We start from the raw sequence: 57,671 nt of genomic DNA on the forward strand, positions 1-57,671 counted from the left end.
CAGGACTACCTGGCGCCTATCGATGCCTATCTGGCAGCCTGCTTTTTTCATCTCTGGGGTCCCTCAGTCGTAACGCTGCGCTTGAGTGTCCTGCTTCTCTTTTGCCTTTTCCTGATACAGGTCTATTTACTTACCTGTCTGGTCTATAATAAACCATTGGCGCTGTGTACTATTCTAGTAATCGCTGCGGGGCCTGCCGAAGTGCTCTTTCGGGAACTTGAGGCAGCCGGGGGGGCGCCTGATGTCCTCTTTTTTTGCTCTCTCCTGTTGCTGATAAGCTGCTGGCTTGTCTTTGGTCGCCAGCGGCAGATCATGGAGCAGAAAGCCTCGAAGCTGCGTGATGGAATAGCTCTTGGTCTCTGGGGCTTTCTGGCCGGTGTGAGTATCTGGAGCGATCCGCTCGTGCTGCCTTTTGTAGGGACTGCTTTTCTTTTTCTCCTGCAGGGCTACCTCCAGCAACTCAAGTCGCCGCTTCTCTGCCTCTTGTTAGTCGCTGGCGTCCTGCTGGGCCTGGCTCCTGAGATCGCCTACAAGCTCGCTGTGCCTCCCTCGCCGTCTGCTCTATCCTTATTGGGACCTGGCTATCACGAACCTGCTTATCCCCCTATCGTGCCGAGTAGCAAGTCCTCCTCTGGGAGTGCGTCACTGCAAGCTTCGTTGCCCTTGCAGGTCGTTGGGGCATTGTTGGTGAGTTTGCCCCTGGCAACAGGAGGCAATGCTCTCTGTACGCTAGGGCCGAGCCGTGCCTGGCCATTGCAGGCTGATCCCCAAACTCAGTTTTGCAGTGCACTACATGGCTGCTGGTCTCTAGGCTATCTTCTGCTCTGGTGCCTTGCGAGTGGCCAGGCTCTTTCCGCCTGGTGGCGCTTACGACAAACAGACGTGAAATCCAGGCCTGATGCCTTTCAGGCCAGATGTCTGGCGGGAGCCAGGCTCATGATTCTAGGTGCTGCTGGCGGCACGCTTTTTCTCTATTGCCTTTTCCCTCAGGCAGCGCTGACTCCCTGGCCTTCATCTCGCTACCTGGTAGGCCTTATCGTCAGCATTCCCGCTCTGCTTTTCCCTCTCTGGAGCGTAGCCTTCTCGCCCTCCAAGGGCTTGCTACGCCGGTCTCCTTTTCAAGCTGCCCGGCTGGGAGCAATCTTGCCAGTGTTTGTGGTCGCAGCTACCTGGTGGTGGGGAAGTGCCCAGCTCCTGGCTCAGGCGCCTGGGGTTCAGACGCTCAATAAAGAGCAGCAGGCTTTGATAGACTTTCTTCTACAACGGGGCGCTACACGTATCTACACTGACTATTGGACTTGCGATCGGATAGCTTTTCAGAGCAATGAGCGCATCGTCTGCAGCGTTCTTGATGCCGGGTTGCAGCCTGGCCTTAATCGTTATCCTCCCTATAGCTCTCTGGTCAAAGCGGCCCATTCTCCTCCTTACTATGTCTTCCCCTCTGGCTCTCCTCAGGATCTCAGGCTTCAGCGACTCATTGTGCTCAGTCACCATTATCGCCGTTTGACCTATATGAATTATGCTATCTATGAATACCATTAATATGGTTACAAAGGCTGACCTCAGGGAGGGAAGAGGTCTGTATCCTCGTGCTATGCCCCGCTGACCGGCCGGCATCCGGGCATGGGGTCACGTTGGAGCGGCCGAACCCCTTAGCAAGGATAGCGTGGGCTACGAGAACGGTCCTGTTCCTGTTCTCCAGACGCTCATGATCTGCTCTACTACTACTACTGCTGCTACTACTACTGCAAATCAGCCCGCTCTCTCAGGATCTATGGCGACCTGCAGCGCCGTCCCTGGACTCAGGACCCGACAGGGCCTGGCCGTTTCTGTCGCTGGCCGTGCCTTGCGTGGTGTTGCCAGGCCAGGCCCAGGTTCGAGGCCAGAGCTGAGCTGCCCCGACTCGGCTTCATCGGGCGGCTCGCTGGCTAGGGAGAGCCTGTGACGTTCCAGAGGATGATGGTATGATCTGTTGAGGCAGAAGCCAGCCCCTGGCGTCCCCAGGCCACTGCCGTGACGCTGCCCCGGTGGCCGCTATAGACCGTGGCGCGCGCTGGGGCCCCATTGCTAGCCAGCGTCCAGACACGCACGCGCTCATCGCTGCAAGCCGTAGCCAGACGACCCGAAGTAGCGGGGTCCCAGGCCAGTCCATTGACAGAGGCGGGGTGGCTCAAACGTTGCTGAACCACGCCAGAAACGCTATCCCAGATCACCACCTGATGATCTGCGCCGCCCGAGGCCAGCAGCGTGCCATCGGGGGACCAGGCCACGCTCAGGGCGGCCCCGCGGTGGCGACGGTAGCTTTGCAGCAGGCGCCGGCTGCTCAGGCCGAACGTCACCACCAGGCCACTATCGAGAGCCACCGCCAGCGTCTCGCCTCCGGGCGCCAGAGCTAAGGCGCGAATATGAGCTTTGAGCAGGCTGCGCGTCGTCTGCCCGCTCAAGAGCAGTTCATGCCCGCCGTTGTCAAGCGTCCCAGCCAGCAGCACATCGCGGCGCTCGGTCCAGACCAGAGCACTGACGGGGCCTCCGAGGTCGTTAAAGGTTTGCTGCAAGGCCCCGCTGGTCGTCCAGACTTGCACCGAATGGTTCTCGCCACCCGAAGCCAGCAGCGTACCGTCGGCGCTCCAGGCCACAGCCAGAATAGGCGTAGCCTGAAGGCTGTAAGTCAGCAGCGAGCGGGCCTCGCTGGCCAGCCAGAGACGCACCGTCTGATCGCGGGAACCAGAGACCAGATGGGCCCCATCGGGAGACCAGGCCAGGCTGGTGACGCTTTCCTGATGCCCCTGCAGTACCGCCAGAGCCTGGGCCGGGCGACTATTCAAGAGAAGGTAGAGGCTTGTGCCCAAAACGCCCACCCCTACGATGCCAGCGGCCATCACTGCCAATGCACGGCGACGGCCCAATGTCGCGCCGGAAGAAAAACGCTCTAGCCAGCCTGGCAAGTGCGGAGAGGGCGAACTCGCTGTCATCGAACCTCTGGACCGCCTTGAGGTTGGCGGCAAGGGCTGAGGCAGCGAGGGAGGAGGCGGACCGGGCTGACTGGGGTGAGAGAGCGCGCCCGGCATGGCCGCAGTGGCGAAGACCGTGGGGGCAGAAGCCGCCTCCTGTCGCTGCTGCAGGCTCCAAGGGGACGGAGGTCCTCCCGAAGGGCCACCAAGCGCCAGCGGCTGGCCGTCGCGCGGCAGCTTCAACTGCTCGATCTTCTCCGCCACTGGCCTGAGGTCGCCGCCCACTTCCTGGGGAGGTTCCCGGAGGAGTAAGGTACTGGCCGGGTCGGAGCTGGTCCCTGGCTCTCCCTTTGTCGGCAGCCCAAGACGAGGTTGAAGAGCAAAAGAAGAAGAGCGGCTATGAGCGGCATGGGCGAAAGCGGTGGCGAAGGCTCCGACTGAGGGATAGCGCTCCTGGGGGGCCTTGGCCAGGGCGCGAGCAAAGACCGGCTCCAGCGCCTCCGGTAGAGAGGGATTGACGGAGCGCAGAGGGGGCGGCTCCCGATGCAGATGCTGGTGCATCAGTTGCGCGGGGTCACCTTCGAAAGGCGTGCGCCCGGTCAGCAGCAGATAGAGCATGACCGCCAGGGCGTACTGATCGCTCTCGGGGTGAGCTTCGCCGCCGAACTGCTCAGGGGCCATATAGAGAGGCGTGCCGAAAATATGGCTGGTGGCAGAGCTGAAAGAAAAAAACTTGGCCAGGCCGAAGTCCGAGAGCAACAGATGCACGCGCGGCCCCGCCTCGACCCGAAGCAGGAAATTTGCCGGCTTGATGTCGCGGTGAACGATGCCGCGATCGTGAGCATACTGCAGAGCCGAGGCGGCCTGATGGAGGTAATCTTCGGCCTCGCTCAGGCTGAGAGGCCAGGCTGAAGGGAGGCCCAGAGGCAACTGCGGAGCACGGCTAAGTGATTGCTGCGCCGCCTGACCGGAGCGGCGACGCAGCCAGTCCCAGAGCGAACCCTCGGGACGATACTGCATCACCATATAGGCCCGCCGGCCCTGCTCGGTCTCTTCTTCCCCATAGCGGTAGAGCGGCAGAATATGCAGGTGATCCAGGCTAGCCACAGCGCGCGCTTCCTGCTTGAAGCGCTCCAGGGCTTTCTCTGCCTCGAGCAGGTCACCGGCCTCGGCACGGACCACCTTGATGGCAACCTGCTGACCGATCATTGGGTCCTCGGCCAGGTAGACGGTTCCCATGCCGCCGCTGCCGATGAACTGCTTGATAAGATAACCCCCGATCGTTGAGCCGATCAGTGTATCCACAGTCTTTGTCTCTCCTGCTCGTCAAGCGTTCACGTATATGAGACTGCCTTGAAAGCGGGCAGCGGGCAGAGCGATCTCATCAGACCGGCCTGGAGATGGACTATCCGGGCGCCCATCTCTTGCTTGTTCACCTGCTCGCTCCGCCCGTCACCGGAACAGCCCAGCTAGCCATGATAGCATGCGTCTGGGCCGCCTGTCTATTGCCAGGGGAGGGCCGGCAAGGCGGTTGTGCCCATCTTGAGCAATCCCGGAGAAGTGCCCTGGACTTGCTCAGTTAGTAGCGACTTAAATGGCTTGAGCTGATCAAGAGGCTCAAAGCGCCACAGCCGCAGCAGGCCAGTACGGTCACGCCGACGAAGGGAATAAGGACTGTGGCGCTGGCCTGGCCTCCACTCAGGCGGTGGCTGGCCATCACGGAGAAGACAAGCAGCACAATTCCGTAGATGTAGGCTGCCAGCAGGGCCAGTCCAACAAGATAGCCAAGAATGGGAACCATGAGAAGAATGACGCCGATAGCGGTTACCAGGAAAAGCGCGCCGTAGATGAGCATGCTGCTGTAGCATTGCTGAAGAAAGCTACCCTGGCCGCCAAAGGCTTTGGCCAGCCCGTAAATGATGCCCTGCATCAGGAAGAAGCTTACTGGTACACTGATAAAGACTATCAGCGCGTATATCAGGGCCACTGCGAATGAGAACTGGCCAAATGGCAGTCTGTAGGATGACGGCAGAAGAGCTGTAAATACAGCAAAAATGAGCACAAACTCTAGGAATATAATAATTGCATTTAGTGCTGCTCCTAATAGCAACTGAGTCCAGACGATATCCCAGGAAGCCTTCCCCACCTCTTGGGCGAAGGTTTCTGCCGATGGGCGGGTAGCGATGCGCCAGTACTGGCGTGGCAGCTCGCGTAGGGCCTGTCCGAGGGGCAGTGGGTTAGCCACGGCCGGTGGATAAAAGCCAGGTTGCCCGCCGTAGTAGGTTGCTGGCGCGCCGCCATAGGGGGTAGCTGGGGGTGGCCCGTACGGATTGGCCGGAGGCGGACCGTAGGGGTTGGGCGGTGGCCCATAAGGGTTCGTGGGAGGTGGGGTGGGCATCGAGGGGGGACCGTAGGGATTGGGAGTCGGCTCCTGCGGCCCCTGCCCGCTCTGATTGGGGTCCCAGCTCATGGGCTTAAGCTCCTTTCCAGCTTCTCACAAGAGATCAATCAATCGATGAGATGAATGGATACAGGCTTCTCAATGATAACATAACGTTATAGGTTGCGTCTACTACAATTGCTCCTCGCCATCCTTGTCAACTCAGCAGGCTCCTGCCTATAATCAAGGAGAAGAGGCCACTCTCTGGCATAATTCTCTCTTGCATCCTCTCAAGTGCGCCTTGCCTTGCAGGCCGGGGTGACCGCCCGGGGTGGGTGCCGGTTAGCTTAGCCTGACCTGGTGAGAGATCCCTGCTGAGGTATGCCAGCCATCTTACTCGCTCACTTTCTTTCAATCTTTTTCTTCTTAGCAGAAGAGGTAAAAAGGAGGACCAGGTTGCTATGGCCTGGGCGGTGCTGACCGCCGCCTTTCTGGCCTCGGCGGTCGAATTCGTAGAAGCTTTCACCATTGTGCTCGTTGTGGGATTGACCATTAACTGGCGCAGCTCGCTAGCTGGTGTCGCCGGTGCTGCTCTCACACTGGCTCTGCTGGTGGCCGCTCTCGGAGCGGCCCTGATTTATTGGATTCCGCTGGCGCTGCTCCGTCTGGTCATTGGTCTTCTCCTCATCCTTTTCGGACTCAAATGGCTCAAAAAGGCTATTCTCCGCTACAGTGGGCTGAAGCCTCTCCATGATGAAGAGGCTATTTTCGAGGAGAAGATGGCTGAGTTGCGCCGGCAGGGCGAGCTGGGGAGGACGCGTTTCGAGCCGTTCGGCGTGGCCCTCTCCTATAAGGCCGTCCTGCTGGAAGGGCTGGAGGTGGCCTTTATTGTAATCACCTTTGGCAGCAGCGCGGTCACAGCGAGCTGCGGCGCTGGCTGCGCCATTGGCACGGCGGCCCTTGGAGCGGCGGCCGCCGGGCTATTAGTGGTGCTCATTGGTCTACTGCTGCAGGCCCCCCTCAAGCGCGTTCCCGAAAATACACTCAAGTTTCTGGTCGGCATCATGCTCACGACCTTTGGCACCTTCTGGAGCGGGGAAGGATTGGGGCTGGCCTGGCCTCTAGAAGACGCTTTTCTGGTGGTCCTGGCTGCCTTCTACCTGCTTGTCTCCTTCCTGTTTGTGCTCTGGCTCAAAGGTCAGGCACGCCGCCGCGGCGCTGTGAGCTTGAGCCAGGCTGGCCTATCGCGGAAAGGAGGGCAGTAACGGTGCCGTGGTTCTCATCGCTACTGAAGCCACTGAGAGCCTTATACCAGTTTCTGGTCGGCGACCCGCTCATTCTCAGCGGGGTTGTCCTCCTCTTCGTTCTTCTTCTCCTCCTCCCGGTTGGTCTCAAAGCCCTGCAGGCGGTTCTGCTCGTCGTCGCTCTCCCTGTGATTCTGGCCGCGGCCTTATGGCGCGAGCTGTCCTAGCTTCTTGCCTGCCGGGGCCTCTCCTCTTGCCCAGAAGCGTGACGAGGCGAGGCGACCTGAAAGAACGTTTTCCAGGCCGACCCGCCTCGTCCCAGAGAGAGGGAAAGAAGAAAGGACAGTTGCCGTGTTGAGCTGGCCAGGCTAGATCCAGATGTCTGAGGTGCAATCGCCGCCGGGATAGCGCATCTCGTGGGCTCGCGCCGGTCCCGCCGGCTCCTGGCCGAAGTCGACGTAGAAATTCTCGTTGATCTTCATGCCGCCGTGCTCGGGATCGCAATCGATCTGCAGCAGATAGGAGCCGCGCTTGGCCAGCTCTGGATAGAACTGATTATCCCAGCTACTGTAGAGAGAGTTGGTGACGTAGAGCCGGCGCCCGTCCAGGCTGAGCTGCAGCATCTGCGGGCCTCCCACCAGCTCGTGGCCCTTCACCGGCTGGGCCTTACCGAGCAGGCCGCCGCACCAGACCTGGCCAGTGAGGCGCGGATGGGCTGGATCGCTGATATCGTACTGGCGGATGTCGCCGTGCAGCCAGTTCGAGAAATACAGATAGCGGTCGTCCATCGAGACCAGCAGATCGGTGATCAGCGAAGGAACCGGGAAAGGCCAGCCTTCCAGCTCGACCGCGGGCACCTCGATCACCGGCTGGACCTGCCAGCTCCCATTGGCCCGCTCCCAGTGCCAGATGACGCTGCTGAGGGCGGCCCCGACAAAGCCATGCGTGCTGTCAGGGTTGTGGTGGAAGCGTACCTCGAGCGGAATGAGGCCCTTCTCCCCGAGATCGACGCTCTGGACAATCTCATGGCGCTGCCAGTCCCAGAAATGGATCTGGCGCCCGTACTTGCCGGCCTGAACGTCCTCCAGGTTGAAGCCGCCGGTATAGGTCTTGGGGGCTCCCCACTCGCTGCTGACCATGACGTTGTGGCGCGGCTGATACCAGAAGTCGTAGTTGTAGCGCATGCCATCGGCCTTCTGCTCCCAGCGTCCGGCAATGCGGAACTCCTCGTCGAGCAGCAGGAAGCCGCCGGGGCCGTTGCCCTCACCGTCACCCAGCATGGAGATCATCACATGGCCGTCGGGCAGGCAGTGCACCGTGTGAGGGGCGCTCAGGTTGGTCTTGGCCTTGATCTCTTCCGGCTCGATGACCTTGTGCAGCCTGGGAGCCCGCTCGTCCTCAGTGTCGACGATGTAGATGCGGCTGGAGCGGTTGCCTGGAATCACCAGGAAGCGCCGCGACTTGTGGGCGTCGCCATGACAGGAGCTGCAGGCGTTCCAGCCGAAGTGGTGCAGCTCGTCGCCAACGTAGGGCATGACGGTGCGGTGAATGACCTGCGAGTAGGTGGGCGAGCTGGGATCGACGTCGACCGTAGCCAGGTAGTCGGGCGCCTCGACCCCGGTGCCAACGTGCAAGGCGATGGCATAGAGAACCTTTTCCCGCGGCGCCCTGGTGGCCTCCTCGGGCGAGGCATAGCCGGGCCCACAGGCGGCTCCGTTGTGCTCATGATGCTGATGCTCGTGATGCTGGTGCTCTTCCGAATGGTGGGCGTGCTCGTGCTGTTCTTCTGTGCTCATGGTTGTTCTCCTCTAGCTGGCTGCCTTTCCAGGCCGGCGGGTCGGTCCCTGGCCAGGCTGAGGCCCGTCGGCGTTCCTACAACCCATTACATGATTTAGTTTATCCAGAAAATCAACAATACGCAAGAGGAAAAGGCGCCGCGCGTGAGGCGGCGCCGGTTCTACTTTCTGCCCGATGAGGGCTGTCGAGGGGAGGGCTGCTGCCGAGAGGGGGCGTTAGCTCATGGCTGTCTCGGCGATGTAGCGCAGGTCCAGCTCCTCCAGTTCGCGCTTCTTACCGAGCAAGAGTTTGGCCATTTCGAAGGCGCGGTTGAGCTGCTCCTGCTCCAGGGTATAGCCCAACTCGCGCATCTGAGCGGCCAGGGCGGCGCGGCCCGAGAGCTTGCCCATGCGGATGCGGCGCTCGGAGGGACTCAGGCCGATCGACTCGGGGGTCATAATCTCATAGGTGCGGGCGTCCTTGAGGACCCCATCCTGGTGAATGCCGCCGCCGTGGCTGAAGGCGTTCTGGCCGACGATGGCCTTGGTCCACTGGGGCTGCATGCCCGAATAGCGGGCGATCAAGCGGCTGGTGGGGATAATCTTGGTCGTGTCGACGCGCACATCGAGGCCCAGATCCGCTGAGCGTGTGCGGATGGCCATCACCACCTCCTCGGTGGCGGCGTTGCCGGCGCGCTCGCCCAGGCCGTTGAAGGAGGTGTCGACGCGCTCCGCCCCATTGCGCAGGCCCTCGAGGGCGTTGGCCACTGCCAGGCCCAGATCGTTATGGCAGTGGGCTGAGATCCGGATTGTCGGGAACTCGCGCTTGAGATCGGCGATCAACTGGCCGAACTCCCAGGGGAGGGCGTAGCCCACCGTATCGCAAATCGTCACGAAGCGCACACCCTCCTTGAGGATGGCCTCGCAGACCTCCAGGATGAAATCATGCTCGGTGCGTGTCGTATCTTCGAGGGCGAAATCGACCGTCTCGGTCAGGCTACGAGCGTAGGCCACGGCGGTGCGGGCCATTTCCAGCACCTCCTGACGGCTCTTGCCCAGCTTGACCTGGCGATGAATGGGGGAGACGCTGATGAACGGCTCAATCACCGGATGGGCGGCCACTTTGACGGCCTCCCAGGCGGCATCGATGTCGCCTTTGACGGCTCGGGCGATGGCACAGATTTCGGCGTTCTCAACCTGTGAGGCGATCAGGCGCACGGCCTCGAATTCGCTCGGTGAGGAGACCGGGAAGCCGACATCGAGGGTGTCGAAACCCATGTCGGCCAGGGCCCGGGCGATCTCTAGCTTCTCGTGTGGGAAGTAATTAACGCCGGGAGTCTGTTCGCCATCGCGCAGGGTGGTCTCGTAGAATTTGACGATGCGTGGTTGCGGTCGCTCTGGCTGCAGTTGCGGCTGTGGCTGGGTCGTCATTGTTCTCTCCTTACTACAATGTAACACGCTGTCCGCGCGCCCTTGCGCAGGGCAGCGAGTAGACGCCTAAGTAAGCAGTACGACAGGAGACGCTCGCCCGACCCTACCTGTACCTGCTCGCTTCTCTTCCCTCGCGTCCACTTGTGCCGGCTGGCGCTCCCGCTTCCTGGTCCTGGTTCCTCCGCAGCTTCCGCTCTTCGCCGATCTCCCTCTCACCTGTAGACATTATATGCCTGGCGCCGAAGGGGAGGCAAGCGCCTGCTCCGAGGGCAGGCGGTCGTCGGCTCTGCCGTTGGCACCTCTGGTCCTCTGGCTCTGGCGCCCCCTTCGCTTAGCGGTGCTGGGCGAAGAGCCAGGGGAAGAAGTCGCTGACGCGCAGGGGGCTATTCTCCAGGGAGTAGACGTAGCCCCAGACCCCATGTCCGGCGCCGGCGAACTCCGTATAGCGGGGATGGCCACCAACGGCCCGCAGGGCGGCGATCATCTCGCGTGAGCCACTGACGGGGACCACCGGGTCGGCTGAGCCGTGAAAGGCCCAGATCGGTAGCTCCTTGATGCGCGCCGCCAGCGAAGGGTCGCCCGCGCCGGCAATAGGCGCGGCAGCCGCGAACAGGTCGGGCCAGCGCTCGATGGCGTCCCAGGTCCCATAGCCGCCGTTCGAGAGGCCGGTGACGTAGAGGCGCGTGCGGTCGATGTTGTTGGAATAGGCTTGCAGGACCCGCTCGAGCAGGGCCTTGGTGAGCTGGAGGGGAATGCTCGGCTGGGCTGGCTGGTGGTAGGAGCCGCCGTTAATCGGGACGTTGACCCACTGCTGACCTTGTTTCATCTGAGGAACCAGTACAAAGCAGGGCCAGCGCTCTTGAATGTGTGGGTTGGCCGGCCCCTGGTAGTCGCTGCTCCAGACGCGCACGTACGACTGGTTGAGAAGCAATTGCTCGTTCTGGGTGGCGGTATAGGTGGGACGGCTGCGCTCTCCCCCTCCGTGTAGGAGCAAGACCAGCGGATAGCGTCGCTGGGGGTTGAGCGGTTGAGGAACGTAGAGATAGTAGACCAGACTGTTGCCTCCCTGCGAGAAGATGTGGGCGGTGAAGCCAAGGTAGGTAAGGCCAGGCAGTGCCGGCGACAGCAGGGAGGCGCTCGCCGTGGGCGCCGGCGTCAGGCGCCGGCTGGTCTGCTGCTCTGGCTGCTCATCGCGATGGGGCTGGAGCGCCAGCGGCGAGGCGGCGCTCCGACGCAGGCCAAGGGGGCCGCGCAGGCTATAGAGCGTGGCGCCCATCAGGCAGAGAACAACCAGAACGATCAGAGCTATGGTTCTTGTGCGCTTGCTCATAGCGGGCCAGTGCTCCAGACCGGAGATTGTGGGGCGCGGAGGCGCCGGCGGCATCTGCGGGACCGGTCTGCGAGACTGCCGGCACGAGGGCCAGCGGTGCTGTTGCTGACAGGGGAGCCGGCTCCCTTTTGCCGACCTCGGGTAGAGCCGCTGCTTTGCTTGCCTTCGTCTGGTTGCCGCCAGCAGCGCGGCGTCGCGGTCCCGCTCGGCCCACCAGACGACTGAGCCAGGGTGTGTACATCAGGGCAACGCTGAGCGCCAGCGAGAGGCCGGCTACGGCGCACCAGAGCAATACTACGCGCAGGGCCACGGGCCAGCTTGCCGGCAGCAGCGGCAGCAGGCTGGCGCGTAGCTGGTTCAGGATCAGGACGTGAACCAGATAGACCCCAAAGGAGGCGTCCGAGCAGAGGCCCCAGAGTCGCACGCTCAGGCGCGCGTTGACCTCCCGTGCTGGCCGACCGGCAAAGCCTATTGCCCAGCGAGAGCAAAGCCAGAGGGCCAGGCCGATCACCGCCACGCTATAGAATACCATACTCGGCTGCAGCACTGAAGTGGCGTAGCCCATTGATTCATGATAAACGCTGATTTGCTCGGCAAAATGCACCCAGAGCGCTAGCAAGCTCACCAGAAAGATCGTCACGACTAGACGGGCATGGCGCAGCACGAAGGCACGCAGTCGCTCAAAGTTGAGGGCCGCCAGCCCGCCCAGGACGAAGTAGAACTGGTACATCAGAACGAAGCGATCCTGATAGACCGCGACTGTGTGCCAGAAGGGATCGCTGCTGCGCTGCACCGTATGATAGTCGACATAAAAGAGCAGGACTTGCAGGCCAAAGCTGCTCAGCAGCAGCCACCAGGGATGACGGCTCCAGCGTTTGAGCAGGCCCATGAAAAGCGGAAAGATCAGGTAGAACTGGATCGTCAGCAGGATATAGTAGAGCTGATAGGAAGCGTTGCCCGTGGCCAGATCGAAGAGCGCCGTCTTAAGAAAGGCGCTCCATGAGCCGGGGCGCGTGTTGACCACGACGTAGACCAGGCTCCAGAAGACATACGGGAAGATGACTCCCAGGCTGCGCTTCTTCCAGAACTGGCCCAGTGGGAAACGGCGCCCGTTGTAGACATAAACCAGGGCGAAGGCCGTGACGAACATGAAGATCTCGCGCGTAAAGTGGAAAGCGACCAGAAAGGCATTCTGGATGGCGTAGCCTGGTCCGGTGCCGTTCAGAATGGCGGTCGCCGCCAGGACGTGCACCGCGACCACGCTGAGGGCGGTGCAGGTTCGCAGCGGATCAAGCTCGTAGATGTGCGGTCGCTTACCGTTGGCACTGAGGCTAAGGCTGCTCGTGGTCTGGCTCAAGGCTGACTGGCGGCCTCCTCTCTGACGATCTGCGACAAGTTGCGTCGCGCCTGCTCGCGCATGCGCAGGAGGCGACGGTCGATCTTGCCGGTGGCGTTGCGCGGCAGCTCAGGCAAGATCAGAAAGTCGACAGGGAGCCGCGGCGGGCTGAGGCGCTGACGGGCATAGCTGCGCAGCTCGGCGACGCTGAGCTGACGACCCTCCTGCAGGCTCAGGTAGGCCACAACAACCTCGCCGTAGAGGGGATCGGGACGCCCAACGACCGCTACCTCACGCACAGCGGGGTGTTCCTGGAGAGTCTCCTCGATCTCGCGCGGGGCGATGTTCTCGCCGCCGCGGTTGATCACCTCGCGCAGGCGGCCCTTAATGAAGAGATAGCCGTCCTCGTCGAAGTAGCCCAGGTCGCCAGTACGGAACCAGCCTCCCTGGAAGGAAGCAGTCCCAGCTCCGTCCTCATAGGCCGCGATGACGTTGGGGCCGGCGATGCAGATCTCGCCTACCTCGCCGGGCGGCAGGTCGCGTAGCTCCTCTTCGACCTGACCCCGATCGCGAGGCTCGCCGCTGGGGCGCGGGGCACAGATGCGCATGGCCACGCCAGTAGGTCGGCCCACCGAGCCAGGCTTGTGCTCTGCCGGCGGCAATGGGTTGGCTGCGACCTGGCTGCCCGCCTCAGACAGGCCGTAGGTCTCGATCAGGGGAATGCCGAAGCGCTCTTCAAAGGCGCGCAGATTGGCCGGCGGCAGCGGGGCCGAGGCACTGCGGGCGAAACGCAACCTGCCCGGCAGAAAAGCCGGGCGCTCCTCGCTTTCGAGCAGGAAGGCCACGATGGTGGGCACGAGGCTGATCCAGGTGGCTTCGTGGCGCTCAACCCAGGACCAGAAGCGGCGGCGGCTAAAACGCGGGGCCACAATCACGCTGGCCCCAGCCAGCAGTGAGGCACAAAGGCTGACAACAGGAGCATTGATATGGAAAAAAGGCAGCGTGGTCAGGCCGCGGTCCTCGCCGGTCAAGGCGTGGCTGCGCCGCACCTGCTCGGCGGTCCAGGCGATCTGGCGCTCGCCGAGGGCTAGCCACTTCGGTTCGCCCGTGCTGCCGGAAGTGCTGAGGTAGACGTGCCCCTCTTCGCTGGACAGGTCCTGTCTCGGCGGCGTAGCGTGGCTGATGAGCGCCTTCAGCCGAGAGGCGCCGAAAAGGCGCAGCTCGGGCGGCAGGGGAAGCCCACTCCAGGCGCTCTCTCCCTCGTCGGCTGCGCACAGGATGTCTGGATGCTGACGCTGCAGCAGGCGGAGGGCTTCGTCGGCACTGGCCGCCGGCGGGACGGGAATCAGGTCGTAGCCGCTGCTGAGCGCGGTGAGCCAGATGAGACCGCTGAGGGGGCCTCCCGGGAGCGCCAGCATGATGCGCTGCGGAGGCGGACCAAAAAGGCGGCGCAGGAGAGCCAGACCAGCCAGGGCCTGGCGATAGCTCAGAGACTCCCCGCTTTCAGCTGCAATCAACAGCTCCTTCTCGGGTGTGCTGCGCGCACCGTGCTCCAGGCTCGCCAGCAGACGGCCTGGCTGCAGCTCCTGCCGCGAGGGGAGCAATCGCTGCGTACTCGTGTTGTGAGAAAGACTCACAGTGGTCATCTTCTAATCCTTCGTAGAGAATATGTTCGGACTTTCTTTGAGAGAAATTCGGGCAAGAACCTTTTTTGGGAGGCCGGGGCGGTCGACGGACTGGCGCAGCCTTTGAAACTGCCTTTCATCTTGCCACCTGGGGCTGAAAAAAGGCCGCAGCGAGCCTGAAAATTTGCTGAAATGGGGTCGCGGGTGGCTCCACAAGGGCCGTCAGACCAGAGACTGGCCGTAAGAAAAATGGGCCTGGTCGGATGGCCACGGCGGAGGCAGGCCAGGAGAAGGGAACGATTCAGCAAATTTTCAGCCGGGCTTGCTATATACCATCAAGGTATTGTTCACTATCCCCAGGGGCCGCAGGAGCGACTGACAGGTCGGACAGGTCAGGAAGTTTCGGCTCCTGGAGAGACTCAGAGAGAGCAACGGCATTTGTGCTGTTAAGCGCTAGGGCACAGGATTTCAATCGACATGTTAGCGAGCAACAAGGAGCATAACGGTAGCAAGAACAAGCAGCCGACCGTTCTAATTGTTGACGACGAGCCGCAGATTATCGACTTTCTGCAGATGGGCTTTGTCTACGAAGGCTTTCAGGTCCTGGTGGCCACCAGTGGGCCGGAGGCCGTGCGTCTGGCCACGCAGCATCAGCCGGACATAATCATTCTGGACATCATGTTGCCTGGCTGCGATGGTCTGGAGGTCACGCGCCAGCTCCGGCGTAGCCACGACATTCCGATTATCATGTTGACCGCGCGTGACGAGGTTGACGATCGCGTCGCTGGCCTGGACTGCGGGGCTGATGACTACCTGACCAAGCCCTTTGCCTTCCGCGAGCTGATGGCGCGCACCCGGGCCGTGCTCCGCCGTCACGGCAACAACGTCGCCGACATCCTCTCTTTCCAGGACATCACCCTCGACCGTGGGACACATACCGTGACCCTGCGCGGCGAGCCGATCGATCTCACTCCGCGTGAGTTCAGCCTGCTGGAGCTATTCCTGATGCATCCGCGACAGGTTCTCTCGCGCGATACCATTCTCTCGCGTGTCTGGGGCTACGACTACGTCGGCGATGACAACATTGTCGAAGTCTACGTGCGGCATCTGCGCGAGAAGCTGCACGACAATCCACCACGGCTGCTGCAAACGGTGCGGGGGATCGGCTATACCCTGCGAGGCTAAAGCATGAAGAAGCGCGCCAATCTCCTTTCGCGGCTCTTACGCCACGTGCCAATTCGCTGGCGCCTGGTGCTGGTCTCACTTGGCCTTTTGACCCTCTTGCTCGGCTCGTTGGGAGTGGTCATCTCGCTGATTGCCGAGCAAGACCTGCTCTCTAACCAGGTCGATGTGCTCTGCAATGAGGCCCAGGTGGCCATCAAAGGTATCATGAGGGGCAACCAGGACCACCCTTTCCGTCTCTCCTACACCTTCCTGTCGCCGGCCAGGCCTTCCAGTGACTTTCTCTACACGGCCTCGACCCTGGCCTTTCGTCTGGTTAGTCCCAGTACTAACGCCGCTATTCTGGCCAGCGATGGCAGCGTGCTTGTCCCGGGCAGTAGCTCTCCCTTTGCCCTGCAGCCCATCACGGTACCTCCCGGACAGGTGCGCCTGGCCCTGCAGCGCAGCGATCAGCATCCTCCTTACCTGGTTCTCAAAGACAGCAATGGGCAGCCGCAGCTTGTAGTGTTTCTGCCCCTGGTCGACACCTTCCGCGATCACACCCTGGGTATTCTGCAGATCAGTACCTCGACCACGCCTATCGATGACTTTCTGACCACGCTCCACCTGACCCTTTTCATGGGGGTTGTGGTGCTGCTCGGCCTGGCGACCGCTCTGATCTATCCGCTGGTCAGTGTGGCTCTGCGCCCGCTGGTCGAGATCGAGCGCACCAGCCAGCGCATTGCCCGGGGAGAGCTGTCGATGCGCATCGAGCCGCCGCCGACTGACGACGAGATCGGGCGTCTGGCTCACTCCTTTAATCGCATGGTGGCGCAGCTCGAGACGGCCTTTCAGCGCCAGAAGCGCTTTGTCTCCGATGTTTCTCACGAGCTGCGCACGCCCTTAACGGCCCTGAGCGGCAGTCTGGAGATGCTGCTTCTGGGGGCGGACCGCGGAGATCTGGAGGCGGCGCGGCGCCTGGCGCGCGGTATGTATGCCGAGGTCCAGCGTCTGCAGCGCATGGTCGAAGATTTGCTGGTGCTGACGCGCCTCGACGCGGGCCGGCTGGAGATGAGGCGCGAGTTGATCAGGGCTGAGGACATTCTGGCCACGGTCTGCGAGCAGGCCGAGCATCTGGCACGCGGCCAGACGCTGCGTTGGAGTGTTGCCCCGGGCACGCCAGCCTTGCTGGGCGATAGGGATCGCCTGCGTCAGGCTCTGCTCAATATTGTCGATAATGCTCTGAAGTATACGCCCGCTGAGGGATCGGTCGAGCTGCTGGCCCAGGCGGCCGGTGGGGGACTGGTTTCGCTGAGCGTGCGCGATACGGGCGAGGGCATTCCTCCCGAGGCTCTGCCCCATGTTTTCGAGCGCTTCTTCCGGGCCGATCCGGCTCGCAGCCGGGCGGGACGCCGTCCCGGCGGCAGCGGCCTGGGACTGGCCATTACGCGTGAGCTGATTGAGGCCCAGGGGGGGAAGATCAGTCTGCAGAGCCAGCCCGGTGAGGGGACCACGGTTACAATCCTCTTTCCCGCCGCCGTCGAGGGGCGCGGCCTCCCGCGCAATCCTGAAGAGGCTGGCCGCGGTCGTAGTCTCTCTCAACCGGGGAGCCGCTGAGGCCGCACACCGGCCAACTGTACTCCGACGGATGATCCGGTGATCTGCTGCGATGGGGGGAGGATAGGATGGTTGTCGGTGCCTTTGGAGTGGCCAAAGAAGGAGAGGAGGGAGGGAGGGACGCCAGGAAGGGCGCCCCTCCTCAGCAGAACGAAGGTTGCAGGGTTGCTCTGGTCTGTTGGCCTTGACCGGTGGGCTGCGCGAGCCAGCGCGGCTCACTGAGGTACTTCCAGCCGCCATCGGCCAGGATGATCACGATCTTGCCTTCCTCCAGCCGCTCGGCCTGGCGCAGGGCTACGTCCAGGACGGCCCCGCTCGATGGGCCGGCGAAGATTCCCTCTTGCTCTTTGAGCTGTAGCGTGCGCTGCCAGGCTTGCTGGCTAGAGACCAGGACCCGCTCGTCGATGACTCGCAGGTCAAGCACCGGTGGCACAAAGCCATCGGCCAGATTGCGCAGGCCCTGGATGCTGTCACCCTGCACCGGCTCAGCCCCGATGACTCGAATGGCGGAATTGTATTCCTTCAGGCGGCGCCCGATGCCGGTCAGGGTCCCCCCAGAGCCAAGGCCAGCCACCACCATACTCACGTCGGGCAGATCGCGCAGCAGCTCCACGCCAGTGGTCTCATAGTGAGCCGCGGGGTTGGCCTCGTTGCCGTACTGGAAGAGCATCACATAGCGGGGATCGTCTCGTGCCAGCTCCTGGGCCAGGCGAATGGCGCCGTTGCTGCCCGCGGCTCCCGGCGAGGTGATGACCGTGGCCCCGTATAGCTCCAGCATGCGGCGCTTATCCTGGGTTCCCTTCTCCGAGACCACCGCTGTGAAGCGATAGCCTTTCATGGTGGCGATCAGGGCCAGGGCCACGCCCGTATTACCGCTGGTCGGCTCCAGCAGGATCGAATCGGGCTTGAGCAGGCCGCGCTCCTCGGCGGCCTCGATCATCTTGAGGGCAATACGGTCCTTGATGCTCCCCGAGGGGTTGGCTCCCTCCATCTTAGCAAAGATGTGCACGCGCGGGCGCGGGCTAAAGCTCTTGAGTTCGATCAAGGGCGTATTGCCGACAGTCTCTAGAATACTGCCATAGTACATGAGAAAAGACGTCCCTCCTTTCGTGGCGCTCAGAGAGCGCAGAGCGCCCTGCCGACGGTCAGCACCTCATCGACCATGGTCTGGATATCAGCCTCGGTCGTGGCGTAGTGCACCAGGCAGGCGCGCAGTAGCTCGCGACCACGCAGGCGCGTGCTGGTTAGGAAAACCCGCCCGCGGCGCTGGATCTCGCGCGCAAGCTGCTGATTGAGGCGGTTGAGTAGGGTTGGCTCATCGCGTAAGGTGGGCGGCGCGTAGCGGAAGCGCACGATACTCAGGGGGCCGCCCGAGATCAGCTCTAGCTCCTCATGTGAGGCGACCTCACTGGCGAGCAGGCGCGCCAGACTGATATTGTTGCTAATGGCCCGCGCCAGGCCGCTGCGGCCCGCCGTACGTACTGTGGCCCAGGCATCGAGGGCGCGGAAGCGCCGCGTTCGCTGCAGGGTGTACTCGGACATCCAGGTGGCGTCGTCCTCGTCATCGCTCTGGGTCAGGCGGAAAGCCTCGTGGAGGGCGGAGCCGTGGCGCACGAGGGCGCAGCCGCAGTCGATGGGAACCGAGAGCCACTTATGCTGGTCGGTGGCCAGGGAATCGACCTGCTCGATACCGCGGTAGAGCGGGGCGACACGCTCGTCGAGGATGCCGAAGGCGCCATAGGCCCCGTCGACGTGGAGCCAGAGGCCCTCGGCGTGACACAGTTCGGCCAGCTCGGCCAGCGGGTCGATGGCCCCCGTCTCGACGGTACCAGCGGTGGCCGCCACGCAGAACGGGCGTAGCCCGATGGCCCGGTCCTCGTGAATGCGTCGCTCCAGAGCCGTCAGGTCCATGCGGTAGTCGGGAGTGGATGGCACGATATGAATCGCGGCGCTGCCCAGGCCCATCGCTTCGAGCGAGCGGCGAATACTGAAGTGGCCCTGATCGGACTGGTAGAGCACAAACGGGGGATGGTTGCCCTGCAGGCCCTCACGGCGCACGTTCCAACCGTCTTGGGCGGCTGCCCAGTAGCGTGCAGCCTGCAGACAGGTGAAGTTCGCCTCGGATCCACCGCTGACGAAGACCCCGGCGCTGCCCTCTGTGGGGAAGCCGGCCAGCTCCATCATCCACTGCACGGCGCAGCGCTCCAGTTCCTGGCCGGCGTGATCGCCGATGCCGCAGTTGGGGTTCATGGCTGCTGCCAGCGGTTTGAGTAAGATGCTGGCGTGGGAAGGGGCTGAGTTGATCCAGCCGGCGAAACGTGGGTGACCGTTGCCCTGGGGGTAGGGCAGGATCAGCTCGCGCACCAGCCTCAGCGTCTCCTCGAAAGGCTGTCCCTCCTCGGGCAGAGCCTGTCTGCCGATCTGGCGGCGCACTTCAGCCGGCAGAGGCTGCCAGACGGGACGCTGCTCGATACCGGCCAAGTAGCGCTCCAGCTCCTCAAGAACCAGGTCTCCGTAACGGCGCAGGCGCTCTGGCTCGAAGGTGAGTCCAGGGGCGCGCATGAAGTTTGTCACTGTCATACTGGTAGTCGGTGCTCCTTTCTCTTCCCTCCAAGCATGCCACCGCTGTCTGAAATTTGGGCGCAGGCTTGCTAAAAATTCGCTGAATCTGAGCCGTCTGCCGGGGCAGTTGACAGAAACTTTACATTTTTTGGGTTTGTTGCTTGCTCTCTGCTCAGCTCAGTAAGATGGGGGTGAAAGCGCTCCTTCCAAAAGGCATCTGGCGAGCGTGCTCAGTTGAGCGGAGGGCGGCGGCGCTGGTCGGCCAGCCAGAGGCAATGTTCAAGCCAGCGTGAGCGAAGAAAAGCGCGACTAAGGTCTTCGCGCCGTCTTAGGAAGAGTGGCCGCCAGCCTGTGTGGAACCAGGTCAGAAGCTGCCAGCCGCGGCCCAAGCTGCTCCAGTGCAGGCTGCCGGTGGAGGTCCTGGCCTGATCTGGCTCTCATGCATCTCTTCAGAGCGCTGAAGGGGGAGGGGAAGAGGAGAACAAGAGAGGAAGGGAGACTCACCCCCCTCTAAAATAGGTCATGTCAGGGCCTGATTCGAAACTCGTTTGTGGCCGGCGCCCGGGGCGGCCCAAACCGGCCTGTTCTGGCTGAATAAATACATCTATTACAGTTTAGTAGATCAAAGTAGATTAAAGCTCTTTCGAAACTCGCCCCTTCATGCGCGCAGCCGACGAGTTGCGAAAATCCCCTCTGTCTGCTATACTTCTGAAAGAGTGGAAGAGGCAAAACGAGGCGCTGAGATCCCAAAAAAGGGCCTCACGTGAGGATACTGAAAGAAAGAATGAGGAATCACTCTCCCGGGGTGGCTCTCGAGGGGTTCGGTTACAGGGACCTCGATCTGCGTGAGGATACTGAAAGTTCACTGGCGCTAGCGCTATGCTAGCGCCAGTGAACTTTGTTGCAGGGACCTCGATCTGCGTGAGGATACTGGAGGAGCGCAGTCCGAGATTGCAGAGACCTCTCCGTGTGAGGATGCTGAAAGTTTGAGGATACTGAAAGTATGAGGTAAAATAGAGGAACAGATAGAGGGCGGAAACACTATTGCCTGCTGCTTTCCCAACGTTTTCGTTTTAACCAGCTTTTTCCTGCATAGCGAGTATGAGCTATGCGTTCAGGCAGGCCCGCCGCATAGACAAGCCCGCGCTGGGGCGGGCTTGTTGAGCGAGCAGAGCGGCCCGCAGCCAGACTCAGACAGGAACTGGAGAGAGAAGTATGCCAAAGTCCATGTTTGAGAAGATCTGGGAAGCGCATGTTGTACGTGACGTTCCCGGAGAGTCAACAATTCTCTATATCGACCGTCACCTGGTGCACGAGGCGACCTCGCCGCAGGCTTTTGCCGGCCTCAAGGCGGCAGGGCGCAAGGTCAGGCGTCCTGATGCCACGATTGCTGTACTTGACCACAACGTACCGACCCTCCAGGTGCGCGGCAGGCGGGTGCTGGAGCTGGTGGACCAGGCGAGCGCGCTCTGCATCACAACGATGGAGCAGAACGCCCGCGATTTCGGCATCACGCTCTTCGATATGAACGACGAGCGCCAGGGGATCGTACACATCATTGGTCCCGAGCAGGGCCTGACGCTTCCCGGTATGACCATCGTCTGCGGTGACTCGCATACCTCGACGCATGGGGCAGTAGGCGCGCTGGCCTTTGGCATCGGCACCAGCGAGATCGAGCACGTGCTGGCGACGCAGTGCCTGTTGCAGAAGAAGCCGCGCTCGATGAACATCCGCATCGAGGGGAGCCTTGGCCCGGGCATCACGGCCAAGGATATCGCGCTCTATATGATCGGGCGCCTGGGCACAGGTGTAGGCACGGGCCACGTCGTCGAGTTCAGCGGCTCGGCGGTGCGCAGTCTCTCGATGGAGGGCCGCATGACGCTGTGCAACATGGCCATCGAGGCGGGGGCGCGCGCCGGCATGGTGGCCCCTGACGAGACGACCTTTGCCTACCTCAAGGGCCGTCCCTTTGCGCCCAAAGGTGCCCTCTTCGAGAAGGCGGTCGAAGCCTGGAAGCAGCTACCCAGCGATCCCGGTGCCCACTTCGACACCGTCCACGAGATCAACGTCGATGGCCTGGCCCCGCAAGTGACCTGGGGCACCAATCCGGGCATGGTGGTCGATGTCACCGGCAGCGTGCCCGATCCCGCCGACGAGCCTGATCCACAGAAACGCCTGGCCTACGAGCGGGCCCTCAAGTATATGGGTCTGGAGCCGGGCCAGAAAATTACAGATATCCGCGTCGATACGGTCTTTATCGGCTCCTGTACCAATTCGCGCCTGGAGGACCTGCGCCTGGCGGCCCAGATCGTCAAGGGGCGCCGTGTGGCCCCGGGCGTGCGGGCCCTGGTGGTCCCCGGCTCGATGCAGGTGCGGCGCATGGCCGAGGAAGAGGGCCTGGCCGATATTTTCCGCGAGGCCGGCTTCGAGTGGCGCGCCTCCGGCTGCAGCATGTGCATCGCTATGAACGGCGACCGCCTGGGCGAGGGCGAGCGCTGTGCCTCCACAAGCAACCGCAATTTTGAGGGTCGCCAGGGAAAGGGCGGACGCACGCACCTGGTGAGTCCGCCGATGGCCGCCGCCGCCGCCATCGCGGGCCACTTCGTCGATATCCGCGATTTCTAGATCGTGAACAGATCTGACTGACCTGGCCTGGCCTGACTTCCAGTCCCAGCCGCTGGCAAAGCAAGACCAGGCCGGGTCCCTCAAGCAAGCAAGCAAGAGAGAGGTCGATCTGGCGCTGCAGTAACAAAGTAGAGAAGGAGGCAGAGCGAGACAATGGAACCCTTTACGCGCCTGAAGGGGCTGGTCGCCCCCTTGAATCGCACCAACGTCAATACCGACGAGATCACCCCGGCCCGCTTCCTGAAGACCATCAGCCGCACTGGCTTCGCCCAGGCCCTCTTCGCCAACTGGCGCTATCTGGGCGACGACCAGACGCCTAACCCCGATTTTGTCCTGAACCAACCCCGCTATCAGGGGGCCACGATCTTGTTGGCCGGCGATAATTTTGGCTGCGGCTCCTCCCGCGAGCATGCGCCCTGGGCGATCCGCGAATACGGCTTCCGCTGTGTGATCGCCCCCAGCTTCGCCGACATCTTCTACAATAACTGCTTCAACAATGGTATCCTGCCGGTGACTCTCCCCGAGCCGACGGTGCTGGAGCTGTTCAAGGAGGTCGAGGCGACCGAGGGCTATACCCTGGAAGTCGATCTGGAAGCCCAGACGGTAACGACGCCCGACGGGCGCGTCTTCCAGTTCCCGATCGATCCTTTCCGCAAGCAGGCTATGCTGCAGGGCCTCGACAATATCGGCTGGACGCTTTCGCATCTCGATGAGATCCGAGCCTACGAGGAACGCCGGCAGCAAGAAGCTCCCTGGGTTTTCAGCATCCAGTGACGATGCCGTCACTGGCTCTGGGTGGCTGGCAGATTGGCCGACTGGCTGGCTGGCTCTCGTCGCTCCTCAGATGGCCCTGGCCTTCCTCTTTTCTTCAACTCGCCTGGGCCTGGTCGCTGCGCTGACCCGCGTGCCGGCCTCCTGCTATCAGGCGGAGGAGGAGCGAAGCGAGGCGGAGGGTCGGCGGGACCGTCTATCTGCCGTGGCCGGCGCCGGAGTCACGGGCTTTGATAGCAGGCAAGCAGACCGGTCACCCTGTTCCGCGACGGGTCGGGCCTGAGCGACCGCTCCCCGCCTGGCCCGTCTGTGGCGGGGTGAAACCAGAGAAAAAGGAGCGCAAAGTGGCGATTCACCAGATTGATCCCGGTCTGGTCCCTTTTCAGATTCTTGATCCTGAAGGCAACCTGGTGGGAGAGATGCCCGCGCTCTCTCCGGAGCGCCTCCTCTATTTCTACCGCATGATGCGTCTGGCGCGGGCCTTCTCAGATCGCATTATTGCTATGCAGCGCCAGGGGCGGGCCACGACCTTTGGCTCCCTTACTGGCCAGGAAGCGGCCACGGTTGGACTGGCCGCGCCCCTGCAGCCGCAGGACTGGCTGGCCACCTCCTATCGGGAGATCGCCTCGCTGATCGTCAAGGGCGTTCCCTTGAGCACGCTGGTCTATTCCTTCCGCGGCTACACGCCTCCCAATTGGCCCGCTGAGACGCGCTGCCTCCCCTACCAGATTGTGATTGGAACGCAGATTCCTCATGCCGTGGGCCTGGCGATGGCCGCCAGGATCGCCGGCGACCCCGTAGTGGCGGTTGGCGTCTGCGGCGATGGAGCGACCTCTGAGGGCGACTTTAACGAGGCCCTCAACTTTGCTGGAGTCTTTCGCGCACCGGTAGTGATCATTGTGCAGAACAATGGTTGGGCGATCAGCGTCCCGCGCCATCGCCAGTCGGCGGCCCCCACCCTGGCGGCCCGTGGCATCGGCTTCGGCGTCCCCTCGGCCCTGGTCGATGGCAACGACATTCTGGCGGTCTACGAGACCGTGCGTCAGGCCGTGGAACGGGCGCGCGCCGGCGATGGGCCAACCCTGATCGAGCTGCTGACCTATCGCCTCGGTTCGCATACGACCGCTGACGATGCCAGCCGCTACCGCGATCCCGCTGAGGTGGAAGCCTGGCGCGCCAAGGATCCCATTGCCCGCTTGCAGAAGTTTTTGCGCCGGCGCGATCTGCTCAGCGAGGAGCAGGACGAGGAGATCGGCGCCTCCGTGCTGGAAGAGATCGATGCGGCGGTGCGCGAGGCCGAAGCTATGCCCCCGATGGCCCCCGATAGCTTCTTCGATTATGTGAGCGCGACCCTGCCGCCGCGCCTGCAGGAGCAGCGTGCCGAGCTGCTGCGCTTTGCAGGGCCGAGGCAGCCCACCGCCGGCTCAGGCTCCGGTGAGCAGCACTGAGGGGGAGGTGAGGATGATGACGGCGCGTCCGATGACGATGATTGAAGCGCTCAACAATGCCCTGGCGCTCGAGCTGGAGCGCGACGAGCGCGTGGTCCTGCTCGGTCAGGATATCGGCCTCAATGGCGGAGTCTTCCGCGTGACCGATCAGCTGCAGCGCCGCTTTGGCGAGCGGCGCGTTTTCGATACGCCGCTGGCGGAGTCAGCTATCATCGGAACCTCGGTCGGGATGGCGGTCTATGGCCTGCGCCCGATCGCCGAGATCCAATTTGCTGGCTTCCTCTTTCTATGTATGAGCCAGCTTGTGACCCAGGCGGCACGCATGCGCTTCCGCAGCGGGGGAGCCTTTACCTGCCCTCTGGTCGTACGCTCACCCTATGGCGGCGGGGTGCGCACACCCGAGCTGCATTCCGATAGTCTGGAAGGGGTCTTCTTGCAGACCCCCGGCCTGAAGGTGGTCATCCCCTCCAATCCGTACGATGCTAAGGGCCTCCTGGCCGCCGCCGTGGCCGATCCCGATCCGGTGCTTTTTTTGGAGAATATTAAACTCTACCGTTCTTTCCGGCAGGAGACGCCGGAAGAGTATTATACAGTGCCGCTGGGAAAGGCCAAGACGGTGCAGGCCGGCGAGGATGTCAGCGTCTTCGCCTACGGGGCGATGGTGCCGGTGGCGCTGGAGGCGGCCCGCCAGGCGCAGCAGGAGCTGGGGATCAGCGTCGAGGTGATCGATCTGCGTACGGTCTGGCCGCTGGATGAGGAGGCTATTGTCTCCTCGGTCGAAAAGACGGGGCGGGCTGTGGTCGTGCATGAGGCGCCGCGCGCCGGCGGCATCGGGGCTGAGGTGACGGCGCTCATCAATGAGCGTTGCCTCTATTCGCTGCTGAAGCCGGTGGCGCGTGTAACTGGCTACGATACGCCCTATCCGGTCCCCGGTGTGGAGGACTATTATCTGCCGACACCAGCGAAGGTGCTGGCTGCCCTGCGCCAGGTGATGGAACCCTGAGTCGGCGGCCAGAGCGCTTCCTGCGGCTGCCAGAGCCAGAGAACGCACTCCCGGCGTCAGAGGCTCTTGCTCGCAGGATTGCTGCAAAAGAAGCAGAGGAAGATAAAAGAGGAGACGCGGGCCACGGGCCAGCGGGCGGGCCGATGATGATGACGGCCGCCCTGGTTGGCCGTGCGCACTGAAGCCAGGCCCGCGTTGGAAGAGGTTCGTTATGGTCGAGTTCAGATTGCCCGATCTGGGCGAGGGTATGGAGGAAGCGGAGATTCGCCGCTGGCTGGTGCGCGTCGGTGAGCGCGTGACGGCCTATCAGGCGATCGCAGAGGTGGAGACCGATAAAGCTGTCACAGAGATTACGTCGCCGGTGACGGGCCGCGTGGCCGAGATTCGCGTCGGCGAGGGGACGATTGCGCGCAAGGGCCAGGTGCTGGTGGTCTTCGAGGAGGAAGCTGCCAGGCCGGAGGGAGAACGAGCAGCGGCGGCCAGGGAGGTAGCGCAGGCCGGGGCCGGTGTCGCCACGGCGGTGGTCACTGGTTCCAGCTCGGCCAGTGGTGGGCGGCGCCGTGTGCTGGCGGCCCCCGCTGTGCGCAAGCTGGCCTTTGAGCTGGGAGTCGATCTGGAGCAGGTACCTCCGTCGACACCCGAGGGGCGGGTGACGCTGGCCGATGTGCGGGCCTTTGCCGAGCGCCAGCGGAACCGCCAGGAGGCCCCGGTGACCCCGGCGGCCGGTGCCCCCGAGGCGGTCTCGGCCCCAACGACGGCGGCCACTGCAACCGCCGACGGCGCGCAACCAGCAGCGACCTCAGTTCCCGCAGCTCCGACGGCGGAGGAGGAGCGCCAGCCGCTGACGGGACTGCGTCGGCGCATTGCCGAGCGCATGGAACGCTCCTGGCGCACCATTCCCCATGCTACAGCCTTCGATGAGGCCGATGGGGGAGGCCTGGTGGCCTTGCGCGAGGCCCTCTTACCCGTGGCTGAGCGGCGCGGGCTGCGCCTCACCTATCTTCCCATTCTGGTCAAGCTGCTCATTCCCGTCCTCAAGGAATTTCCCATCTTCAATGCCAGCCTCGATGAGGAGCGGCGCGAGATCGTCTACAAGCGTGTCTATCACATTGGTATCGCTACCGCTTCGCCAGAAGGGCTGCTGGTGCCCGTGCTGCGCCACGCTGATCGGCTCAGCCTGGCGCAGATCGCTAGCGAGCTGGAGCGTCTCATCGAGGGTGGGCGCCGGCGCACGCTGCCTCTGTCGGAGCTGACGGGCAGCACCTTTACCCTCAACAATGTGGGAAGCTTCGGCGGTAGCTCTGGAACCCCCATTATCAACTATCCCGAGGCGGCCATTCTGGCCGTGGGCCGGCTCCAGGAGAAGGCGGTGGTTCGCGGTGGGTCCCTGGTAGCGCGCCCGGTCCTGCCCCTGGCTCTCTCCTTCGATCATCGGCTTATCGATGGGGCTCAGGCAGGAGCGTTCCTGGCGCGCTTCAAGGAGCTGGTTGAGAATCCGCAGCAATTGCTGCTCGATATGGTCTGATGTGAGTACCTGAGACTTCAAACAAAAAACTGAGACACTGACTCATGGTCCTGGCAGGAGGGCGCTTCGCCGGCGCAGAGCGAGGCGAGGAAGCCTGGCCTGGCTGGCTCTGGTCCTCCTGCGGCCAGCGTGTCGGAAGGAGGCCGACCGTGGCAACTGCCGAAGAGATTATTAAGGCCGTCGCCTTTCTGGTCAAGCAAGAGGGCAAGGAGGTTTTTAGCCGCGAGGATATTCGCCGCCAGCTCGGGATTGACCGCCCGACCTGGGAGCGCAGCTATACCGGAATCTTCCAGATGATGCGCTCGGACGGCGTTTCGAAGATCAAGTATGGGACGGCACGCCCGCGCCGGATCGATCAGGCCAGCCATCCCTTGAAGGTTGGGCCACGCTTCAAGGACGTCTTTCGCCGCGTCGAACATGGGCGGCATACCCTGACCGAGTATGGCTGGCGCCTCATCGATGAGGTTCTGGCCGAAGAGCGCTCTGGCTGATCTCGGAGGAAGAGGAGACGCGCCGGGGGAGCGGGAGGGGGAAGCCGCGGGACCTCGGCCAAGGGAATGGCCTGCGGTCCGCGCTGCCTTCCTCCTGGCCGCCGCTCGGGCGCGTCTCCATCAGGCAAATAGCAAAGAGCTACTTGCAGAAGACGTGAGAGAAGGAAGAAACATCTATGGTTGTCGGCGATGTGACCACCGCGGTCGATGTCCTGATCCTTGGTGGGGGGCCGGCGGGCTACGTGGCGGCCATTCGTGCCGCGCAGTTGGGGCGTCAGGTAACCCTGGTTGATCCCGAGCCGCCCGGAGGAACCTGCTTGCATCGGGGCTGCATCCCCCTGAAGGCTTTGCTGAGTGCCAGCGAGCGCTACGCTGAGCTGCACAGCCAGGGTCTGGCGTCGCTGGGCATCAGGGCGGCAGAGATAAGCTTCGATTGGGGCCGCCTGCAAGCCTGGAAAGCCAGCATCGTGGCGCGCCTGGCCGAGGGCGTGCGGCGCTTGCTGGCAGGCAATCGCGTTCAGTACGTGGCGGGACGGGCCTGGTTTCTTGGTCCCCAGGAGGTGCGCGTCGAGAGCGAACAGGGGGAGCGCTTCAAGTTCGAGCACTGTCTGATCGCTGTCGGCGCGGAGATGGTACCGCCGCCTGGGTTGGATTACGATGGGCGCTCCGTGTTGACGCCCGAACAGGCCCTCAGTCTGGCGGAGCTGCCAGAGAGCCTGACGGTGGCCGGAGCCGATTATCTGGCCCTGGAGCTGGCGACGCTCTTCGCGCGCCTGGGAGTGCGCGTGCAGCTCTGCTTGCCAGGTGACGAGCTGCTGCCGGGTGTGGAGACCTCAGCCTTGCGCCTGCTGCAAACCGGTCTGCGCCAGCTTGGCGTGCAGGTGATCAGCCAGAGGCCAGCTACCCAGGTGGAGGCGCGCCCGCTCGTGGCCTGCGGAGAGCTGCGTCCGCGGACGACAGGGCTGCAGTTGGAGGCGGCGGGTGTGCAGACGGATGAGCGCGGAGCCGTGCAGGTGTCGCCTTCGCTTCAGAGCAGTGCCCCGCGCATCTATGCCGCGGGCGATTGCACGGGCGGGCCTCCTCTGGCGAGCGTGGCCATCAAGCAGGGGAAGGTGGCCGCCGAGGCGCTCTGCGGGCGACGCGTCCGGTTTGCTCCTCTGGTGCTGCCGCGCGTGGTCTTGTCGTCGCCGGAATTGGCCTGCGTCGGCTATTCGGCGCAAGAGGCCCAACGAGCCGGCTACCAGGTTAAGACGGGACGCTTCCCCCTGGGTGCCAATGGGCGGGCCTTGATGCTCGGGGGCGAAACGGGAATGGCCCTGGTGGTGGCCAATGCCGAGGATGAGAGCGTTCTGGGTATGACGGTGGTGGGACCGCGAGCCGGCGAGTTGATCGCTATGGGGGGGCTGGCCATCGAGATGGGCGCCACCTTGACCGATCTGGCGGAGCTGCTCTACGCCCATCCATCGCTGGCCGAGTGCTGGCTGGAGAGCGCCGAGGGGGCGCTCGGCCAGGCCATCCATGTGCTGGGACGTGCCACGGCTGGCTGAGCGGGCCGCCGGGTCGACCTGCGCTCAGCCAACGGGCCTGCCAGCCTGTCTGACCGTCCGGCTGCTGCGCCGCTACAAGGCTCTCGCAGACCCCTCGCCTGTCAGAGGACGAGGGGAGGAAGGCGCGCGAGAGGGAGCGCCCGGGTGCTCGTTGTGGCAGCTCAGCCTCGATTAGTGGGCCGCGGCGGAGCGCCCCGACCCAAGCTTACCGCCAAGGATGCCGCAGATGAGGGCGAGCAGAAAGGAGAGCAGGTTGATAAAGATCAGGACGATGTAGAAGTCAAGGAGTTGACTGCTGGGCATGGAGGCGGCCCCTGTTCCCTCGTCGATGAGCGGCGACCGCGTGGCTGGCAGCATGGAGACGATGGTGATGATCAGCCAGACGCCGGTGCCCACGGTGGTCAGCAGGGCGGCGGTGCAGCCGGTTGTTCCCCCGACAGTGTACCCATCGTCGCGCACCCCCGTACAGCGCGCGATGATGCTCGCCAATAGCAAGGCCAGGCTACCGGGCAGCCCGAGCCAGAGGCCCAGCAGCATCAGCAGCCTGAGCTGCGGCGCCCACGTTAACCCGAGTTGGTCAAAGAAGAGCGCAAAGAGTAGCAGAAACTGGCCCGCTGCGACAATCGTCCCTCCCAACAGGCCAATGGTCAGTGGCAGGCGTTCACTCAGCGTCGGCTCACAGTGCAGCGATGTGTGTTGCATACTGCCCCCCGCCTGGGTTTGGCTGAACCAGGTCTCTCAGTTTCTCTATCCGTCTGCTTGTCTCTCCTGTGATATGGTACGTCTTGCGGGTAGAAGAGTTCTCGGCCAGGATTCCTGGATGTGCCGCTATTGTGACCTTGATCTGAACCGTTCTTGCCTCTAAGGCACTGCGCAGAAGTTATGCTCCTCTTCTATTTATGTATCCTTTTATGAAAATTTGCAAGACCATAGACAAAAGGGGGGTGAAGAAGAAAGTATACCGCTCGCTTCGTTGCTGGCGTTGATGTCACTTGAGTGTGACAGGTTGTTTCTTTTCTTGTGTACGTGACCGAGAGTGATTCGTCGCTACTTCTGACGTTCTACCGTTATGCGTGGCATTGCCGGGACGGTGGGCCGCCCTGGTTGCAATTGTCGGCGGTGGCTGGGCTGCCCATGAAAGACCCTCTCCTGGTTAGGACTCTCCCCGGTGAGCAACGCTCTCTTTCTGACAAGTAAGAGAGATAAAGGAGGGTTGAAGATCATGGCCGGTCTGGCCAATCTGATGAGGGCGCTGCTGCGCCTGCTCTGGTTCTTGCTCTCGACGCGCGTGGGCAACCTGGTGGCGGCCTGTGGGCTGCTGGTCGGCGGGCTGATCTGGGGCCTGACCTCGCATCAGGTCCACTACGAGGCCGCTCCTCCGATTACCTCCTTCGTGGTCTATTCCTCCCAGGAGGAGGGCTACGATTACGTGCGCATCAATGGCGGGATACTCTTCTTCATCATCAGGGAGAGCGATTTTTCGCCCTACCCCGGTCGGGTCTTCGAACAAATGCAGCCCTCGCTCCGCTCGCTGGTCTACGAGAGCGATTCGCCGCAGGCCGTGGAGCTGGACTTAGACAATGGGCAGCACGTGAGCGGCAGTGGTTACCCTGTGGTGGCCTTTACGGTGGTGACGGAGACTGGCCAGGTCTCGGCCTTTACAACCGCGGGCTACCGTGCCCATCCTCACGGGTTTTACGATGATCACTGGCGTCTGGCGACCTGGCTGCTGCTGGCAGGCTTGGCCTTCCTGATCTGGGTCGTGCTGGGGCCATTGGTCCTGGATCTCTGGCGGCTGCGTCGGAGCCTGGAACCAGGCTATGAGTCGTTCTCGACCCGGCGTGCCTATCGCTTGCTGGGCCGTCCGCTGAGAAACTCCTGGTGGGGACCGAAAAGGCCGCGTGAGATCGATCCGCGCGATCTGACGCGCTAAGCTGCTGGGCGGCCGCTCAGGCCGCCTGTGCCTGCCCGCTAGCGGGGGGAGGGGACAAGTGGCTTCTCCTCATGCTGAATGTTCCTGCCGGCCGACGATGGTCTTGGCCGCTCCAGGCCAGGAGCTGCCCGCCCGCTGGCCGCTCCGCCGAGATAGGAGGCGACGGACATTCCTCCTTTCAGAGGCCGGCTCTGGGCGGAGGAGAGGTCAGCCATGCCTGCCCAGGCTGGTCTGGCCTCCCGCCCTATCCCTCCCGCTCGGGGCCACGGCCGCCACACAGGCAGGCAGTCTTCTCAGCGACGGCTGACACCTTGCTCAACCGGTGCAAGCGCCCTGACCGGTAAGACGCCAGCGCTGTGGGGCCTGGCCGGCCTTCTTCCCCAGCCTGGCGCTCATCTCATCGCTCGTCCTGATGCTTGCCAGAGCGGAAGGCCATGCTGCCTGGCTTCCCAGCACGTTTTCTGGCTCAACGAATCCCAAGAGAGCCTGTGGACTCTGGTCGAGACCCCGGCAGCCCTCACGAGCCGCTATTGCTTGGGCGCTTCGCTTCCCCTATGGCCTGTCCCGGGCGGCATTTTTCGGCCAGGCGGCGCGAGAGGCTGGATAGGCCGGCCCGACCCTGTTGCAGAGGCCGCGAGGGAGAAGACATGACACCTGCGAGCTGCGAGCTACCTGGACGCGGACAACCTGGCCTCTCTTCAGATAGAGGCTTGCCTGCATGGGGCTGGCAGCAGGCTGACAGACTGGCCGCAGTGGCAGGGCCGAGCGCCCTGGCTTGCGCCGGGCTGGGCTGACCAGAGCATGCAAGAAGAGCGAGCGGGAAGGTCCCAACTCGCTCTTCGCTAGTGAAGCAGGGGTCAGTCTTGGATTGGAGGACGGTTCAGGCCGAGGGACTGGCCTGGGGTGGGCGGGTAATCGCTCCCTCGGAAGCCGAAGAGACCAGGGCCGCGTACTTGGCAAAGACACCGCTGGTATACCGCGGCGTTGGTGGCTGCCATTGAGCCAGGCGGGCGGCGATCTCCTCGGCGGACAGTTCGACGCTCACCGTGCGTTTTTCGACATCGATGACGATTGTATCGCCGTCGCGCAGGGCAGCCAGCGGGCCGCCCACCGCTGCCTCGGGGGCGATATGGCCAACCATCAGCCCGCGCGTCGCCCCGCTGAAGCGGCCATCGGTCAGGAGGGCCACCGTCTCTCCCAGGCCCTCGCCCACGATGGCGCTGGTCACGCCGAGCATCTCGCGCATCCCTGGTCCGCCGCGCGGTCCCTCGTAGCGAATCACCACCACATCGCCTGGCTGAATTTGGCGCCCGATCACTGCCTGCATCGCATCCTCCTCGCGGTCGAAGACGCGGGCCGGACCGCGATGATAGAGGCGCTCATGGCCAGCGATCTTTACCACACAGCCCTCAGGGGCCAGGTTGCCCTTGAGAATCACCAGGCCGCCATTCGGCTTAATGGGGTTCTCCACTGTGCGCACCACATCCTGACCTGGCGTCTCCTGGGCCTGGGCGGCCTCCTCGCCGATTGTGCGGCCGGTGGGCGTCAACTGGTCGCCGTGCATCAGGCCGGCCTCGATCAGGCGTTTGGCCAGCAAGGGGGTGCCGCCGGCGCGGTCCAGATCCAGGGCCACGTAGCGCCCGCCCGGCTTCAGGCTGGCGATCAGCGGCGTACGACGGCTAATAGCATCGAAATCATCGATCGTCAGGGGGATGCCGGCCTCGCGGGCCAGGGCCAGCAGATGCAGCACGGCGTTGGTCGAGCCGCCCGAAGCCGCTACGCCGGCGATGGCGTTCTCGAACGATTGGCGGGTCAAAATATCGCGCGGGGTCAGGCCGCGCTGGAGCATATCCACCACCAGGCGCCCGCAGCGCTCAGCCACCTCATCCTTGCGCGGATCGGTGGCCCCGACGCTGGCTGTCCCCAGGGGAGAGAGGCCCAGAAATTCGAGGGCCATCGCCATCGTGTTGGCGGTATACTGGCCGCCGCAAGCCCCGGGGCCGGGACAGGCCACGTTTTCCAGCTCGTGTAGATCGCTCTCGCTCATTCGACCGGCGGCGGTGGCCCCGATGGCCTCGAAGACATCCAGAATCGTCACGTCCTGGCCGCGGAACTTTCCGGGCGCGATTGAGCCTCCATAGAGGACGAGACCGGGCACATTCAAGCGGATCAGAGCCATCGCTGTTCCGGGCAGCGTCTTATCGCAGGCCGCCAGCGCGATGACCGCATCGAACATCTGGCCCTGGCTGACCAGCTCGATCGAGTCCGCGATCACCTCGCGGCTAATCAGCGAGGCTTTCATGCCCTCGGTGCCCATCGAGATGCCATCGCTGACCGCGATGGTGTTGAACTCCATCGGCGTGCCGCCGGCGGCGCGGATGCCCGCCTTGACCCGCTCGGCCAGGCGGCGCAGATGGAAATTGCAGGGCATCGTCTCAATCCAGGTATTGGCCACGCCGATCAGGGGACGCTGCAGGTCCTCATCGCGGAAGCCGATGGCCTTGAGCATAGCGCGGGCGGCAGCCCGCTCGCGCCCATCGATCAGCACCCGACTGCGGTGCCGGGGATCAAAAGCCATATGAGATGCCTCCATCGATATACTGCCTGTATTATATCCGATAGCGGAACGCCTTGCGTGCGCCGGCTGGTTTCCGCCGATGAGCGCTCTGTTGACCAGCACCAGCACAATGGCGCTGGCCACATCAGACCATCCAGCCGCCAGTCAGGAATTGAAAGAGGGCGAAGCTGAGAAGGCTGACTGAGAGCGCTGGATAGAAGCGCTCGACGAGGTGTTGTCTGAGCCAGCCCTCTCCCGCGGCAAGCCTGGCCAGCGGCACAAAGGCGGGTACGACCGTCAACATGTAGCGTGGGAAGGCGTTGAGCGGCGCGCCGCTGTTGGCCGTCGGCCAGAGGATGCTGAAGACGAAGAAGGTCAGTGCGTAGATAGCATAGCTCCGTGAATCACGTGGAAACTTCCATGGCCCTACAAGGCAGAGAACGACCAGTATCAGGATCAATAGAACGCATGCCAGATCATAGGCGTTATGGATCATATCGAATGAGAGCGAGGGACGGCGCAGGAAGGCCAGCGCTGTCAGCAGAATGCTGCGACCAGGGAATTCAAGCTGACGGTGCCAGACGGCTTGAGCGTGGGCAAAGGCGAGGGGATCGGCGAAACGCTGGTAGCAGTAGAGGGCAAAGAGCGCCGTGCCCAGAGGGATGAGGGCCCCCGCCAGCAGGTCGAGGCGCAGCGCCCGCAGCCGCCAGCCGTGCTGGCTGAGGTATTCGTAGGCGAAAACAATCACCAGCAGGAGACCGGCGGAGCGCGTCAGGGCGGCCAGGAAGCCATAGAGACCGGCCCACCACCAGTGCTGGTGGCGCAGCTGGTAAAAGCTCAGAAGCGCCAGGGCGATAAAGAGGGATTCGCTGTAAGCGGCGGCCAGGAAGAAAGCCGAAGGAAAGAGGACGTAGAAGAAGACAACCCGCTCGGCCAGGGCGGGAAGGCAGTCCTCGGCCAGCAGGCGGTAGAGGACAGTGAGCAGGACGAGGCCGGCGGCGTTGGCGATCAGGAGGCCAGCCAGGTGGACATCGCCGATCAGAGAGCCAAGCAAGTGCTCCATCAGAGGAAAGAGGGGGAAGAAAGCCGTCTGCCACCAGAGACGGTAGCCCCCGGTGGCGATCAGGATGTAGTGGCCGGCATCCCAGTGCTGCCAGCTCTGCAGCAGGCTTCTCAGAGGCAGTGTCTGGGAGCTGAAGTTTGGCAGCTTGAAGAGCGGTGCCAGATAGGTAATGATGGCAAAGATCAGATGACTGAGCAGATAGGCGGGCAGGATGGCTTTGCAGGCACTCGCCCAGGAGCGCCAGCCTGCGCCAGCAAACCGGCAACATCCTCTGCCTGCCCCAACTGTTGCCTGCGCCGGTGAATCGCCCTTGTCGCTGCCAGGTTGACGGCGAGCGGTGGTCCGCTCGCGCCCATCGATCAATAGCTGATTGCGGTGCCGGGAAGCAAAGGTCATAGCAAAGCCTCCCTACCTGTAGTGTATACTCTGCTATTATACTCCCCGTGCTTCTAAAGGCAAGAGAGCATGCGTCTCGCCCCCTTTGGACGCAAAAAGCTGACCCGTCAGGCAGGGGAAGCGCTTGAGCCGGCTTGGAGCGTGGACTGAGTGGCCAGGGAGTGACGCGGGGCGGCCCCCGGCGGAGCGACGCCGTCCAAAGCGAGGGAGAAGAGAGCCAGTCATCCTGACCAGCCCTCTTCTCATCCGATACAACAGAAAAAGCAGGAGCAGGGTCCAGAAAAGGGAAGGAGATTATCTAGCTGTCCTGCCGCCGAATATAGCGCTCCTGGCTTCCCGGCTGAGGCAGCACACCCCAGCGCCCTGGCTGGTAGCCCTGACGGCCCAGCGTCACCAGCATAATCAGCACGGCGATGCCCAGGAACAGGATATTAAAGACCGTCATAATGCTTTCCTGGACGTTGGGTGAAAGGTTAGGGGAGAGAAGCACCTTGATAGTTGAACCCGCCATATTGACTGAAGTATGGCAGAACATCGTGATGAGCGCACTGCCTGTGCGATTGTAGAAAGTCGTGATGTAGACGTTGAACACTAATACATCGAAGAAGAAATCCACCAGGTACGGAAGCGGAGCGGTGTAGTGGATATACGCCGGATAGAGGACGATCAAAGGCACATGCCAGACGAACCAGAGTACGGCCACAATCAGGCTCCCGAGGAAGGGGCCGCGAACCTGTTCCAGACGAGGGAGAGCGAAGCCGCGCCAGCCGATCTCTTCGCCCAGAGGGCCCCCGAAAACAAAGACTATCAGTGCATGCAAGAGCCAGGGGCCGCTCGCTCCAGGCAAGCCACCCCAGTTAAAGAGCGTAGCCATATCGGCGGGTGTCACTGGCTGCTGGCGGACGAGCAAGAGGCCGATCGGAGCGGCGACCAGGAGCAACAGCGGTATACCCAAAAGGCTAAGCAGGTACCACTGCAGGCCCACACGCCACTTGAAGACGCGGCTGAACAGCTCGACCAGTCCTTGGCGCCCGCTGCTCAGGGCGGTGACCAGGATGGCCGCCAGAGCCGGACCAATGAAGGTGCCGACTCCCGACAACTGATAGAAGGTATGATAGGGGAGCACCTTCAGCCCCTCCTGGGAAAGGTAGAGAGGAATCCAGGCGGTCCAGCTAAAGCCGAAGGCCAGTACATAATAGCACAACAAGGGATGACGCTGGACAAAAGAGCCTCCGTGTGGGCCGGTGATCGCGGCGCTGCCGAGCGGGCTGGCGCCTCGGGCAGTATCCTCTACCATAGAGAAGAGCCTCCTTCTTGCTCATCGACAGAAAGACGGACAGGGTAGGCAGGCAGGCGGTTCCGCCGAAGGGGCAGCAGACTCGGTGGATACCGGCGGGCGCGCCTGATCTGCGGAGAGTATGCGCCCTCGAGGAGGCCGAGGCCAGACAATCTGCCCATTATCTGCTGATCAGGTACTCATTATGAGCCTGTGCGTAGTCTCATCTTAATAGGTGGCACTAGCACAGCACGGCCTGGACCTGGAGGAGGGCGATGTCAGACACCACCCGGCTACCGCGCTACAGCAGCAACATACGGAGCGAGCGCGAGCTGCGCGGCTGGTCGCAGGCGCGACTCGCCGAAGAGCTGGGGACGACGCCTGGCACAGTCAGCAACTGGGAGCGGGGCATCATCATGCCCTCGGCCTATTTCCGCGAGCGGCTCTGTCAGGTTTTTGCCAAAGACGCCGTGCAGCTTGGCCTGGTTGCGGAGAGCCAGGAAGCCCTCCCAGCCCCTCCCCTGGAGAGGCTGGCGGAAGCCGGCCTGCCCAGCCTGCAGCGAGGCTGGTCAAACCGCGCTCGCCTGATGGAGAAGGTAGCCCTCTACTGGCTACACGGCGTTCTCGAACCCTCGCTGCGGACCCTGCCCGATCTTCGCCTGTGCCTGGCCTGGGAGTCAGGAGCAGTGGCCAGTCTGGTAGAGGACCTTCCTGGGTCGTCCTGTGCTTCCGCCGGCCCCCTGCCAGAGGGAACATCGCTCCTCGACTGCTATGACGAAGCGCTGGGCGAGTTATTGCTGCTCGGCGAGCCGGGTGCTGGCAAGACCACCCTGCTGCTGAGCCTCCTGCGCGAGCTGCTGAGGCGGGCCAGCGACGACGAGCGCCACCCGCTCCCGGTGGTCTTTCCACTCGCCTCCTGGGCCAGACGCCAGCCGCCGTTAGAAGACTGGCTGTTGCAGGAGCTACAGCGTCTCTACCAGGTCCCGTCGCGCCTGGGGCGAGCCTGGCTGCAGGCTGAGCAGATTCTTCCCCTGCTGGATGGCCTCGACGAAGTCCCGGCTCAGCAGCGCAGCGCCTGCATCCGCGCCATCAACGCCTATCGACGTGAGCATGGCCTCCTACCGTTGGTCGTCACCTGTCGCAGTGACGCCTACTACGCCCAGCCAGAGCGCCTCTCTCTCCAGGGCGCCGTGGCCATTCAGGGTCTGACTCCGGCCTATGTGCGAGCCTATCTCGCCCGCCATTCAGAGGCTGACGAGCGCAGTGCCGTGCTTGCCTGCGATCCTTCCCTGCTTGAAATGATCACCAGTCCCTTGCTGCTGAGTATTGCCAGAGAGATGCTGGTAAGTCGAGGAAAGAAGCTCTGTGAGGTCAAAGAAGGGAGTTGGCAGGGGGAGCAACTCTTGTGGAGCTATAGCGAGCGGCTCATGGCACGCAGCCAGCGGCGCTATGGCCTGACGCCAGCCCGGCTACGCCGCTGGCTTGGTTGGCTGGCGCAGCAGCTCCTGGGGCATTCTCAAGCTGCATTTCTTCTGGATCAGCTCCAGGCGAGCTGGCTGCCGGCGCGAAGTTGGGGGCGCCGTTGCTGGAAGCCGCTGACCGGGGCCTTGTGGGGTCTGGTCTTTGGCCTGGCCAGCGCCCTTCTCTTCACGGTTGTTCTTATAGGCCCCTTTTCGACATTTGAAGCCGCGCATACCTATCTGGGGCCCGGACTGCTGGCTGGTCTGGTCACCGGGCTGGCCACCTGTGCCCTGCGCGGAGCGTGCCCTTGGAAGGTGCGCGGACAGCGCGCCCTGCTGGCTGGGGGAAGCTTCGCCCTGGTCTTCGGTCTGGCTCTTGGGCCGGCAGCCGGTCTGGTTTTTGGCCTCCTCGGAGGCTTGTTAGCCTGGTCAGGGATCATACGCCATTTCGGTGGCCGAATCGAGCTGACCGAGGCGCCCACCTGGTCTGGGCGGCTCCTCTGCTGGCGTCTCAAGCGCTTCATGCCCTTGCTGCTCGCCTCTCTGGCTCTGTGTGGATTCATTCTGACGACCCTCACGCTGTTAGTAGGACGGACCTCGCTCGCTACGGCTGTGAGCGCCGCCTTTCTGGTCTTACTCTTTCTGTGCGTGGCAGGTGCCTTTGTGGGGAGCTTCCTGGGGGGCCTCTCCTGGAGCACGCTGGCGGAGCCGAAGTTTTTATGTCCCGCCGAAGGGATCTGGCGCGCCGGGCGCTATGCCCTGATCTACGGCCTGAGCGCCATCGTGATCGCTCTCGTCTTGCTTCTCGTGGCCATCCAACTTTTTGCCTGGCTTTGTGCCCTCCTGATCGCCCTCCTCACGGGTCCCCTACCGTTCGTCTCGCTCCCTGACACCCTGCAGTCCTTGCTTCCTGAAACGCTGGCCCTGCTTTTCCCATGCATAGGAATCGGCCTGGCCCTGGCCTGGAACTCCGGTGGGGCCGCCTGGCTCCAGCATCTCCTGCTGCGCCTCTTCCTCTTCTCTGCCGGCTGCCTGCCGCTGCGAGCCGTACACTATCTAGAGATCGCCGTAGCCGAAGGGCTGCTGCGTCGGGCCGGCGGTGCCTATCTCTTTTCTCACCGTCTCCTCCTGGAGCACTTCGCCGCTATTGCAGAGGAAAAGGCCGTTGTGTGCCTCCGTCAACAGGCCCCCCTGGCTGGCAGCCCAGCCATTGAGAAGCCACCGTCCTAGCTCTGCTCTATCTCTCTCTGCGCCTCTTCCTCTCTCGCCCTGCCTTCTTCCGCAGCGTTGATCGCTCGAGCTGTCGACTGGTTTCTCTGGCGGAAGCTTTTCCCGAGCGCGGTCTCCGCTCTGATCGAGACAGCGTGAAACGAGAGCCAAAACAGAGCGAAAAAAGAGCGCTTCGTGGTAAAGTCGGGATGGTGCAGGCACGACGGCGCCGGCGCCAGGCAGACCCTTCCAACCAGCAAGACGGGGGGCATATGTCACAGAGTGAGATGAGCAGCGCCTGGACTATGGCGGCAGTCACCTTCGTTCTCAAGAATCTGCTGGAGAACGCCCTGATCGAGCGGGCAGGGCAGGCAGGTCTGGGGGAAGTGCTCATCACCGCCTTGCCACCGGACCGCGTTGCTCTGGGAGCGGAGGAGCGACCTCAGCTCAACCTCTATCTCTATCGTCTGACCCCCGACTCAAGCTGGCGACAAAGTCCACCAGGCAAAGAAGCTGGTTCCGAGGGAGCTGAAGCCGGCTGGCAGCCTCCGCCGGTCCTGACCTTGAAATTTCACTACTTGCTCAGCGCTTACGGTGAGCGCGATGGGCAGGGCGAGATGCTCATGGGGTTGGCCATTGACTGCCTGCAGCGAGCGGCCCTGCTCAAGGGGCAGCAGCTCCAGGGCCTCTTACAGGTGCCGAGCGCCGGCGGCTCAGGACAGGGGCGCACAAACATCCTGCAGCGCCTGGCCAGAGCGGCGCCGCTGCAGGCGCTGCACATTCGGCCTGAATTCCTCGGCATGGAGGAGCAGGCCCGGCTCTGGAGTGCCTGGCAGGCTCACGCTCGCCTCTCAATGACCTACGAAGTCGCAGTTGTGCTCAAAGAAAGCCGGTCGAGCCAGGGCAGCGCGTCTAAGCGCGGCATCACAAGCTGAAGGGCAATCCATATGACAACTGTGAGCGAGGCGTCCCTCACCAGCCAGAAAGCAGCAGCGGAACGTCGCTATCTTCTGACCGCCCTGGCCAGGGTACGTCAGGCCCTCGTGCGCCACTGCCTGCGTTGTCGGGGAGAAGAGGGAAATGCCGCCTTTCCGGGCAGCGAGAGCGATTCCCGCCTCTTAGAAGAGCATCTGGCCGAAGCGGCCTCGGCTCTGGAGGGGCCGGCTCCCCTGCAACGCCTCTGCTCGGCCTTCGGTCTCTCGCCCTTTGAACGCGACCTGCTCCTCCTCTGCGCTGGCGTCGAGCTGGACAGTGGTTTGGCCGGTCTCTGCGCGCAGGCTATGGGGCAGGCGGCGAGCAGCCGTGGACAGAGCGCGCTGCCTACCTTCAGCCTGGCGCTGGCGGCCCTTCCGGGTGCCCATTGGGATGCCATCGCGCCTGAGGCTCCTCTGCGCCGCTGGCAGCTTCTCACCCTGGGCAGTGGCGCTACCCTGACCATGACGCCCCTGCGCATCGATGAACCGATCCTTCACTATCTGGTTGGCCTGCCCTACCACGACCCGCGCCTGAGCCTGCTGGGGCCCATTGCCCCGCCGGCCAACGATCTGCCGCCCTCACAGCAGCGAGTTTGTACCAGGCTGCTCGCCGCCTGGGGAGGACAATCGGCGGCCTCCGTCTCGTCCAACCCCGGACCTAAACGCTGGCCGCTCATCATTCTCGCCGCTCCTCAAGAGCAGGACGGACAGCGGCTGGCGGCGCGGGCCTGCGCGCAACTGGGGCTGCACCTCTGGACTCTACCGGCTGCCGATCTGCCTGTTGCCTTGAGCGAGCTAGAGCGGTGGGCACGCCTCTGGGAGCGTCAGGCCATCCTGACGGGCAGCGCTCTCCTCCTGGACTGCGGCCAGCTCAGTCCCGAGGACCGTCCCACTCTGCGAATCCTGGAACGCCTGGTGCGTCTCTGGCGGGTGCCCCTCATCCTGAGCTGTCGCGACGCTGCCCCCTTACGCTCCTGGCTGACGTCCGTCACCCCGATCAGCCTTGAGCTGGAGCCGCCGTCGCTGGCGGAGCAAGAGCAGCTCTGGCGGCAGGCTCTCAGTGCCTTGCCGCTGGCTGTCGACCTCAACGGTCATATCGAGTCGCTGGCCATGCAATTCCCGCTCTCCGGGGCCGCTATCGAGCGCGTCTGCGCCCGGCTGCTGGTCGAGCCAGAGCGCCTGGCACTGCCCACCGACGAGCTAGCACGGCAACTCTGGAACGCCTGTCGGCTCCAGGCTCGTCCGGCCCTGGACGACCTGGCGCAGCGCCTCGCTCCGTCGGCGCGCTGGGAGCAACTTGTCCTGCCCGAGGAGCAGCGGCGTCTGCTGCAAGAGATCGTGGCCCATGTGCGTCAGCGGGTCACCGTCTATGAGCGCTGGGGCTTCGGGCACCAGGGAGCGCGCGGCTTGGGCATCAGCGCCCTCTTTGCCGGCGGCAGCGGCACCGGCAAGACCCTGGCCGCCGAGGTGCTGGCCCACGAGTTGGGTCTCGACCTCTATCGCATCGATCTCTCCGCCGTTGTCAGCAAATACATTGGCGAAACCGAGAAGAACCTGCGGCGTATCTTCGATGCCGCAGAAGAAGGGGGGGCTGTCCTCCTCTTTGACGAGGCCGACGCCCTCTTTGGCAAGCGCAGCGAGGTCAAAGACAGCCATGACCGCTACGCCAATATTGAGGTCGGCTATCTGCTGCAGCGCATGGAGACCTATCGCGGCCTGGCCATTCTCACCACCAACCTTAAGCATGCCCTCGACCCGGCCCTCCTGCGCCGCCTGCGCTTCATCCTCCACTTCCCCTTTCCCGACGTAGCCATGCGTCTGGAGATCTGGCGACGCATTTTCCCGCCGAACCTCCCGCGCGAGGGGCTGGACCTGGAGAAGCTGGCGCGGCTGCACGTGGCCGGCGGCAATATTCGCAATATTGCCCTCTATGCCGCCTTTCTGGCCGCAGAGGCCGGCGAGCCGCTGCGTATGAGCCATCTCCTGCGCGCCGCCGCCGTTGAATATGCCAAGCTGGAGAAACCGCTGACCGAGGCCGAGATCGGAGGCTGGCTATGATGAAGACAGGCCGTCGTTCTACCCACGGACGCGACCTCGAGGCAAACCAGAGCCGACAGCGCTCGCTCCCCCCTATCGACTCCTGCGAGAGACCCAGCCTGCAGGGGCAGCCCCTCGATGAGGAGACGCGGGCCTTTATGGAGCCGCGTTTTGGGCACGACTTCAGTCAGGTGCGCATTCACGTCGATGAGTGGGCGGCAGAATCTGCCAGCGCCCTGGGCGTGGCAGCCTACACGATTGGACAAGACATTGTTTTTGCCAGCGGACGCTATGCCCCGACCACGCCGCAGGGGCGCTGGTTACTGGCCCACGAGCTGACGCACGTGGTCCAGCAGGGTGAGACTCAGACTCAGCTCTCTTCCGCCGATCTGCCTCTTCCCATACAGGCGCACCAACTGCCGGTGAGCGAGGCGGCAGCCCCCCAAGAGCGCGAGGCCAGAGCCGTCGCTGATCAGGTGCTCAGCGCGCCAGCGGCGCGCGTCTACGTCAGCCAGCGGGCGCCTGGTGACCACCTCTGGTGCTATCAGGCGGGCGAGAGCGGTCACGGCGCCATCGAGGAGGAGGCCCTGAGCGCCGTCGGCTTCGGGCCAGAGGATGTCAAGGCCATCTACTTCGGCAACTGGCTGCGTGACATGTCGCAGCTTCCATCAATCTTTCGCCCCTACCTCGTTCTGCAGGGACTGAGCGAGTTCCATCGCCTGGTGGTTCCCGCCGATCTGGGCACCTATATCTCTTCTGAGCACGTCGATAATCCCAAAGGCGGCGGGAGCATCGAAGATCCGCTGCTCAGCGCCGCCGAGCGGGCCAGGCAGGAGCAGGATCTCTCCTCGGATCAGCGAAGGGCCTATGAGGAGGCCAATCGCTACCAGGCCGGGGGCGGAGACGCTGCCAGCCGAAATCTACCGGACTACATTGAGCGCGGCAAGTTTCATGCTAAGTACAAGCTGGCGGAAGCCATAGAGGAGGGACACACGCCGCGCGGCATGAGAGCGCTGGGCGACGCCCTGCATGTCGTCGAAGACTACTACTCCCATTCCAACTTTGTCGAAGTCTGCCTCTATCTCCTCAAGCAGGATGGCAGCATTCCCGAGAGCGAGTATCGGACCCTGGCCACCACCAGACTGGGCCACGAAACGGCCTGGATCGGCACCCCTGATGGAGCCGCCCGTCCTGCTATCATCAGCGGCACCTACGCCACCACCTGGGATAAGGTGGTGAGCATCGTGGAGGTCGTCCGTGCCAGGCTGGAGCAGGTGATGGTCAAAACAGGCCGTTTCCTTGGGGGGATCAGCGGAGCCATCGCGGGCGGCGTCGCGGGCTTCTTCCGCGGCGGCTTTTCAGGGGCGGCTGAAGGCTGGCGGACGCATTCCGGCTTAAGTGCCCTTGGACACGCCTTCACCGGCTTCCTGAGCGGCGCCACCTCTGGCTTGCTTACCGGTGGCGCCAAAGGCTACGAAGAAGGCGTCAGAGCAGGAGTCGAGCGGATACGGCGCGATCTCGGTCTGGCCCTGGTCGTCCTGGACGAAGTGGCGCAGACTGCCACGGCCCAGGCGGCCTCCTCTGCGGCCAGGAAAGGTCTGGGGCCGACCCACTCCGAGATCGCCAAAGATTCGCCCGATCACCCCCTCTTTGCTATCTCGCGCATGTTGGCGGTCGAGGCCGATCGAGAGATTGGCAGAGCGATGCAAGAGATCTGGTCTGACACGAGTGCTATCCGCGACAGAGCGACTATTGAACGAGTGACCGGTCTGGTCGATAAGTATCTCTGCTATCCCGAGGATACCCCCGACGCCTGGTGGCGGGCGCCGTTGATCGCCGCCGTCAAAAACAGGGGGCACTAATCTGCTAAGCAAGGACCAGGGCGGCCACGCTAGCACAAGGAGCACAGCGGATGTCCCACCATCTCAGGCCCACCAGGGAAGAGAGCAAGCGCCCGGTTCAGGTGCCTCAAGCGCCTGCACACAAGGAGGAAGTTCAGGCGGGTGAGCCGCTAGACGCCCAGACGCGGGCCTTCATGGAGCCGCGCTTCGGGCACGACTTCAGCCAGGTGCGCATCCATGCCGGCGATGAGGCGGCCCAGGGGGCGCGAGTCCTTGAGGCACGGGCTTACACCATCGGGCAGGATATCTTTTTCGGCCGGGGGGAGTATGCTCCGCAGACAGAGACAGGCCGGCACCTGCTGGCCCACGAGCTGGTCCACACGCTGCAGCAAAGCGGGGAAACCCAAGCCGATGGCCCCCTTGTCGTCGGACCGGTCGACGATCACTATGAGCGTGAGGCCGAGCAAGTAGCGGCCCAGGTCACAGCGGCTCCCGCCGCGCTACCGGTTGTCGGCCACCTCTCCCCGGCGGCCCCCGCGCGGGTCATTCGGCGCTCCTGGCTGGGGAGCGCTCTTGGAGGGCTGGGAGGGGCGATCGTCGGCGCCGTCGGCGGCTTCCTGGTGGGCGGTCCAGCTGGCGCGGTGATCGGCGGTATCGGTGGTCTGCTGGGCGGGGCCGCGGTAGGTGACAGGCTCTCGCAGCAGCGCCGCTCGCTCTTGCCCGATGAGATCGCCTATGCCCGCGAAATCTATGCCGATAGTCTCGATTATACGGCCATCACAATCACCAAACACAGCGTGCTCTCTGCTGGCGCCTCGCGAACAGTCGGCAATACCATTAACCTTGAGGATGTCTACTACGACGGCAATACGCTCAATTTGACACCGGAAGGCAGGCTGATCCTCATCCATGAGATGGGGCATGTCTGGCAGTATCAACATGGGGGCCTGGCCTACATTCCGGAGAGCCTGGTCGCCCAGATACGGGCCTCCCTCGGAAGCGGAAGCCGCAACGCTGCCTATGACTGGCGGGCGGCCTTGAGGGCAGGCCAACCCTGGGAGGAGTGGAATCCCGAGCAGCAGGCCGAGGCAATTGAAGAGTATAACCGGGCGTTGCGGCGCACCCGAGATGGTACAGCCACCTTCCAGGATTATCAGGACCTCTCCGCGCTGCAGCCCTACATTGATAAGGTCCGCCGTGGCGAAGGCGCGCCGCATGGCATGTTGGGCGCCTGGCTTGGCGGGCTTGGGGGAGCCGCGGCTGGCTGGCTGATCGGTGGCCCGGTGGGGGCGCTCGTGGGAGGCCTCGGTGGCCTCGTGGGCGGGGCTCTGCTTGGCGCCGCTTTGAAGTGAGGCTGACAGCCATGTTACTCACCATACAGAACATCCTGCGAAACCTGCTCTACGAGCGTGGCAAGATCAACGAGCAAGAGGTTGCCGTCATCTTCGAGGCCCCCACCCGGGAGCGCCTTGAGCGCCTCTGGCAGCCGGCGGTCAGCCTCTTCCTCTACGCCATTCATGAAAACGTCGAGCTACGTCAGAGTAGCTATCGGACTGTAGCCACCGACAATGGACGGGCCGAACGTCGGCCCCTGCCGCGGCGCTTCGACCTGCGCTACATGGTCAGCGCCATCAGCAGCGAGGTCGAGGACGAGCAGCAACTGCTCTGGCGCGTGCTCACCACCCTTGTGCGCTACCCGCAGGTACCGGAGGAACTGCTGCCGGCTGAGCTACGTGCGCTGGCCGTACCGCTCGTCAGTAAGCTGGCCCAGGAAGACGACTCGGGGCAGCTCATTGCCCTCTGGAACAGTCTGGGTAGCCCGCCGCGCCCGGCCCTGGCCTACACGCTTACCGTACCCGTGGAGCTGGCCCTCGTTGCTGAAGCCCCGCTGGTGCTGAGGCGTGTGGCTCGCTACCACCGGCACTTGCCGGGCGAGGGGGAGAGGCAGGCTGTCGAGAGGGGCCTCGTCCTGGGGGGAGTGGTGCGCAACGAGCAGGGCCAGGCCCTGGCCGGGGTGCGTGTGGCTCTGGAAGGGCACGCTGAGGAGGGCGTTACCGACAGCGCCGGGCGCTTTGTCCTGGGCCATCTGCCGCCACAGCGAGCCGTCCTGCGCCTGACGCCGCCTGTGGGGCCGGCCCGACGCCTGACTCTCGACTATGGCGACGACTCGTCGCCCGCTGTCGATCAGCCAGGCGCGCGCGGCTCCCTCTCCTACTACGAAATCGTGCTGGAGAGGCTACCGGCCCTGGAGACCTGAGCCGTAGCGCTTCCTGTCTATGAGCCAATCTGTAATGACCCATTCTTGAGCCTGAGAAAGAAGGAGGACCAGGGACCATGCCCGAATACCTCTCACCCGGCGTCTACATTCAGGAGGTAGACAGCGGGCCACGGCCCATTGAAGGCGTCGGGACCGCTACCGCGGCCTTTGTTGGCTTTGCCCCCGCCGGGCCGGCCAATCGACCGGTGCTCATCACCAACTGGTCGCAGTATGTCGCCACCTTCGGTAGCCTCGAAGAAGGAGGACTGCGCAATCCCCACCTGCCCGGCTCCTACCTCTCGCATGCCGTCTACGGCTACTTCCTCAACGGCGGCGGCCGCTGCTACGTCACGCGCCTGGTCAACAACAACACCAAGAGAGACAAGGCCACGCCGGTGCTGCTGCCCAGCCGTGCTTCCAAAGCCCTGCCCTCGCTCATCGTCCATCCCAAGAACGTGCCCGAGCAGGACATTCAGATTGAGATCCTGCCGCCGACCAAAACCCTGCCGTCCCCCTCCTCCCCGGCGCCAGCCGAAGGTGAGTCGAAGGAAGGCGAGGCCGCTGCCGCCGCCTCTCCGGGCAAGGCTGGCCTCTTCACTCTCAAAGTGCGCATGGGCGACGAAGAGGAAGTCTATGAAAACCTGAGCGTCGGTGGCAGTGGAGCCGGCGTCAAATCCGCGGTTGAGACGGTCAACCAGCTCAGCCAGCTCATCCGCCTGGTGGAGCCGAAGACCAGCGGCAGCCCCATCGAGCGAGCTCCCGAGCCGGGCACCTATGTTCTCAGGGCGCCGGCCCAGCTCGCCTTGCCCCAGGTGCAGCCCGACCACTTCGCTGGCAGCGCCGCCGAACGCAGCGGCTTCGAAGGGCTGGAAGTGGCCGAGGAGGTCACGATGGTCTGCTGCCCCGACCTGATGGCCGCCTACCAGGCCGGCCTGATCAGCCGTGAAGGCGTCAAAGCAGTCCAACTGGCGATGATCGCTCACTGCGAGCGCATGGGGGACCGCATCGCCATTCTGGACCCATTGCCGGATCTCTCACCGCAGCAGGTTAAGGTCTGGCGAGAGGCCGAGGCCGCCTACGACTCGAAGTTCGCTGCCCTCTACTATCCCTGGGTCAAGATCTCCGGCCCCGATGGCCGCCCTCTGGCCGTCCCACCTTGTGGCCACATCGCTGGCATCTACGCCCGCAGCGATAACGAGCGCGGCGTCCACAAGGCGCCCGCCAACGAGATCGTCCGCGGCGCCCTGGAGGCCGTCATCCAGGTCACCAAAGGCGAACAGGACACCCTCAACCCCAGCGGCATCAACTGCATCCGCTCCTTTACCGGGCGCGGCCTGCGCGTCTGGGGGGCACGCACCCTCAGCAGTGACCCGGCCTGGCGCTATATCAATGTGCGCCGCCTCTTCAACTATATCGAGAAGTCGATCGAGCGCGGCACCCAGTGGGTGGTCTTCGAGCCCAACGATGTCGACCTCTGGGCCCGCGTCAAGCGCGACATCACAGCCTTCCTGACGGGGGCCTGGCGTGACGGCATGCTCTTTGGCCGCTCGCCAGAAGAGGCCTTTTTTGTCAAATGCGACGAGGAGCTGAATCCACCCGATGTGCGCGATCGTGGAATGCTCTTCATCGATATCGGCCTGGCACCCGTCAAGCCCGCCGAGTTCGTCGTCTTCCGCCTGCGCCAGTGGGCCGGAGGCGGCGCCTAGGCTCCGGTCCCTGAGCTGCCGCGAGAGGACAGTCGGGCAAGTCACCCGCTTGTGGCGGGCCACGGGCCGGACCGTTCGTTGGTGACTGAGAACGCACAGAGGAGGAGCTTATGCTAGACAAAGATCCACTGGTCTCATCATGGTTTAGCGTCGAGTTTCAAGGTCAGATCGTCGGCGCATTTCGAGAATGCAGCGGCCTGGGAAGCGAAAATGAGATCGTCGAATACAAAGCCAGCGGGCCGCGAGGCGAGTTTGTTATCAAGAAGGTGCCAGGCCGCCTCAAATGGACCAACATCACGCTCAAGCGCGGCATTACCGACTCGATGGATATGTGGCAATGGCGCAGGCTTGTCGAGCAGGGGAGAATTGACGAGGCACGCAAGAACGGTACCATCACCATGTACAATCAGCAGGGCGAGCCGGTGGCGCGCTGGAACTTTATCAATGCCTGGCCGAGCAAGCTGACCGGTCCCAGTGCCAACGCGCACCATAACGAGGTGGCCATCGAAGAGCTGGAGATCACCCACGAGGGCTACGAGCGCGTCAGCTAAACCAGGGCCCCGTGGCTGGCTTGGGAGCCGAGATAGCGATGCTACAGACCGAGTTTTCCTTTACCTTGCCCTGCGGCTACGTCGACGCACGTGGAAACCTCCATCGGCAGGGCACGATGCGCCTGGCGACCGCCCTCGATGAGATCGAGCCGCTGCAGGACGCGCGGGTGCGTGCCAACGAGGCCTATCTGACGATCCTGGTGCTCAGCCGCGTGGTGACGCGCCTGGGCGATCTCCAGCCGGTCGACGTCAGAGTGATCGAGGGTCTCTTTGCCGCCGATCTGGCCTACCTGCAGCAGCTCTACGTCCAGATCAACGAGGTGGGCACGACCCTCTTCGAAACCCAGTGTCCCCGCTGCGGCCTGCGCTTCTCGCTCGACCTGACGGAAGGGGGTGAAGCTGATGAGCGATCAGCCCGTCTCTGATCCGCAGGCGACCGGCTCCAGCGCTGATGCTGGCCGGCCTGGAACTGAGAGCACCAGCGCCGCCATTAATGTTGAGCAACTGGCGGAGAAGGTCTATCAATTGCTGCGTCAGGAGGCCCGCCTCTCCCTGGCCCGCGGGCAACGGGGGCCAGGGCATCCCCTGACGCGCGGAAGGTGAGGAGCCGATGGCCACCGAAGCCTATCCGGGTTGCCGCTTCTATGTCCTCTTTGAGGGCCAGGCTCAGGGAGTCTTTACCGAGGTCAGCGGGCTGCAGGTTGAGATGGATATCCTGGAGTATCAGGAGGGCGGCAACAACGGCTTTGTCTATCGCCTGCCTGGCTTTACCAAAGTGAGCAATCTGACGCTCAAGCGGGGTCTGACGACCTCTAATGAGTTTTATCGCTGGCTTGCCGATGTGGCCAGTGGGCGCCTCAAACGTCGCCATATCTCGGTCGTTATGTACGACGTGGCGGGCAACGAGCTGATGCGCTGGAACTTTCTCAATGCCTACCCGGTGAAATGGGTCGGTCCCCAGTTGCGGGCGCCGGATAATACGGCGGCCATCGAGACCCTCGAGCTGGCCCACGAGGGCGTGACCCTCGGCTGAGCGCGCAAGTGGGGAGACGGAGGAGGGCTAACCATGCGTCGACACCTGCTGCTGATCTCTCTGCGTCGCCGGCGGCTGCTGGGCCTTGCGCCCGTTCCACGCCTGCCGCGCGCTCTGGAAGAGCGCCACGCTCTGGCTGCTGCCCTTGGCCTGACGACCCTCGCCGGAGGCGATCGGCGCCTGCACCAGCTTCCGATGGCTCGACCAGTCTGGCTTCCGCTCTCCTCAGCCGTCCAACTACCAGCCGGAGAGGAAGAGCTGCCGCCCTCGGCGAGCGGCCAGGGAGCAGAGGACCAGCCGCTCTCCGAAGGCCAGATCCCGGCACCAGTGGCCGGAGGAACGGGGGAGGAAGATCGGAACCGGCAGGCTGCCCATGCCGACGAAGAGGAGCGGGCGGCCCCATCCGGGCCGTTCGAGCGCAACCAGCCGGAGACCAGACCTCCGCTGCCGCTGGGGCCTTCTGCGGGTCGCGGACATCTGATCGAGCTGGGTCGGGCTGGTGAGCCTGCTGGTGAGTCTGCTATCGCCACAGCAGGTCCTGCTGTGCCTGACCACGGTCTCGCCAGGACGGACCAGAAGCTCCCGCTGACCCGACAGTTGGCGACAAAGGGCACCGCGGAACCGAAGCCGGAGCCAGCCAATGAGGCGGCCCAGCTCTTCAGGCCGCGGCCGGACGAGGCTGAACGCTCGCCACAGAGCTGGCTCCGGCGTCTGGTGGAGCAGGCCAGGCGCGAACAGGGACTGCCTGCTGAAGGGCATGAGCCAGGTACGGAGCCGAACCGCGCTGCGGAGCCGCCGACGCCAGCAGGCAAAGCCAGAGAAAGCGCACATACAGCCGCTCAGGCGCCGCTGTCCCAAGCGAGCGACGCTCTCCAGGGTCAGAGAGGCGCGCCAAAGGCGCAGCGCTTTCCTGCAGCAGAGGCCGGGTCAAGGAAGGGAGAGCCGCCAGCCCTCATCGCCCGCCGCTTTCTCAAGCCGCTGTTGGGTCTTGACCTGGCCGAGGTCGCACTCTATCGCGATGCCCAGGCAGCGCACGCCACCGAGGTCCTGGCCGCTGACGCCCTCAGCAGCGCCGCCGGCATCGAACTGGCGCCCCACCAGGCCCAAACCACACCGGAGGGCCTCGGCCTTCTAGCTCACGAGCTAACACATGTGATGCGCCGACACCGAGCGCGCTTCCTGCCGCCAGTAGTGGGAGGCAGGCCGACGCCTGACCTGGAGCAGCCTGCGGAGCCAGTCCTGCAGACAGACGAGGAGCGGCTGGCTCTTGCTGTCGAGCGCCGCGTCCGCCACCAGGCGCGGAAGGCTTTCGCGGTGACCACCCCAGCCCCAGCGCTCCAGCCAGAGCAAGCGACCCAGCTGAAGCCGGAGGTTCCAGCGCCCATGACCGCGACAGAGCCATCCGCCGCCGCTGAGCGTTCGCCCGAGGACCAGCGTGTCAGCCAGGGCGGGCGCGGCATCTGGGGTAGTCTACCAGCTCCCTGGGAGCCGCTGCCTGCCTGGCTGACGGTGCCGACTCCCGCCTTCGGCCCGCCCTCAAGTGAGAGCAGCTCGGATGTGAGCCTCTCGAGGCCAGTCGGGCCACTTCCGCCCTCTCCAGCTGAGAGCGCGCCCCCGCCCCCAGTCGAGTCCGAGGGCAGCCAGCGCGCCGGCGTCGAGCGTAACCTGGCCACGCCTGTAGGCGGCAAGGGCGAAGCGTCGCCCGCTATCTCCGCAAACAGGGCGCCAGAGCCGGACCTTGATGCCCTGGCGCGCCAGGTCTATAGCCTGCTCAAGCGCCGCCTGAGCGTCGAGCAGCGTCGCCTCCTCTCGTAGAGGGGAGCAGACACCCCAAGGAAGGAGAGCAGCCGATGCAAAGCAGTCCGCTGGCCCTGGCCACCATCGTCGATCACGATCACAACTGCAGCGTCGAGTGCATGTTTAATCCCAAAGAATACACCTTTAGCAAGCAGAACTCATGGACTGCCAGGGAGAGCAAAGGCACCAACATCGCCCGGCTGGAGTTTGGCAGCGGTCAGCCCACTACGCTGCAGATGCAGCTCTTCTTTGACACCTACACCAACATCAAAAGCAATGGCCAGGGAGGCGGCCCCAAAGACGTACGCAAAGCCTATACCGAAAAAATCTGGAACATGATGAAGGTCGATCCAGCGCTCGGGCCTCTGGGAGGCCGGGGAGGGGGCGCCAAGCACAAGAAAGGGAGGCCGCCAGTTGTCAGCTTCCAGTGGGGAGCGATCTGGAGCTTCAAGGCCGTCATCACCAACATTCGTGAGCGCTTTACCCTCTTTCTCCCCGACGGCACGCCGGTGCGCTCTACCCTCGATGTCACCTTTCAGCAGGTGCAGGACAAAGACGACTACCCGCCGACCAATCCCACCTCGGGTGGAGCGGGAGGCGAGCGCGTCTGGCGTGTCTGCGATGGGGATACCCTGGCCTGGATCGCCTACAAGGAGTATGGTGACCCCAACCTCTGGCGCCTGATCGCCGAGGCCAATCGCCTGACCCGTGTGCGGCAACTCACGCCAGGCCTCTTGCTGGAGATTCCCAATGCCACAGAATGAGAATCTGCTCAGCCTGCTCTCCATCAAAATTGGAGCGACCGACGTCTCGCCGGACTTCATGAGTGACCTGCTGGAGGTCACCGTCGAGAACAGCCTGCACCTGCCGGACGTCGCCACCATTGTCCTGCATGACACACGGCTGCACTGGATCGACGATAGCAGCCTGGTGCCGGGCAAGAGCGTCCAGATCGAGGCCCACAGCGGGCGGCGCACGAAGCAGCTCTTCGACGGCGAGATTGTCGAAATCGAGCCGTTCTTTGACGCCAGCAACCAGCAGCTTATCATCCGCGCCTTCGATCGCCTGCATCGCCTCGGGCATGGGAGCCGTGTGCGCTCCTTCGTCAACGTCAGCGATGAAGACCTGATCAAGAAATTGGCTGCCGAGGCCGGGCTAGAGGCCCAGGTAGGGATCAGCGGGCAGGTCCATGACTACATCTTTCAGAACAACGAGAGCAACCTGCAGTTCCTTCAGCGCCGGGCGGCGGCCCTGGGCTGTCTGCTCTATGTCCAGGGGAAAACCCTGCACGTCGAGCCGCTCAAGAACGGCGGGGGCCAGCTTGAACTTGAGTGGGGGGTCAACCTGCATGAATTTGCGCCGCGCCTGACCACTATTGGCCAGCTCAGCAAGGTCACCGTGCGCGGCTGGGACCCAGAACAGCGGCGTGCAGTTGTGAGCCAGGCGCAGCAGGGACGGGGAGCACCGCAGATTGGGCAAGAGCAAAGCGGCGGCGATCTCGTTCAGCAGGCCTTTCAACTGACAGCAGAGGCGCTCGTGGGCGCGGGATCGGTGCGCACGCAGGCCGAAGCGGACCGCCTTGCGCAGGCAGTGGCCGACCGCGCCGCCGGACGCTTTATCGAGGCTGAGGGGGCCTGCAGTGGGTTGCCTGCCCTGGTGGCGGGCGTCAGCGTGCGCATCAAAGCCGTGGGCACGCGCTTTAGCGGCACCTACTTTGTCACCAGCACTCTGCACAGCTACAGCGCACGCCAGGGCTACCTCACCCGCTTCAGCGTCAGCGGCTACCAGCCCGCCACCCTGCTCAACCTGCTGAATGGAGACCAGAGCCAGACCCTGACGACCGCCTCGCCCGTCGGCTCCCTCCCCTCGAGCATGGGCCTGGTAATTGGAATCGTCACCGACAACGACGATCCCGCCGGCTGGGGACGAGTGAAAGTCAAATACCCCACTCTCTCCGAGGAGCATACCAGCGGCTGGGCGCGCCTGGTGGTCCCAGGCGGGGGCGCTCAGCGCGGCATCCAGTTCCTACCAGAGATCAACGATGAAGTTCTGGTCGGCTTCCTTGAGGGCGACGTCCAGCACCCCTATATCCTGGGCGGCCTCTGGAATGGTCAGGACAAGCCACCGGAGCCACAGGCTACAAGCGGGGGCCGGGTCCAGAAACGTCTCCTGCGCTCGCGCAGCGGACATCTGATCACTCTGGACGATAGCGAGGGGGGCGGCGGCATCACCATCGCCGATAGCGCGGGGAACAGCCTCAAGATCGAAACCGCCTCCAACAGCCTTCAGATCAGCGTGCAGGGCAACATCAGCCTGAAAGCTCAGGGAACACTCTCCCTGGAAGCTCAAGGGCAGATCCAGCTCAAAGGGCAGGGCATCAGCATCGATGGCGGTGCCGGCGTCGTCACCGTCAGAGGCACGACCATTCAGCTCAACTGAGCGACGCCAGCTACCAGCAAAGAAACATGCTGCAATTGCCTGCAGATGAGACGTTTTCTTCAAGACAGCAGGCACCGGAAATGGAGCAAACAGAGGAGGAGCGACCAGTATGGGGCAACCGGCAGCCAAGCAGGGCGACCAGATCACCGCTCTTGACACCCACATCGTCCTGATTCCCTCGCCAGGGGGAGCGGTGCCGACACCCCTGCCCCATCCCTTTACGGGCGTCATCAACGGCAATCTCAGCCCCAATGTCACCATCATGGGGCTGCCAGCGGCTACCCAGGGGAGTACCGCCGACAACCTGCCGCCACACATCCCCCAGGGCGGCCCCTTTCAGCGTCCCCCGAGCAACCGAGGGGTCATCATCGAGGGCAGCGCCACAGTCCTGATCAATGGCAAACCGGCGGCCCGTAACGGCGACAGAGCCATGACCTGCAATGATCCGAGCGATCTGCCCGTGGGAAGTGTGGTAGCAACTGGGACCGTTCTTATCGGCTAGAACCTCGACATAGGGAGAAGCTTGCCGGGTCGACTCAGGCCCAGGCAAGCCAGGCCGCGCTAGCAGCAGGCACTACCAACAGCGCGGGCACAACAGCACGGCGCGGAGGCGCAGTGAAAGAGAGGAAGAAGCACGATGCGCGATTTTCTCGGGACCGGCTGGGCCTTCCCGATCCATATCGATGCCCACGGACGCATTGCTCTGGCGCGGCATGAGCGCGATATCGAGGAGGCCATACGCATTATCCTGCTGACCCCCAAAGGGCAGCGCGTCATGCGGCCTGAGTTTGGCTGCCAGATTCACGAGCTGCTCTTTGCCCCCAACAACGCCACCACCTGGGGCCTGGCCGCCTATTATGTCGAAGAAGCCCTGGGCATGTGGGAGCCACGCATTCGCCTCCTCAGCGTTGAGGCGCGCCCCGATCCCGGCGACCCGGGGCGCCTGCTCATCGACATCGAATACGAAATCAAGGCCACCCATGATCGCCGCTCGCTGGTCTTCCCCTTCTACCGCATTCCTGGGGAGGGCGAAAGCGGCCTGGCGGAAGCGGTTGGCCAGAGGGAGGGCTAGCCATGCCATTGCCTGCACCCAAGCTAGACGATCGCCACTTTCAGGACATCGTCGATCAGGCCAAGCTGCTCATTCCTCACTACTGCCGCGAGTGGACCGATCACAACGTGAGCGATCCAGGGGTGACCCTGATCGAACTTTTTGCCTGGATGACCGACATGTTGCTCTATCGGGTCAACCAGGTCCCCGACAAGAATTACATCAAATTTCTCGAGCTGATCGGCATGCACCTGGAACCACCGAGGGCAGCAACGGCACCGATCACCTTCTATCTCTCCGCCGCGCAGTCGACGAGCGTCACCATTCCCGCTGATACCGAGGTCGCCACCGTGCGTACCGAGAGCAGCCCAGCCATCATCTTCACTACAGAGCAGCCGCTGACCATTCAGCCGCCGCGCCTGATCGACACCTTCACTCGCAACGCCAGCCAGGGCAGCAACTGGCTACGTCACAACCTGCCGCCGGAGGGAGCGCGTGGGCGCGAGAAGCGGGTCGCTCTCTTTCCCCAGAAGCCAGCCCCGGGCGATGCCTTTCTACTGGCTTTTGAAAACGATTTGAGCAATCACCTGCTGGCCCTGATAGTAGACTGCGAGCGAGCTGGGGGGGCCGGCGTCGATCCGAGCAAGCCGCCGCTGATCTGGCAGGTCTGGCAGGGGAGGGCCGCGCGCTGGGTGGGCTGCGAGCTGGAATATGACGGGACTGGGGGCTTCAACGAAAGCGGTGAGATCATTCTCCATCTGCCGGAAATGGCCCGCTCCGAGTTTGCAGGTGTGACCGGCTACTGGCTGCGCTGCCGGCTGACTGAAGCGCAAGGCGGACCAGGGTCCTATCAGGTCTCACCGGTCTTGCGCCGCCTGCGCGTCGAGGCCCGTGGGGGGACAGTCAGCGCGCGCCATGCCATTACCGTCAAAGAGGAGGTGCTCGGCATCAGCGATGGCACCCCAGGCCAGGTCTTCCGGCTTCAGCATACTCCTATTCTCGCCCTCGACCCCCAACAGGAATACCTGGTCTGCGAGCCGCCAGGCGGAAAGCCTCAGAGCTGGCACGAGGTCGAAGACTTTGCGGAATCCGGCCCGGAGGATCGTCATTTCACTCTGGATAAGCTCGACGGTACGCTCACGCTTGGGCCGGCTCTCCTGCAGCCCGATGGCACCGTCTACCGCTTTGGCTCCGTGCCTGAGAAGGGGAGCCTGCTGATCTTCAAGCGCTACCGCTACGGTGGAGGCGTGGTCGGAAACGTCGCCCGCGGCACGCTGACGGTTCTCAAGACGGCAATCCCCTACGTGGCTCACGTCACCAATCGCCTGGCCGCCGTCGGGGGACGCGATGCCCAGAGCCTGGAAGAGGCCAGGCTGCGGGCTCCTCAGAAGCTGCGCGCGCGCACACGAGCGGTAACCGCCGATGACTATGAGTACCTGGCCTGCCAGGTCCCCGGAGTAGCGCGTGCCTGCTGTCTGGCCCCCGGTGCCCAACCGGGAGAGCGGGGCGATCCGCGTCCGGGCCAGGTCTTCGTCATTATCCTGCCGCAGGTCGATCAGCCCGAAGGGGACCTGGCGCCCGAGCAACTGGCCCTCTCCGCCGAGCTGCGCAGCGCGGTCCTCTCTTACCTGCAGCCCCGGCGCCTGCTCGGTACCGCCCTCGAGATCCATCAGCCTCACTATGTGCGCGTCTCGATTCAGGCCGAGCTGCGCGTCCCTGAGCATAGCGACCCTGCCCTGATCGAAGCTGTCCAACAGGAGGCCCTGGCGGCCCTGCGACGCTACCTCAATCCCTATCTCGGGGGGCCTCGCGCCAACGGCTGGCCCTTCGGGCGCGCGCTCAACCGATCCGAGCTTTACGGTCTTCTGCAGCGTATTGAGCATGTGGAGTATGTAGAGAATCTGGTCATTAGCGTTGGTGAGGTGGGGGCGGCGGAGAAGCCCCTGGCGGGCAATCAGCAGACGGTGCGGATTCCCCGTCACGGTTTGATTTGTTCTGGCCAGCATCAAATCAAGGTGCGCTGAAAAAGATGGCTACGCCACAGCTTGTTGTCCGCCTGCAGGGTGAGATCATCAAAACGCTGCCGCTCACGACGCCGGTGCTGCGCATCGGGCGTGGGCCGGAGAGCGATCTGGTGCTCGATCATCAGATCATTTCGCGTCATCACGCTGAGCTGCGCCTGACGCCCCAGGGTTGCATTCTGACGGACCTGGGCAGCTCGAACGGGACCCTGGTCGGTCAGCAGCGCTTGCTGCCGCATCAGCCCTACCTCCTGCGCGATGGGGCCAGTTTTCAGATTGGCCCCTATCTGATCACCTACGAAGCGGAGGCGGGGACGGCCCCACGGCTGACGGCGCCGGCCCGGGAGGGTGCAACTCCCCGGGAGGGTGCAACTCCGGGGGCGGCCAGCTCCACAGAGAGAGAGCAGCGGCCCACAGGGGGGCAGCCCGCCGCTCCCCCGATGGCGGCCTCCACCCCTGCCAGGCCCGCCGTGCCTGTTGCTGGGTCGCAAGGCTCCCCGGTGAGGGCGGCACGTCCCGTCACGCCCGTGGCCACTCCGCCTCGACCGAGCATCGGTGGTCTCTACCTGCGCTATCTCCCCGACATTTATCAGGAGAGCGATTTTCTGCAGCGTTTCCTGCACATCTTTGAAGACATCTGGGAGCCGTTGGAGCAGCGCCAGGATCATATCGAGCTGTACTTTGATCCGCGCACCTGTCCCAAGAGCTTCTTGCCCTGGCTGGCGAGCTGGCTGGACATCCCTCTCAGTCCGCACTGGCCCGAGGCCCGGCAGCGACGTTTGCTGGCCGAAGCCTGGGAACTCTATAGCTGGCGAGGTACTCTCTATGGACTCAAGCGCATGATCGAGGTCTGCACTGGTTTACAGCCTGACATCTTTGAGAAGCCGGATGAACCATTTATCTTTCATGTGCGTGTCAGGCTGGCCCCGGCGGCGGGTCACGAGATGGTTGATCGAGCCTTCCTTGAAGAGCTGATTCAGTTGCACAAGCCAGCGCATGCCGGGTACATACTGGAGGTGATTCCATGACCAATGAAGAGTACATAGGCCGGACTGTGGGGCAGTATCGAATAGAAGCGGTGCTGGGGGCGGGAGGAATGGGGCAGGTTTTTCGTGGTGTCCATCAGCTCCTGGAGCGCCCGGCGGCCATCAAGGTCATGCTGCCCAGTTTCGCGGCCCGTCCCGACTTTCGCGCGCGCTTTCTACAGGAGGCCAGGGCGGCGGCGGCCCTCCATCATCCCAACATTGT

At 63.5% G+C, this 57,671-nt stretch carries 45 protein-coding genes (1 of these 45 running past the window's edge); 32 read left to right on the forward strand and 13 right to left on the reverse strand.

Annotated features, from left to right (window positions below):
• Positions 1–1,542: hypothetical protein (locus ACFMO7_RS05365; RefSeq protein ID WP_376794485.1), on the forward strand; the 1,542-nt coding region annotated here is incomplete at its 5' end.
• A gap of 386 nt (positions 1,543–1,928) precedes the next feature.
• Here the strand turns inward: ACFMO7_RS05365 and ACFMO7_RS05370 are convergent.
• Together ACFMO7_RS05370 and ACFMO7_RS05375 are read right to left on the reverse strand one after the other, a co-directional pair.
• Positions 1,929–4,256, reverse strand: coding sequence for a WD40 repeat domain-containing serine/threonine protein kinase (locus ACFMO7_RS05370; protein WP_376794486.1), 2,328 nt, complete (start codon positions 4,254–4,256; stop codon positions 1,929–1,931).
• A 274-nt stretch (positions 4,257–4,530) separates the two neighbouring features.
• Positions 4,531–5,421 (reverse strand): Yip1 family protein, encoded by an 891-nt coding sequence (locus ACFMO7_RS05375; RefSeq protein WP_376794487.1) that lies wholly within the window; start codon positions 5,419–5,421, stop codon positions 4,531–4,533.
• Between the two features lie 371 nt (positions 5,422–5,792).
• On the opposite strand from ACFMO7_RS05375, the gene ACFMO7_RS05380 reads away from it, so the two are divergent.
• Both ACFMO7_RS05380 and ACFMO7_RS05385 read left to right on the forward strand, forming a co-directional pair.
• Positions 5,793–6,596, forward strand: coding sequence for a COG4280 domain-containing protein (locus ACFMO7_RS05380; protein WP_376794488.1), 804 nt, complete (start codon positions 5,793–5,795; stop codon positions 6,594–6,596).
• 2 nt (positions 6,597–6,598) lie between these two features.
• On the forward strand, positions 6,599–6,802 hold the full coding sequence (locus ACFMO7_RS05385; protein WP_376794489.1) for a hypothetical protein: 204 nt from the start codon (positions 6,599–6,601) through the stop codon (positions 6,800–6,802).
• 141 nt (positions 6,803–6,943) lie between these two features.
• Here ACFMO7_RS05385 and ACFMO7_RS05390 read toward each other — a convergent pair whose 3' ends face one another.
• The 5 genes from ACFMO7_RS05390 to ACFMO7_RS05410 all read right to left on the reverse strand — a co-directional run bounded on the left by ACFMO7_RS05390 (position 6,944) and on the right by ACFMO7_RS05410 (position 14,093).
• The gene (locus ACFMO7_RS05390) at positions 6,944–8,371 is read right to left on the reverse strand and encodes a selenium-binding family protein (RefSeq protein WP_376794490.1); all 1,428 of its coding nucleotides are present in this window, start codon (positions 8,369–8,371) and stop codon (positions 6,944–6,946) included.
• A gap of 216 nt (positions 8,372–8,587) precedes the next feature.
• Entirely contained in the window at positions 8,588–9,781 is a 1,194-nt protein-coding gene (locus ACFMO7_RS05395) for a 2-isopropylmalate synthase (protein ID WP_376794491.1), read from the reverse strand.
• A 331-nt stretch (positions 9,782–10,112) separates the two neighbouring features.
• The gene (locus ACFMO7_RS05400; RefSeq protein ID WP_376794492.1) at positions 10,113–11,111 is read right to left on the reverse strand and encodes a prolyl oligopeptidase family serine peptidase; all 999 of its coding nucleotides are present in this window, start codon (positions 11,109–11,111) and stop codon (positions 10,113–10,115) included.
• A complete protein-coding gene (locus ACFMO7_RS05405) occupies positions 11,038–12,468 on the reverse strand; it encodes an acyltransferase (RefSeq protein ID WP_376794493.1) in 1,431 nt (476 codons plus the stop codon). Before ACFMO7_RS05405 ends, ACFMO7_RS05400 begins: the two co-directional genes overlap by 74 nt.
• Positions 12,465–14,093 (reverse strand): AMP-binding protein, encoded by a 1,629-nt coding sequence (locus ACFMO7_RS05410; protein ID WP_376794494.1) that lies wholly within the window; start codon positions 14,091–14,093, stop codon positions 12,465–12,467. Before ACFMO7_RS05410 ends, ACFMO7_RS05405 begins: the two co-directional genes overlap by 4 nt.
• A gap of 456 nt (positions 14,094–14,549) precedes the next feature.
• Here ACFMO7_RS05410 and ACFMO7_RS05415 point away from each other — a divergent pair, with 456 nt between their 5' ends.
• A complete protein-coding gene (locus tag ACFMO7_RS05415; protein ID WP_376794495.1) occupies positions 14,550–15,257 on the forward strand; it encodes a response regulator transcription factor in 708 nt (235 codons plus the stop codon).
• 3 nt (positions 15,258–15,260) lie between these two features.
• On the forward strand, positions 15,261–16,850 hold the full coding sequence (locus ACFMO7_RS05420) for a sensor histidine kinase (RefSeq protein WP_376794496.1): 1,590 nt from the start codon (positions 15,261–15,263) through the stop codon (positions 16,848–16,850).
• A gap of 142 nt (positions 16,851–16,992) precedes the next feature.
• Here the strand turns inward: ACFMO7_RS05420 and ACFMO7_RS05425 are convergent, their stop codons facing one another.
• Positions 16,993–17,937 (reverse strand): PLP-dependent cysteine synthase family protein, encoded by a 945-nt coding sequence (locus ACFMO7_RS05425; RefSeq protein WP_376794497.1) that lies wholly within the window; start codon positions 17,935–17,937, stop codon positions 16,993–16,995.
• A gap of 29 nt (positions 17,938–17,966) precedes the next feature.
• Positions 17,967–19,430, reverse strand: coding sequence for a pyridoxal phosphate-dependent decarboxylase family protein (locus ACFMO7_RS05430; RefSeq protein WP_376794498.1), 1,464 nt, complete (start codon positions 19,428–19,430; stop codon positions 17,967–17,969).
• Between the two features lie 1,197 nt (positions 19,431–20,627).
• On the opposite strand from ACFMO7_RS05430, the gene leuC reads away from it, so the two are divergent.
• The 7 genes from leuC to ACFMO7_RS05465 all read left to right on the forward strand — a co-directional run bounded on the left by leuC (position 20,628) and on the right by ACFMO7_RS05465 (position 28,822).
• Positions 20,628–22,037: a 3-isopropylmalate dehydratase large subunit gene (leuC, locus tag ACFMO7_RS05435; protein WP_376794499.1), complete on the forward strand. Its 1,410-nt coding sequence runs from the start codon at positions 20,628–20,630 to the stop codon at positions 22,035–22,037.
• A gap of 153 nt (positions 22,038–22,190) precedes the next feature.
• On the forward strand, positions 22,191–22,811 hold the full coding sequence (gene leuD, locus ACFMO7_RS05440) for a 3-isopropylmalate dehydratase small subunit (protein ID WP_376794500.1): 621 nt from the start codon (positions 22,191–22,193) through the stop codon (positions 22,809–22,811).
• Between the two features lie 341 nt (positions 22,812–23,152).
• Positions 23,153–24,256 (forward strand): pyruvate dehydrogenase (acetyl-transferring) E1 component subunit alpha, encoded by a 1,104-nt coding sequence (gene pdhA, locus ACFMO7_RS05445; RefSeq protein WP_376794501.1) that lies wholly within the window; start codon positions 23,153–23,155, stop codon positions 24,254–24,256.
• Positions 24,257–24,269: 13 nt separating this feature from the next.
• Complete coding sequence (locus tag ACFMO7_RS05450; protein ID WP_376794502.1) at positions 24,270–25,259, forward strand: alpha-ketoacid dehydrogenase subunit beta; 990 nt, start codon at positions 24,270–24,272, stop codon at positions 25,257–25,259.
• 211 nt (positions 25,260–25,470) lie between these two features.
• Positions 25,471–26,784 carry a dihydrolipoamide acetyltransferase family protein gene (locus ACFMO7_RS05455; RefSeq protein WP_376794503.1) on the forward strand — a complete coding sequence of 438 codons (1,314 nt, stop codon included), beginning with the start codon at positions 25,471–25,473 and terminating at the stop codon, positions 26,782–26,784.
• 149 nt (positions 26,785–26,933) lie between these two features.
• Positions 26,934–27,275 carry a hypothetical protein gene (locus ACFMO7_RS05460; RefSeq protein ID WP_376794504.1) on the forward strand — a complete coding sequence of 114 codons (342 nt, stop codon included), beginning with the start codon at positions 26,934–26,936 and terminating at the stop codon, positions 27,273–27,275.
• A gap of 176 nt (positions 27,276–27,451) precedes the next feature.
• The gene (locus tag ACFMO7_RS05465) at positions 27,452–28,822 is read left to right on the forward strand and encodes a dihydrolipoyl dehydrogenase family protein (protein ID WP_376794505.1); all 1,371 of its coding nucleotides are present in this window, start codon (positions 27,452–27,454) and stop codon (positions 28,820–28,822) included.
• Between the two features lie 171 nt (positions 28,823–28,993).
• Here the strand turns inward: ACFMO7_RS05465 and ACFMO7_RS05470 are convergent, their stop codons facing one another.
• On the reverse strand, positions 28,994–29,524 hold the full coding sequence (locus ACFMO7_RS05470; protein ID WP_376794506.1) for a hypothetical protein: 531 nt from the start codon (positions 29,522–29,524) through the stop codon (positions 28,994–28,996).
• A gap of 520 nt (positions 29,525–30,044) precedes the next feature.
• On the opposite strand from ACFMO7_RS05470, the gene ACFMO7_RS05475 reads away from it, so the two are divergent.
• A complete protein-coding gene (locus tag ACFMO7_RS05475) occupies positions 30,045–30,755 on the forward strand; it encodes a hypothetical protein (RefSeq protein WP_376794507.1) in 711 nt (236 codons plus the stop codon).
• Positions 30,756–31,635: 880 nt separating this feature from the next.
• On the opposite strand, the gene ilvD is transcribed toward ACFMO7_RS05475, so the two are convergent.
• The 3 genes from ilvD to ACFMO7_RS05490 all read right to left on the reverse strand — a co-directional run bounded on the left by ilvD (position 31,636) and on the right by ACFMO7_RS05490 (position 36,068).
• Entirely contained in the window at positions 31,636–33,333 is a 1,698-nt protein-coding gene (ilvD, locus tag ACFMO7_RS05480) for a dihydroxy-acid dehydratase (RefSeq protein ID WP_376794508.1), read from the reverse strand.
• A 124-nt stretch (positions 33,334–33,457) separates the two neighbouring features.
• A complete protein-coding gene (locus ACFMO7_RS05485; protein WP_376794509.1) occupies positions 33,458–34,771 on the reverse strand; it encodes a mannosyltransferase family protein in 1,314 nt (437 codons plus the stop codon).
• A gap of 298 nt (positions 34,772–35,069) precedes the next feature.
• The gene (locus ACFMO7_RS05490) at positions 35,070–36,068 is read right to left on the reverse strand and encodes a CPBP family intramembrane glutamic endopeptidase (protein WP_376794510.1); all 999 of its coding nucleotides are present in this window, start codon (positions 36,066–36,068) and stop codon (positions 35,070–35,072) included.
• 254 nt (positions 36,069–36,322) lie between these two features.
• Between ACFMO7_RS05490 and ACFMO7_RS05495 the strand changes: the two genes are divergently transcribed.
• From ACFMO7_RS05495 to ACFMO7_RS05585, 19 genes are all read left to right on the forward strand, one after another.
• On the forward strand, positions 36,323–38,737 hold the full coding sequence (locus tag ACFMO7_RS05495; protein ID WP_376794511.1) for an NACHT domain-containing protein: 2,415 nt from the start codon (positions 36,323–36,325) through the stop codon (positions 38,735–38,737).
• Between the two features lie 251 nt (positions 38,738–38,988).
• Positions 38,989–39,651: a DUF4255 domain-containing protein gene (locus tag ACFMO7_RS05500; protein WP_376794512.1), complete on the forward strand. Its 663-nt coding sequence runs from the start codon at positions 38,989–38,991 to the stop codon at positions 39,649–39,651.
• A 12-nt stretch (positions 39,652–39,663) separates the two neighbouring features.
• The gene (locus ACFMO7_RS05505) at positions 39,664–41,748 is read left to right on the forward strand and encodes an ATP-binding protein (protein ID WP_376794513.1); all 2,085 of its coding nucleotides are present in this window, start codon (positions 39,664–39,666) and stop codon (positions 41,746–41,748) included.
• Positions 41,745–43,589, forward strand: a complete 1,845-nt coding sequence (locus ACFMO7_RS05510; RefSeq protein WP_376794514.1) for a DUF4157 domain-containing protein — start codon at positions 41,745–41,747, stop codon at positions 43,587–43,589. The genes ACFMO7_RS05505 and ACFMO7_RS05510 overlap by 4 nt, the downstream gene beginning before the upstream one ends.
• 50 nt (positions 43,590–43,639) lie before the next feature.
• Positions 43,640–44,920, forward strand: a complete 1,281-nt coding sequence (locus ACFMO7_RS05515) for a DUF4157 domain-containing protein (protein ID WP_376794515.1) — start codon at positions 43,640–43,642, stop codon at positions 44,918–44,920.
• An 11-nt stretch (positions 44,921–44,931) separates the two neighbouring features.
• Complete coding sequence (locus tag ACFMO7_RS05520; RefSeq protein WP_376794516.1) at positions 44,932–45,825, forward strand: Pvc16 family protein; 894 nt, start codon at positions 44,932–44,934, stop codon at positions 45,823–45,825.
• 77 nt (positions 45,826–45,902) lie between these two features.
• On the forward strand, positions 45,903–47,531 hold the full coding sequence (locus ACFMO7_RS05525) for a phage tail sheath family protein (RefSeq protein ID WP_376794517.1): 1,629 nt from the start codon (positions 45,903–45,905) through the stop codon (positions 47,529–47,531).
• A gap of 110 nt (positions 47,532–47,641) precedes the next feature.
• A complete protein-coding gene (locus ACFMO7_RS05530; protein ID WP_376794518.1) occupies positions 47,642–48,082 on the forward strand; it encodes a phage tail protein in 441 nt (146 codons plus the stop codon).
• Positions 48,083–48,120: 38 nt separating this feature from the next.
• Complete coding sequence (locus tag ACFMO7_RS05535; RefSeq protein ID WP_376794519.1) at positions 48,121–48,507, forward strand: phage tail assembly protein; 387 nt, start codon at positions 48,121–48,123, stop codon at positions 48,505–48,507.
• Complete coding sequence (locus ACFMO7_RS05540) at positions 48,485–48,685, forward strand: hypothetical protein (protein ID WP_376794520.1); 201 nt, start codon at positions 48,485–48,487, stop codon at positions 48,683–48,685. Before ACFMO7_RS05535 ends, ACFMO7_RS05540 begins: the two co-directional genes overlap by 23 nt.
• Positions 48,686–48,692: 7 nt before the next feature.
• Positions 48,693–49,115 carry a phage tail protein gene (locus tag ACFMO7_RS05545; protein WP_376794521.1) on the forward strand — a complete coding sequence of 141 codons (423 nt, stop codon included), beginning with the start codon at positions 48,693–48,695 and terminating at the stop codon, positions 49,113–49,115.
• 33 nt (positions 49,116–49,148) lie between these two features.
• On the forward strand, positions 49,149–50,930 hold the full coding sequence (locus ACFMO7_RS05550) for a DUF4157 domain-containing protein (protein WP_376794522.1): 1,782 nt from the start codon (positions 49,149–49,151) through the stop codon (positions 50,928–50,930).
• Between the two features lie 35 nt (positions 50,931–50,965).
• Positions 50,966–51,676 (forward strand): peptidoglycan-binding protein, encoded by a 711-nt coding sequence (locus ACFMO7_RS05555; RefSeq protein ID WP_376794523.1) that lies wholly within the window; start codon positions 50,966–50,968, stop codon positions 51,674–51,676.
• Entirely contained in the window at positions 51,663–53,351 is a 1,689-nt protein-coding gene (locus ACFMO7_RS05560; protein ID WP_376794524.1) for a VgrG-related protein, read from the forward strand. Before ACFMO7_RS05555 ends, ACFMO7_RS05560 begins: the two co-directional genes overlap by 14 nt.
• A 109-nt stretch (positions 53,352–53,460) precedes the next feature.
• Positions 53,461–53,853 carry a PAAR domain-containing protein gene (locus ACFMO7_RS05565; protein WP_376794525.1) on the forward strand — a complete coding sequence of 131 codons (393 nt, stop codon included), beginning with the start codon at positions 53,461–53,463 and terminating at the stop codon, positions 53,851–53,853.
• Between the two features lie 135 nt (positions 53,854–53,988).
• Positions 53,989–54,423 carry a GPW/gp25 family protein gene (locus ACFMO7_RS05570; protein ID WP_376794526.1) on the forward strand — a complete coding sequence of 145 codons (435 nt, stop codon included), beginning with the start codon at positions 53,989–53,991 and terminating at the stop codon, positions 54,421–54,423.
• A 2-nt stretch (positions 54,424–54,425) separates the two neighbouring features.
• On the forward strand, positions 54,426–56,426 hold the full coding sequence (locus ACFMO7_RS05575; RefSeq protein WP_376794527.1) for a putative baseplate assembly protein: 2,001 nt from the start codon (positions 54,426–54,428) through the stop codon (positions 56,424–56,426).
• A 5-nt stretch (positions 56,427–56,431) separates the two neighbouring features.
• Entirely contained in the window at positions 56,432–57,451 is a 1,020-nt protein-coding gene (locus ACFMO7_RS05580) for a phage tail protein I (RefSeq protein ID WP_376794528.1), read from the forward strand.
• Positions 57,448–57,671: the start of a protein kinase gene (locus ACFMO7_RS05585; protein WP_376794529.1), read on the forward strand. The gene runs 3,031 nt beyond the window's last position; only the first 224 of its 3,255 coding nucleotides appear in the window; it begins with the start codon at positions 57,448–57,450; its stop codon lies beyond the right edge, outside the window. The genes ACFMO7_RS05580 and ACFMO7_RS05585 overlap by 4 nt, the downstream gene beginning before the upstream one ends.

This window comes from Thermogemmatispora sp., assembly GCF_042408735.1.
Lineage (GTDB): Bacteria > Chloroflexota > Ktedonobacteria > Ktedonobacterales > Ktedonobacteraceae > Thermogemmatispora.

Coding starts and splice junctions, on each gene's coding strand:
- ACFMO7_RS05375 (WP_376794487.1), bottom strand. CDS start 5,421: ATGAGCTGGGACCCCAATCAGAGCGGGCAGGGGCCGCAGGAGCCGACT.
- ACFMO7_RS05380 (WP_376794488.1), top strand. CDS start 5,793: ATGGCCTGGGCGGTGCTGACCGCCGCCTTTCTGGCCTCGGCGGTCGAA.
- ACFMO7_RS05390 (WP_376794490.1), bottom strand. CDS start 8,371: ATGAGCACAGAAGAACAGCACGAGCACGCCCACCATTCGGAAGAGCAC.
- ACFMO7_RS05395 (WP_376794491.1), bottom strand. CDS start 9,781: ATGACGACCCAGCCACAGCCGCAACTGCAGCCAGAGCGACCGCAACCA.
- ACFMO7_RS05400 (WP_376794492.1), bottom strand. CDS start 11,111: ATGAGCAAGCGCACAAGAACCATAGCTCTGATCGTTCTGGTTGTTCTC.
- ACFMO7_RS05410 (WP_376794494.1), bottom strand. CDS start 14,093: ATGACCACTGTGAGTCTTTCTCACAACACGAGTACGCAGCGATTGCTC.
- ACFMO7_RS05415 (WP_376794495.1), top strand. CDS start 14,550: ATGTTAGCGAGCAACAAGGAGCATAACGGTAGCAAGAACAAGCAGCCG.
- ACFMO7_RS05420 (WP_376794496.1), top strand. CDS start 15,261: ATGAAGAAGCGCGCCAATCTCCTTTCGCGGCTCTTACGCCACGTGCCA.
- ACFMO7_RS05425 (WP_376794497.1), bottom strand. CDS start 17,937: ATGTACTATGGCAGTATTCTAGAGACTGTCGGCAATACGCCCTTGATC.
- ACFMO7_RS05430 (WP_376794498.1), bottom strand. CDS start 19,430: ATGACAGTGACAAACTTCATGCGCGCCCCTGGACTCACCTTCGAGCCA.
- leuC (WP_376794499.1), top strand. CDS start 20,628: ATGCCAAAGTCCATGTTTGAGAAGATCTGGGAAGCGCATGTTGTACGT.
- leuD (WP_376794500.1), top strand. CDS start 22,191: ATGGAACCCTTTACGCGCCTGAAGGGGCTGGTCGCCCCCTTGAATCGC.
- ACFMO7_RS05450 (WP_376794502.1), top strand. CDS start 24,270: ATGATGACGGCGCGTCCGATGACGATGATTGAAGCGCTCAACAATGCC.
- ACFMO7_RS05455 (WP_376794503.1), top strand. CDS start 25,471: ATGGTCGAGTTCAGATTGCCCGATCTGGGCGAGGGTATGGAGGAAGCG.
- ACFMO7_RS05465 (WP_376794505.1), top strand. CDS start 27,452: ATGGTTGTCGGCGATGTGACCACCGCGGTCGATGTCCTGATCCTTGGT.
- ACFMO7_RS05470 (WP_376794506.1), bottom strand. CDS start 29,524: ATGCAACACACATCGCTGCACTGTGAGCCGACGCTGAGTGAACGCCTG.
- ACFMO7_RS05475 (WP_376794507.1), top strand. CDS start 30,045: ATGGCCGGTCTGGCCAATCTGATGAGGGCGCTGCTGCGCCTGCTCTGG.
- ilvD (WP_376794508.1), bottom strand. CDS start 33,333: ATGGCTTTTGATCCCCGGCACCGCAGTCGGGTGCTGATCGATGGGCGC.
- ACFMO7_RS05485 (WP_376794509.1), bottom strand. CDS start 34,771: ATGACCTTTGCTTCCCGGCACCGCAATCAGCTATTGATCGATGGGCGC.
- ACFMO7_RS05490 (WP_376794510.1), bottom strand. CDS start 36,068: ATGGTAGAGGATACTGCCCGAGGCGCCAGCCCGCTCGGCAGCGCCGCG.
- ACFMO7_RS05495 (WP_376794511.1), top strand. CDS start 36,323: ATGTCAGACACCACCCGGCTACCGCGCTACAGCAGCAACATACGGAGC.
- ACFMO7_RS05500 (WP_376794512.1), top strand. CDS start 38,989: ATGTCACAGAGTGAGATGAGCAGCGCCTGGACTATGGCGGCAGTCACC.
- ACFMO7_RS05505 (WP_376794513.1), top strand. CDS start 39,664: ATGACAACTGTGAGCGAGGCGTCCCTCACCAGCCAGAAAGCAGCAGCG.
- ACFMO7_RS05510 (WP_376794514.1), top strand. CDS start 41,745: ATGATGAAGACAGGCCGTCGTTCTACCCACGGACGCGACCTCGAGGCA.
- ACFMO7_RS05515 (WP_376794515.1), top strand. CDS start 43,640: ATGTCCCACCATCTCAGGCCCACCAGGGAAGAGAGCAAGCGCCCGGTT.
- ACFMO7_RS05520 (WP_376794516.1), top strand. CDS start 44,932: ATGTTACTCACCATACAGAACATCCTGCGAAACCTGCTCTACGAGCGT.
- ACFMO7_RS05525 (WP_376794517.1), top strand. CDS start 45,903: ATGCCCGAATACCTCTCACCCGGCGTCTACATTCAGGAGGTAGACAGC.
- ACFMO7_RS05530 (WP_376794518.1), top strand. CDS start 47,642: ATGCTAGACAAAGATCCACTGGTCTCATCATGGTTTAGCGTCGAGTTT.
- ACFMO7_RS05535 (WP_376794519.1), top strand. CDS start 48,121: ATGCTACAGACCGAGTTTTCCTTTACCTTGCCCTGCGGCTACGTCGAC.
- ACFMO7_RS05540 (WP_376794520.1), top strand. CDS start 48,485: ATGAGCGATCAGCCCGTCTCTGATCCGCAGGCGACCGGCTCCAGCGCT.
- ACFMO7_RS05545 (WP_376794521.1), top strand. CDS start 48,693: ATGGCCACCGAAGCCTATCCGGGTTGCCGCTTCTATGTCCTCTTTGAG.
- ACFMO7_RS05550 (WP_376794522.1), top strand. CDS start 49,149: ATGCGTCGACACCTGCTGCTGATCTCTCTGCGTCGCCGGCGGCTGCTG.
- ACFMO7_RS05555 (WP_376794523.1), top strand. CDS start 50,966: ATGCAAAGCAGTCCGCTGGCCCTGGCCACCATCGTCGATCACGATCAC.
- ACFMO7_RS05560 (WP_376794524.1), top strand. CDS start 51,663: ATGCCACAGAATGAGAATCTGCTCAGCCTGCTCTCCATCAAAATTGGA.
- ACFMO7_RS05565 (WP_376794525.1), top strand. CDS start 53,461: ATGGGGCAACCGGCAGCCAAGCAGGGCGACCAGATCACCGCTCTTGAC.
- ACFMO7_RS05570 (WP_376794526.1), top strand. CDS start 53,989: ATGCGCGATTTTCTCGGGACCGGCTGGGCCTTCCCGATCCATATCGAT.
- ACFMO7_RS05575 (WP_376794527.1), top strand. CDS start 54,426: ATGCCATTGCCTGCACCCAAGCTAGACGATCGCCACTTTCAGGACATC.
- ACFMO7_RS05580 (WP_376794528.1), top strand. CDS start 56,432: ATGGCTACGCCACAGCTTGTTGTCCGCCTGCAGGGTGAGATCATCAAA.